This window comes from Microbacterium testaceum, from assembly GCF_006539145.1.
Taxonomy (GTDB): Bacteria; Actinomycetota; Actinomycetes; order Actinomycetales; family Microbacteriaceae; genus Microbacterium; species Microbacterium testaceum.
This window is the reverse complement of record NZ_BJML01000001.1, coordinates 619,948-676,919: the sequence shown is the minus strand read 5'-3', so window position 1 is coordinate 676,919 and position 56,972 is coordinate 619,948. Positions and strand designations below refer to the sequence as shown.

Annotated in this window: 56 protein-coding genes (1 of these 56 running past the window's edge); 5 read left to right on the top strand and 51 right to left on the bottom strand. The window is 69.8% G+C overall.

Translation table 11 applies throughout. The annotated features are described in order from the left end of the window. Positions 1-17: 17 nt before the first annotated feature. The 30 genes from MTE01_RS03255 to infC all read right to left on the bottom strand — a co-directional run bounded on the left by MTE01_RS03255 (position 18) and on the right by infC (position 29,743). A complete protein-coding gene (locus MTE01_RS03255) occupies positions 18-455 on the bottom strand; it encodes a DUF805 domain-containing protein (RefSeq protein ID WP_141375645.1) in 438 nt (145 codons plus the stop codon). Positions 456-781: 326 nt separating this feature from the next. Continuing rightward, positions 782-2,305, bottom strand: a complete 1,524-nt coding sequence (der, locus tag MTE01_RS03250) for a ribosome biogenesis GTPase Der (protein ID WP_056227518.1) — start codon at positions 2,303-2,305, stop codon at positions 782-784. Continuing rightward, on the bottom strand, positions 2,295-3,038 hold the full coding sequence (cmk, locus tag MTE01_RS03245; protein WP_246077949.1) for a (d)CMP kinase: 744 nt from the start codon (positions 3,036-3,038) through the stop codon (positions 2,295-2,297). Before cmk ends, der begins: the two co-directional genes overlap by 11 nt. After that, the gene (locus MTE01_RS03240) at positions 3,031-4,164 is read right to left on the bottom strand and encodes a prephenate dehydrogenase (RefSeq protein ID WP_141375643.1); all 1,134 of its coding nucleotides are present in this window, start codon (positions 4,162-4,164) and stop codon (positions 3,031-3,033) included. The genes cmk and MTE01_RS03240 overlap by 8 nt, the downstream gene beginning before the upstream one ends. Positions 4,165-4,216: 52 nt before the next feature. Then, positions 4,217-5,023: a pseudouridine synthase gene (locus MTE01_RS03235; RefSeq protein ID WP_103210516.1), complete on the bottom strand. Its 807-nt coding sequence runs from the start codon at positions 5,021-5,023 to the stop codon at positions 4,217-4,219. After that, entirely contained in the window at positions 5,020-5,640 is a 621-nt protein-coding gene (scpB, locus tag MTE01_RS03230; RefSeq protein ID WP_371861589.1) for an SMC-Scp complex subunit ScpB, read from the bottom strand. Before scpB ends, MTE01_RS03235 begins: the two co-directional genes overlap by 4 nt. Then, positions 5,630-6,493 (bottom strand): segregation and condensation protein A, encoded by an 864-nt coding sequence (locus tag MTE01_RS03225; protein ID WP_103210513.1) that lies wholly within the window; start codon positions 6,491-6,493, stop codon positions 5,630-5,632. The genes scpB and MTE01_RS03225 overlap by 11 nt, the downstream gene beginning before the upstream one ends. Next, positions 6,477-7,379, bottom strand: coding sequence for a ParA family protein (locus MTE01_RS03220; protein WP_056227506.1), 903 nt, complete (start codon positions 7,377-7,379; stop codon positions 6,477-6,479). The genes MTE01_RS03225 and MTE01_RS03220 overlap by 17 nt, the downstream gene beginning before the upstream one ends. A gap of 153 nt (positions 7,380-7,532) precedes the next feature. Next, positions 7,533-8,333, bottom strand: coding sequence for a DUF4184 family protein (locus tag MTE01_RS03215; protein ID WP_141375641.1), 801 nt, complete (start codon positions 8,331-8,333; stop codon positions 7,533-7,535). A 1-nt stretch (position 8,334) separates the two neighbouring features. Next, complete coding sequence (tyrS, locus tag MTE01_RS03210) at positions 8,335-9,648, bottom strand: tyrosine--tRNA ligase (protein WP_103210507.1); 1,314 nt, start codon at positions 9,646-9,648, stop codon at positions 8,335-8,337. A gap of 54 nt (positions 9,649-9,702) precedes the next feature. After that, the gene (locus tag MTE01_RS03205; protein WP_141375639.1) at positions 9,703-10,578 is read right to left on the bottom strand and encodes a DUF2510 domain-containing protein; all 876 of its coding nucleotides are present in this window, start codon (positions 10,576-10,578) and stop codon (positions 9,703-9,705) included. 67 nt (positions 10,579-10,645) lie between these two features. Continuing rightward, positions 10,646-11,359: a hypothetical protein gene (locus tag MTE01_RS03200; RefSeq protein ID WP_141375637.1), complete on the bottom strand. Its 714-nt coding sequence runs from the start codon at positions 11,357-11,359 to the stop codon at positions 10,646-10,648. Continuing rightward, a complete protein-coding gene (locus tag MTE01_RS03195; RefSeq protein ID WP_116238370.1) occupies positions 11,356-12,003 on the bottom strand; it encodes a SatD family protein in 648 nt (215 codons plus the stop codon). Before MTE01_RS03195 ends, MTE01_RS03200 begins: the two co-directional genes overlap by 4 nt. Positions 12,004-12,054: 51 nt before the next feature. Next, positions 12,055-13,485 (bottom strand): argininosuccinate lyase, encoded by a 1,431-nt coding sequence (gene argH / locus MTE01_RS03190; protein ID WP_103210496.1) that lies wholly within the window; start codon positions 13,483-13,485, stop codon positions 12,055-12,057. Positions 13,486-13,494: 9 nt separating this feature from the next. Further along, positions 13,495-14,649, bottom strand: a complete 1,155-nt coding sequence (locus MTE01_RS03185; RefSeq protein WP_246077948.1) for a heparan-alpha-glucosaminide N-acetyltransferase domain-containing protein — start codon at positions 14,647-14,649, stop codon at positions 13,495-13,497. Beyond that, the gene (argF, locus tag MTE01_RS03180; protein ID WP_116238372.1) at positions 14,646-15,569 is read right to left on the bottom strand and encodes an ornithine carbamoyltransferase; all 924 of its coding nucleotides are present in this window, start codon (positions 15,567-15,569) and stop codon (positions 14,646-14,648) included. The genes MTE01_RS03185 and argF overlap by 4 nt, the downstream gene beginning before the upstream one ends. After that, complete coding sequence (locus tag MTE01_RS03175) at positions 15,566-16,783, bottom strand: acetylornithine transaminase (RefSeq protein WP_103210490.1); 1,218 nt, start codon at positions 16,781-16,783, stop codon at positions 15,566-15,568. The genes argF and MTE01_RS03175 overlap by 4 nt, the downstream gene beginning before the upstream one ends. Continuing rightward, positions 16,780-17,682 (bottom strand): acetylglutamate kinase, encoded by a 903-nt coding sequence (gene argB, locus MTE01_RS03170; protein WP_103210488.1) that lies wholly within the window; start codon positions 17,680-17,682, stop codon positions 16,780-16,782. Before argB ends, MTE01_RS03175 begins: the two co-directional genes overlap by 4 nt. Further along, entirely contained in the window at positions 17,679-18,836 is a 1,158-nt protein-coding gene (gene argJ / locus MTE01_RS03165; protein WP_103210485.1) for a bifunctional glutamate N-acetyltransferase/amino-acid acetyltransferase ArgJ, read from the bottom strand. The genes argB and argJ overlap by 4 nt, the downstream gene beginning before the upstream one ends. After that, complete coding sequence (gene argC, locus MTE01_RS03160; RefSeq protein WP_141375633.1) at positions 18,833-19,882, bottom strand: N-acetyl-gamma-glutamyl-phosphate reductase; 1,050 nt, start codon at positions 19,880-19,882, stop codon at positions 18,833-18,835. The genes argJ and argC overlap by 4 nt, the downstream gene beginning before the upstream one ends. Before the next feature lie 530 nt (positions 19,883-20,412). Beyond that, positions 20,413-22,923: a phenylalanine--tRNA ligase subunit beta gene (pheT, locus tag MTE01_RS03155; protein ID WP_141375631.1), complete on the bottom strand. Its 2,511-nt coding sequence runs from the start codon at positions 22,921-22,923 to the stop codon at positions 20,413-20,415. Continuing rightward, the gene (gene pheS, locus MTE01_RS03150) at positions 22,923-23,963 is read right to left on the bottom strand and encodes a phenylalanine--tRNA ligase subunit alpha (protein WP_103210477.1); all 1,041 of its coding nucleotides are present in this window, start codon (positions 23,961-23,963) and stop codon (positions 22,923-22,925) included. Before pheS ends, pheT begins: the two co-directional genes overlap by 1 nt. 55 nt (positions 23,964-24,018) lie before the next feature. Beyond that, on the bottom strand, positions 24,019-24,942 hold the full coding sequence (locus MTE01_RS03145; protein WP_170210597.1) for an amino acid ABC transporter permease: 924 nt from the start codon (positions 24,940-24,942) through the stop codon (positions 24,019-24,021). Further along, positions 24,939-25,589 carry an amino acid ABC transporter permease gene (locus MTE01_RS03140; protein ID WP_094733477.1) on the bottom strand — a complete coding sequence of 217 codons (651 nt, stop codon included), beginning with the start codon at positions 25,587-25,589 and terminating at the stop codon, positions 24,939-24,941. The genes MTE01_RS03145 and MTE01_RS03140 overlap by 4 nt, the downstream gene beginning before the upstream one ends. 77 nt (positions 25,590-25,666) lie before the next feature. After that, a complete protein-coding gene (locus tag MTE01_RS03135; RefSeq protein ID WP_103210473.1) occupies positions 25,667-26,587 on the bottom strand; it encodes a glutamate ABC transporter substrate-binding protein in 921 nt (306 codons plus the stop codon). 130 nt (positions 26,588-26,717) lie between these two features. Then, on the bottom strand, positions 26,718-27,476 hold the full coding sequence (locus tag MTE01_RS03130; RefSeq protein WP_103210470.1) for an amino acid ABC transporter ATP-binding protein: 759 nt from the start codon (positions 27,474-27,476) through the stop codon (positions 26,718-26,720). 75 nt (positions 27,477-27,551) lie between these two features. Further along, positions 27,552-28,349, bottom strand: a complete 798-nt coding sequence (locus MTE01_RS03125; RefSeq protein ID WP_141375629.1) for a TrmH family RNA methyltransferase — start codon at positions 28,347-28,349, stop codon at positions 27,552-27,554. A 112-nt stretch (positions 28,350-28,461) separates the two neighbouring features. Next, complete coding sequence (gene rplT / locus MTE01_RS03120; RefSeq protein ID WP_056227445.1) at positions 28,462-28,845, bottom strand: 50S ribosomal protein L20; 384 nt, start codon at positions 28,843-28,845, stop codon at positions 28,462-28,464. A 29-nt stretch (positions 28,846-28,874) separates the two neighbouring features. Next, positions 28,875-29,069 (bottom strand): 50S ribosomal protein L35, encoded by a 195-nt coding sequence (rpmI, locus tag MTE01_RS03115; RefSeq protein WP_013583375.1) that lies wholly within the window; start codon positions 29,067-29,069, stop codon positions 28,875-28,877. A 47-nt stretch (positions 29,070-29,116) separates the two neighbouring features. Then, positions 29,117-29,743: a translation initiation factor IF-3 gene (gene infC / locus MTE01_RS03110; protein ID WP_115920336.1), complete on the bottom strand. Its 627-nt coding sequence runs from the start codon at positions 29,741-29,743 to the stop codon at positions 29,117-29,119. A gap of 244 nt (positions 29,744-29,987) precedes the next feature. Between infC and MTE01_RS03105 the strand changes: the two genes are divergently transcribed. After that, complete coding sequence (locus MTE01_RS03105) at positions 29,988-30,413, top strand: DUF1844 domain-containing protein (protein ID WP_371861588.1); 426 nt, start codon at positions 29,988-29,990, stop codon at positions 30,411-30,413. A 356-nt stretch (positions 30,414-30,769) separates the two neighbouring features. Here MTE01_RS03105 and MTE01_RS03100 read toward each other — a convergent pair whose 3' ends face one another. From MTE01_RS03100 to MTE01_RS03075, 6 genes are read right to left on the bottom strand one after another with little or no spacing between them, the layout of a single operon-like run. Next, positions 30,770-31,564, bottom strand: coding sequence for an SseB family protein (locus tag MTE01_RS03100; RefSeq protein ID WP_103210466.1), 795 nt, complete (start codon positions 31,562-31,564; stop codon positions 30,770-30,772). Beyond that, positions 31,548-32,294, bottom strand: coding sequence for a bifunctional 1-(5-phosphoribosyl)-5-((5-phosphoribosylamino)methylideneamino)imidazole-4-carboxamide isomerase/phosphoribosylanthranilate isomerase PriA (gene priA / locus MTE01_RS03095; protein ID WP_103210464.1), 747 nt, complete (start codon positions 32,292-32,294; stop codon positions 31,548-31,550). The genes MTE01_RS03100 and priA overlap by 17 nt, the downstream gene beginning before the upstream one ends. 46 nt (positions 32,295-32,340) lie before the next feature. After that, the gene (gene hisH / locus MTE01_RS03090) at positions 32,341-32,991 is read right to left on the bottom strand and encodes an imidazole glycerol phosphate synthase subunit HisH (RefSeq protein WP_141375627.1); all 651 of its coding nucleotides are present in this window, start codon (positions 32,989-32,991) and stop codon (positions 32,341-32,343) included. Next, positions 32,988-33,602 (bottom strand): imidazoleglycerol-phosphate dehydratase HisB, encoded by a 615-nt coding sequence (gene hisB / locus MTE01_RS03085; RefSeq protein ID WP_103210459.1) that lies wholly within the window; start codon positions 33,600-33,602, stop codon positions 32,988-32,990. The genes hisH and hisB overlap by 4 nt, the downstream gene beginning before the upstream one ends. Then, positions 33,599-34,693, bottom strand: a complete 1,095-nt coding sequence (locus MTE01_RS03080) for a histidinol-phosphate transaminase (RefSeq protein ID WP_103210456.1) — start codon at positions 34,691-34,693, stop codon at positions 33,599-33,601. The genes hisB and MTE01_RS03080 overlap by 4 nt, the downstream gene beginning before the upstream one ends. Before the next feature lie 46 nt (positions 34,694-34,739). Then, complete coding sequence (locus MTE01_RS03075; RefSeq protein ID WP_116238379.1) at positions 34,740-35,090, bottom strand: LysM peptidoglycan-binding domain-containing protein; 351 nt, start codon at positions 35,088-35,090, stop codon at positions 34,740-34,742. Between the two features lie 258 nt (positions 35,091-35,348). Between MTE01_RS03075 and lexA the strand changes: the two genes are divergently transcribed. Both lexA and MTE01_RS03065 read left to right on the top strand, forming a co-directional pair. Then, positions 35,349-36,038 carry a transcriptional repressor LexA gene (gene lexA, locus MTE01_RS03070; RefSeq protein ID WP_103210451.1) on the top strand — a complete coding sequence of 230 codons (690 nt, stop codon included), beginning with the start codon at positions 35,349-35,351 and terminating at the stop codon, positions 36,036-36,038. 151 nt (positions 36,039-36,189) lie between these two features. Continuing rightward, positions 36,190-38,076, top strand: coding sequence for a S9 family peptidase (locus tag MTE01_RS03065; RefSeq protein WP_141375625.1), 1,887 nt, complete (start codon positions 36,190-36,192; stop codon positions 38,074-38,076). 119 nt (positions 38,077-38,195) lie between these two features. Here the strand turns inward: MTE01_RS03065 and hflX are convergent, their stop codons facing one another. After that, entirely contained in the window at positions 38,196-39,713 is a 1,518-nt protein-coding gene (gene hflX / locus MTE01_RS03060) for a GTPase HflX (RefSeq protein WP_103210447.1), read from the bottom strand. Between the two features lie 86 nt (positions 39,714-39,799). Between hflX and MTE01_RS03055 the strand changes: the two genes are divergently transcribed. Next, positions 39,800-40,444, top strand: coding sequence for a class I SAM-dependent methyltransferase (locus MTE01_RS03055; protein ID WP_103210445.1), 645 nt, complete (start codon positions 39,800-39,802; stop codon positions 40,442-40,444). Between the two features lie 140 nt (positions 40,445-40,584). Here the strand turns inward: MTE01_RS03055 and dapF are convergent, their stop codons facing one another. From dapF to miaB, 4 genes are read right to left on the bottom strand one after another with little or no spacing between them, the layout of a single operon-like run. Beyond that, positions 40,585-41,439, bottom strand: a complete 855-nt coding sequence (gene dapF, locus MTE01_RS03050) for a diaminopimelate epimerase (RefSeq protein ID WP_103210443.1) — start codon at positions 41,437-41,439, stop codon at positions 40,585-40,587. A 38-nt stretch (positions 41,440-41,477) separates the two neighbouring features. Then, the gene (locus MTE01_RS03045; RefSeq protein WP_141375622.1) at positions 41,478-41,918 is read right to left on the bottom strand and encodes a GNAT family acetyltransferase; all 441 of its coding nucleotides are present in this window, start codon (positions 41,916-41,918) and stop codon (positions 41,478-41,480) included. Beyond that, positions 41,915-42,844: a tRNA (adenosine(37)-N6)-dimethylallyltransferase MiaA gene (gene miaA, locus MTE01_RS03040; RefSeq protein WP_103210438.1), complete on the bottom strand. Its 930-nt coding sequence runs from the start codon at positions 42,842-42,844 to the stop codon at positions 41,915-41,917. Before miaA ends, MTE01_RS03045 begins: the two co-directional genes overlap by 4 nt. Beyond that, positions 42,841-44,388, bottom strand: a complete 1,548-nt coding sequence (gene miaB / locus MTE01_RS03035; protein ID WP_103210435.1) for a tRNA (N6-isopentenyl adenosine(37)-C2)-methylthiotransferase MiaB — start codon at positions 44,386-44,388, stop codon at positions 42,841-42,843. The genes miaA and miaB overlap by 4 nt, the downstream gene beginning before the upstream one ends. Before the next feature lie 200 nt (positions 44,389-44,588). Between miaB and MTE01_RS03030 the strand changes: the two genes are divergently transcribed. Then, positions 44,589-47,165, top strand: a complete 2,577-nt coding sequence (locus MTE01_RS03030; protein ID WP_141375620.1) for a helix-turn-helix transcriptional regulator — start codon at positions 44,589-44,591, stop codon at positions 47,163-47,165. 38 nt (positions 47,166-47,203) lie between these two features. Here the strand turns inward: MTE01_RS03030 and MTE01_RS03025 are convergent, their stop codons facing one another. From MTE01_RS03025 to dapA, 10 genes are all read right to left on the bottom strand, one after another. Then, positions 47,204-48,082, bottom strand: coding sequence for a regulatory protein RecX (locus MTE01_RS03025; protein WP_246077947.1), 879 nt, complete (start codon positions 48,080-48,082; stop codon positions 47,204-47,206). Then, positions 48,082-49,134 carry a recombinase RecA gene (gene recA / locus MTE01_RS03020; protein ID WP_103210431.1) on the bottom strand — a complete coding sequence of 351 codons (1,053 nt, stop codon included), beginning with the start codon at positions 49,132-49,134 and terminating at the stop codon, positions 48,082-48,084. The genes MTE01_RS03025 and recA overlap by 1 nt, the downstream gene beginning before the upstream one ends. 283 nt (positions 49,135-49,417) lie before the next feature. Further along, positions 49,418-49,642, bottom strand: coding sequence for a DUF3046 domain-containing protein (locus MTE01_RS03015; protein ID WP_103210429.1), 225 nt, complete (start codon positions 49,640-49,642; stop codon positions 49,418-49,420). A 9-nt stretch (positions 49,643-49,651) separates the two neighbouring features. Continuing rightward, positions 49,652-49,960, bottom strand: a complete 309-nt coding sequence (locus tag MTE01_RS03010; protein ID WP_055835145.1) for a helix-turn-helix domain-containing protein — start codon at positions 49,958-49,960, stop codon at positions 49,652-49,654. 172 nt (positions 49,961-50,132) lie between these two features. Next, complete coding sequence (locus MTE01_RS03005; protein ID WP_103210426.1) at positions 50,133-50,660, bottom strand: CinA family protein; 528 nt, start codon at positions 50,658-50,660, stop codon at positions 50,133-50,135. Further along, a complete protein-coding gene (gene pgsA, locus MTE01_RS03000) occupies positions 50,657-51,244 on the bottom strand; it encodes a CDP-diacylglycerol--glycerol-3-phosphate 3-phosphatidyltransferase (protein ID WP_116238384.1) in 588 nt (195 codons plus the stop codon). Before pgsA ends, MTE01_RS03005 begins: the two co-directional genes overlap by 4 nt. Then, the gene (locus MTE01_RS02995) at positions 51,244-53,973 is read right to left on the bottom strand and encodes an FtsK/SpoIIIE family DNA translocase (protein ID WP_116238385.1); all 2,730 of its coding nucleotides are present in this window, start codon (positions 53,971-53,973) and stop codon (positions 51,244-51,246) included. The genes pgsA and MTE01_RS02995 overlap by 1 nt, the downstream gene beginning before the upstream one ends. A gap of 50 nt (positions 53,974-54,023) precedes the next feature. Continuing rightward, positions 54,024-54,515, bottom strand: a complete 492-nt coding sequence (locus tag MTE01_RS02990; RefSeq protein WP_116238386.1) for a GNAT family N-acetyltransferase — start codon at positions 54,513-54,515, stop codon at positions 54,024-54,026. Between the two features lie 83 nt (positions 54,516-54,598). Beyond that, entirely contained in the window at positions 54,599-56,275 is a 1,677-nt protein-coding gene (locus MTE01_RS02985; RefSeq protein WP_141375618.1) for a ribonuclease J, read from the bottom strand. 76 nt (positions 56,276-56,351) lie between these two features. Beyond that, positions 56,352-56,972: the 3' portion of a 4-hydroxy-tetrahydrodipicolinate synthase gene (gene dapA / locus MTE01_RS02980; protein ID WP_103210415.1), read on the bottom strand. 357 nt of this gene lie beyond the right edge of the window; the window shows 621 of its 978 coding nt (coding positions 358-978); the start codon falls outside the window, past its right edge — the gene reads right to left on this strand; the stop codon is at positions 56,352-56,354.

Here is a 56,972-nt window from a genome sequence, read left to right as displayed (position 1 = left end):
GTGCTCGCTCGGGCGTCTCAGGCATCGAAGCGCGCGCCCTCGGGCCGCGGCCCCTGGAGCGTGAAGACGAAGAGAACCAGGACGCCGATGAGCGGCACCACCCCGATCAGCACCCAGAACCCGCTCCGATCGGTGTCGTGCAGGCGTCGCACGAGCACGGCGAACGTCGGGACGATGGTGACGAGAGCCCACACGAGCCAGATCGCCCCGAGGATCACCCCGAGCGGTCCGGTGATGGTCGTCGAGCCGTCGGCTTCGATGCGGATGCCATCGGTCAGCGTGGGCAGCGCGTTCAGCACCGTGCCCACGACGGCGGCGGTCACCACCCACCACCAGTATTCGCTGCGGCTCGCGCGCCCACGGAAGGTGGCGTACTTCGCGAAGATGCGGCGCACCGCAGCGCCCAGCGGCGCGCCGTAGTAGGGCTGGTCGAGCGGCGGGACGGCGGCGGTCATGGGGTCTCCCGGCGTCGACAGAGGGCGGATGCCACGGCGTCGCCGTCGCGAGAGCACTCTATCGACCGCCCGGTCCGGCCCGACCCCGCTTGCGCTCGTGCCCATCCCTGCCTGACGGCACCCACCGCGCGCGAGACGGCATCTCGCTGACAAACCCGCGTCAGCCTGCGACCGACTCGTCAGCGATGTGCCGTCTCGCGCGAGATCCGGGCCCGCAGACGCAGCGCGCACACGCCGCCGCCCCACCGCCGTGCGCGCGAGGCGCATGTCCAGCGCGCGAAAGCGCCCCGACCCCCACACGGGGACCGGGGCGCTCGCTGCGCGACTCAGCGCTGGCGCTTCTCGCGGATGCGCATGTTGAGCACGATCGGCGTGCCCTCGAAGCCGTAGATCTCGCGCAGGCGCCGCTGGATGAACCGGCGGTAGCCCGGGTCGAGGAACCCGGTCGTGAACAGCACGAAGGTCGGCGGACGCGTGGCCGCCTGCGTGCCGAACAGGATGCGCGGCTGCTTTCCTCCGCGCAGCGGGTGCGGGTGCTCGGCGACGAGCTCCGACAGGAACGCGTTGAACTTGCCGGTCGGGATGCGGGTGTCCCACGACTCGAGCGCCTGCTCGAGAGCGGGCACGAGCTTGTCGAGGTGACGACCGGTGCGAGCCGAGATGTTCACGCGCGGAGCCCACGCGACGTGCGCCAGGTCCTGCTCGATCTCGCGCTCCAGGTAGCGGCGACGATCCTGGTTCTCCATGTCGTCGTCGTTGAGGCGGTCCCACTTGTTGAACGCCAGGACCAGCGCGCGGCCCGACTCGAGTACGAGGTCGATGATGTTCAGGTCCTGCACGCTGATGGGCTGCGAGACGTCGATGACGACGACCGCGACCTCGGACTTCTCCAGCGCCGTCGAGGTGCGCAGTGACGCGTAGAAGTCGGCGCCCTGCGAGAGGTGCACCCGGCGACGGATGCCGGCGGTGTCGACCAGCGTCCAGAGCTTGCCGCCGAGCTCGACCACCTCGTCCACCGGGTCGCGGGTCGTCCCGGCGAGCTCGTTCACGACCACGCGCTCTTCGCCGGCGGCCTTGTTGAGCAGCGACGACTTGCCGACGTTGGGGCGACCGAGGATCGCGACACGTCGCGGTCCGCCGATCTCGTACTTGGCGACCGCCGACACGTCGGGCAGCACCTTCATGATCTCGTCGAGCAGGTCGGCCACACCGCGGCCGTGGATGGCCGAGACGGGGTGCGGCTCACCGAGGCCGAGGTTCCACAGAGCGGCGGCTTCGGGCTCATGGCGGGCGTCGTCGACCTTGTTCGCGATGAGGAACACCGGCTTGCCGCTCTTGCGCAGCAGCTTCACGACGTGCTCGTCGGTCGAGGTCGCCCCCACCGTGGCATCCACCACGAACAGCACGATGTCGGCGAGATCGATCGCGACCTCGGCTTGCGCTGCGACCGAGCGGTCGATGCCCTTCGCGTCGGGCTCCCAGCCGCCGGTGTCGACCAGCGAGAAGCGGCGGTCGAGCCACTCCGCCTTGTAGGTGACGCGGTCGCGCGTGACGCCGGGGGTGTCTTCGACGACGGCCTCGCGGCGGCCGAGGATGCGGTTCACCAACGCGGACTTGCCCACGTTCGGCCGACCGACGATCGCGACCACCGGCAGCGCCGGCAGGAACTCGATCGCTCCCTCACCCGAGGCGAGACCCGCGAGAAGAGCCGCGTCCTCCTCGTCGAGGTCGAAGTCCTCGAGGCCCGCGCGCAGCGCTTCGGCCCGCTGTTCGGCGAGCACCTCGTCGAGCTGCTCCATCTTCTCGGCGAGCTGGTCGGGCCCGCCTTCGTACTCGTCTTCAACGCCCATCGCGGGCTCCCATCGTGTTGTCGACGACGCTCAGCACGGCGTCGACGGTCTGTTCGAAATCGAGGTGGGTCGAATCGACGACCTGCACGCCGGGGGCGGCGGTGAGGAAGTCGACGACCGTGGAATCGGCGGCGTCGCGCTGGTGGAGGGCTGCGGCGACCTTGGCGGCATCCTGATCCGTCAACTCCGCACTGCGGCGCGCGGCGCGCACCTCGGGGGCCGCGGTCAAGAGGATGCGCACGGGCGCGTCGGGGAACACGACCGTGGTGATGTCGCGGCCTTCGACCACGACGCCCGGAAGAACCGCGGATGCCACGAGCCGGCGGAACAGCTCGTTCACCGCGTGGCGCACGGGAGCGACGCGGGCCACTCCGCTCACGGCATCGGTCACCCGGGGTTCGCGGATCGCGGCGGTGACGTCGGTGCCACCGACGCGCACCCAGCGGTCGGCCGGGTCGAGCGAGATGGCGTACTCGAAGTCGCCGAAGACCTCGAGCACCGCCGTCGCGTCGGAGGTGTCGGCCTCGTGAGCGAGGGCGTGCCACGCGAGGGCGCGGTAGGCGGCGCCGGTGTCGAGGAAGCCGTACCCGAGGCGGGCGGCGGCGGCCTTCGACACGCTCGACTTGCCGCTTCCGGCGGGGCCGTCGATCGCGACGACGACGGGGGCGGATGCCGAGCCCTCGGCGGGCGCGGCCAGGCCGGGCCGAAAGAGGGCGGGGGTGGGCTCAGTCATGGGTGGTGCTCGCAATCCGCCAACCGCGCTGCTGGAGGCCGTCGACGGCGCGGCGGACCGCGTCGGGGACGACGCTGATCTCGGCCAAGCCGAACGGGGCTCCGGGCGAGTGCTCGAGGCGTAGGTCTTCGACGTTGACGTCGAGATCGCCGAGCTCGCCGAACAGGCGCCCCAGCTGGCCGGAGGTGTCGTCGACCATGACGACGAACGTATCGAAACGGCGGTTCTGGCCGTGCTTGCCGGGCAGACGCTCCACACCCTCGTTGCCGCGGCGGATGGTGTCGGCCACCGCGCGCCGCGCGCCGGGCACCTCGGGGTCGCGCAGCGCCTCGGCGACGTCGGCGAGGTCGGCGGCGAGCTGATCGAGCACCGCGACGACGGGTGCCGCGTTCGCCCCGAGGATCTGCACCCACAGTTCGGGGGCGGATGCCGCGATGCGCGTCGTATCGCGCACGCCCTGGCCCGCGAGCCGTAGCGACCCGTCGGGGGCCTCGACGAAGCGCCCGGCGAGAAGACTCGCCACGAGCTGCGGTACGTGCGACATGAGTGCGACCGACTCGTCGTGCTCTTCGGGCGTCATCTCGATGAGGGTCGCGCCGAGATCGAGGGCGAGCCCCTCGACGAGCGAGAGATCGTGCGCAGAGGTCTCGCCGTCGCGGCACACCACCCACGGGCGTCCGACGAAGATGTCGGCGCGGGCCGAGATGGCTCCCCCACGCTCACGACCGGCCATGGGGTGCGAGCCGATGTAGTGCGTGAGGTCGACACCGCGTTCCCGCAGGGTGCGCAGCGGCTCGAGCTTCACGCTCGCGACGTCGGTGACGACGGCATCCGGGAATCTCTCCAGCTCGCGCTGCACGACGTCGGCCGTGACGTCGGGCGGCACGGCCACCACGATCAGCGAGGGACGGTCGTCGAGACGCTCGGCGCGGCCGGCGCCGTAGTCGATCGCGAGGCGCAGCTGTGAGGGAGACGCGTCGACGAGCACGACGTCGACGCCGAGCGCGGTGAGCGCGTGACCGACGCTGGCCCCGAGCAGGCCCGAGCCGACGATGCGGACGGTGCCGCTCGTACGGGTCGCCAAGGGCCCGGCCGCGCGCGCGGACGTTCCGTTGACTTGGCTCATCGGGTCTCCTACCCTGGGCGGCGCCGCTGGCACCGCGAAGCGCCCGAGAGGCTCACTCCGCCGGATCGGCCGGAGTACTGTCGTCCTGGCGGGACAGCGTGAGCAGGGCACCGCGTTCTACTGTAGTCAACTCGCGGGCCTTGCCCACCGGGAGAGTTCCCAGGTGAAGCGGCCCGAACTGACGCCGGACCAGCTCGACGACCGGGTGACCGACCTCCGCCATCATGCGGCGGACGATCCGGTTCTTGCCGGAGTGCAGGGTCAGCTCGACCAGACTCTCGCCGCGGGAGGCGTCGAGCAACCGCGCCTTGTCGGCTGCGATCCGCCCGTCTTCGAGGTCGACACCTCGGATGAGGCGCTGGATCGTCTGGGGAAGCACCTGCCCCTCGACCTTCGCGATGTACACCTTGGTCACCCCGAACGACGGGTGCGCGAGCACGTGCGCGAGGTCGCCGTCGTTGGTGAGGACGAGAAGGCCGCTCGTGTCGGCATCCAGTCGTCCGACGTTGTACAGCCGCTCGTCCCAGTCCTTCGCGTACTGGCGCAGGTCGGGGCGGCCGCGATCGTCGCTCATCGAGCTGACGACACCGGTGGGCTTGTTGAGGATGACGTAGCGCTTGGACTCATCGAGCTGGATGGCCGTGCCGTCCACGTCGACGAGGTCGGTCTCGGGGTGGATGCGACGGCCGAGCTCGGTGACGACGAGCCCGTTCACGCGCACGCGTCCCTCGACGATCATCTGCTCGGCGACGCGGCGCGAGGCCACTCCCCTGTTCGCCAGCACCTTCTGCAGGCGGATCCCGTCATCGCTCGCGGAGCCCGAGCCCTCGGCCGCCGAGCCTGTCGAATCGTCGCTCATTTCAATACCTCTCCGTCGAATCCGTCCGAGCCGTCGTCGAGCAACGGCGAGATGTGCGGCAGCTCGTCGAGCGAGTTGATGCCGAGGTTGACCAGCAACTGGTCGGTCGTCCCGTAATGGATGGCGCCCGTGTCGGAGTCGGTGAAGACCTCCGTGATGAGTCCGCGCGACAGCAGCGTGCGGACCACCGAGTCGACGTTCACGGCCCGGATGGATGCCACCTGTCCGCGCGTGACGGGCTGCTTGTACGCGATGACCGCCAGGGTCTCGAGCGCCGCCTGGGAGAGTCGTGAGGGCGCCTGGGTGTTCACGAACTCGCCGACCACGTCGTCGTACTCTTCGCGCACGTAGAGGCGCCAGCCGCCGCCGACCTCGCGCAGCTCGAAGCCGCGCACCGGTCCACCTGTCTCGCCGTCGTAGTCGGCGACGAGGGCCTCGACAGCCTGGCGGACGGCCGGAACGGGCGCCCCGACGGCGGCGGCGAGGCTCACGAGGCTCTGCGGCTCGTCGAGGACCAGCAGGATCGCCTCGAGGCGACGAGCGACGGATGCCGGGTCGCTCGGGCGCACGGGAGGAGCCGCCTCCGTCATGCGGTGCAGCGTGGCGTCATCGGTCATAATCGGCTCCCAGGGCGGCGAGGTTCTCTTCCGACCACCTCTCGGCGGTCCAGCGGAGCGTCAGCTCTCCCAGCGGTTCGAGCTGCTCGAACGACAGCGCCGCGTGGCGGTAGAGCTCGAGGATCGACAGGAACCGCGCGACGACGACCCCGGTCTCGGTCACGCCGGCGACGAGGTCGCGGAAGTTCAGTGTTCCGGCGGACCGCAGCAGGGTCACCACGATCGCGGCCTGCTCGCGGATGCTCACGAGCGGCGCGTGCAGGTGGTCGAGACCCACGGTGGGGATCTGCTTGGGCGCGAAGGCGACGACCGCCAGCGCGGCGAAGTCGTCGGCGCTCAACGTCCACTTCAGCTCGGGAACCGCGCTGCGGTACTTCTCATCGAGCCGCACGTTGCGCGTGTGCCGTCTGTCCTCGCGCTGGAGGCAGCGTGCGAACCAGGCCGACACCTCCTTGAACGCTCGGTACTGCAGCAGGCGGGCGAACAGCAGGTCTCGTGCTTCGAGGAGCGCGACCGACTCGGCATCGACCAGCTCTCCCTGCGGGAGGAGGCCGGCGATCTTCATATCGAGAAGGGTCGCGGCGACGACGAGGAACTCGGACGCCTCGTCGAGGTCGCTCTCCGGGCCCATCGCGCGCAGGTACGCGATGAACTCGTCGGTGACGCGGCTCAGCGCGACCTCGGTGATGTCGAGCTCGGCGCGCGAGATGAGGGTGAGGAGGAGGTCGAAAGGACCGTCGAAATCGGGAAGGGTGACGCGGAAGCCGGGGGCGTCGGGTCCTTCGCCGAGCTCGGGGACCGATGGCACCGCGAGAGCGGCACCGGCGGGGGTGTCGTCAGGCGACGGCGCCACGGGCGACCAGCTCCCGCGCGAGCCGCAGGTAGGCCTGGGCGGCGGCGTGCTCGGGCGCGAACTCCGTGATCGGCATGCCCGAGACCGAGGCATCCGGGAACTTGACCGTGCGACCGATGACCGTCTCGAGCACGTCGTCTCCGAACGCCTCGACCACGCGCTCGAGCACCTCGCGCGAGTGCAGCGTGCGGGGGTCGTACATCGTGGCGAGGACGCCGTCGAGCTCGATCGCCGGGTTGAGGCGGTCGCGCACCTTGTCGATCGTCTCCACCAGCAGGGCCACGCCGCGCAGCGCGAAGAACTCGCACTCGAGCGGGATCAGTACTCCGTGCGCGGCGGTCAACGCGTTGACGGTCAGCAGACCGAGCGAAGGCTGGCAGTCGATGAGGATCACGTCGTAGTCGGCCGCGACCTTGCGGAGCACCCGGGCGAGGATCGTCTCGCGCGCGACCTCGTTGACCAGGTGCACCTCGGCCGCCGACAGGTCGATGTTCGCGGGGAGGATGTCGAGACCCTCGACGCGGGTCGAGACGATGACCTCGCGCGGGTCGCGCTTGGTGTCGAGCAACAGGTCGTAGATGGTCGGCACGTCGTGCGTCTGGATGCCGAGTCCCGCCGACAGCGCACCCTGCGGGTCGAAGTCGATCGCGAGCACGCGACGGCCGTACCCGGCGAGAGAGGCCGCGAGGTTGATGGTGGTGGTCGTCTTGCCGACGCCGCCCTTCTGGTTGCAGAGGGCGATGATGCGCGCGGGGCCGTGGCTGTCGAGCGGCTTCGGGGTGGGGAACCCCTGGTAGGGGCGACCGGTGGGTCCGAGGATGACCTCGTCTGCGCCCGTCTTCTGGCCCTTTGTGCTCGCCGACACCGAGTCTCCCGCCTTCGTCATAACGTCCCCGAGTCTAGCCGCCGCCCGTCGCCCGGCCCGTGTGACCCGCGGGTGGTCGCCACACCTGCACGAGCATCCGACCGCGCCGGGACCGCCCCCGACCGCCGAGACGGCATCTCGCTGACAACACCGTGACAGCCTGCAACCGACTCGTCAGCGAGACGCCGTCTCGCGAGTCACTGCCCGCGCCTGCCGCGACTGTACGAACAGCGCCAGGGCGAGCGTCAGCGCCGCCCAGGCCGCGGCGACCTTCGTCAGGACGCCGTAGATCAGGTGCGTGGGGGTGTAGTCCGCGTCGAACGGCCCCTGCACCGCGATGGCCGCGAGCGAGGCGCCGATCAGCGCGACAGGGAGCGAGACCCACCACGCCCAGCGGGCGGCATCCGGGATCACGCGCCGCACGGGCTCGGGCCGCCGCCTCGACAACCACACGAGGGCGAAGATCCCCAGCACGACCACACCGAGAGCGCTCGAGGCGTGTTGCAGCCACTTGGCCCCCGTGAACGACCCCCACTGCCCCGCAAGGGCGGGCAGCAGCTGCTCCCCCACTCGACCCTCGTGGGTGAACAGGTCCCACGCGATGTGCGACGCGACGCCCAGCGCGAGCGAGACGACGAGCCACAGGATGCCGGGGAGTCCCCCGCCGACGCTCTCGCGCAAGGCCGCGCGGGCACCGGTATCCCACTCGACGGGCAACCTCTGCGCCACCGGTCGCGGCAGCAGCTCGCGGGTCGCCGGACGCAGCACGCACCGCCAGATCAACAGCAGCACGAAGGCGACCGCGACGGTCACCGGCAGCCACGCGAAGTCGTGCGTCAGACCGTAGCCGGGCCACATCCCCCGCACGAACAGCGGCAGGTCGGGGGTCATGGCCCCGACCGCGATCGCCGCCGGCACCAGCCGCGTGCGCACGAAGGGCAGTGCGACGACGGCGTGGCTCGGCGTGAACGGCATGTCAGCTCAGGAAAAGCCCCGCGAGCGTCTTCTTTCCGCGGCGCAGCACCGAGACGCCGCCGGGCAGCGTTCCCGCGACGACCGCTTCGTCGCTCGTGACCTTCTCGCCGTCGAGCGAGACGCCGCCCTGCGAGATCGCGCGACGCGCCTCGCTGAGGCTGGCGCACAGACCCGTGGCGGTGAGCGCCTCGACGACGGTGGTGCCGGCGGCGACGGTCGCGTGCGGCAGCTCTTCGAGCGCACTGCGCAGCACCGCGGCATCGAGGACGGTCACATCACCCTGACCGAACAGCGCCTCCGTGGCCGCGATCACGGCCTCGGTCGCCTCGACGCCGTGCACGGTCGTCAGCACCTCGCGCGCGAGACGCTTCTGCGCGGCGCGGCGGAACGGCTCGGACGCGACGAGTCCCTCGTACTCCTCGATCTGGGTGCGCGTGAGGAACGTGAACACCTTGAGACGCTCGATCACGTCGCGATCGTCGGTGTTCAGCCAGAACTGGTACATGACCCAGGGGCTGCACATGTCGGCATCCAGCCAGATGGCGTTGCCCTCGCTCTTGCCGAACTTCGTGCCGTCGCTGTTGGTGATCAGCGGCGTGCCGATGGCGTGCACCGAGACCCCCTCGGCGCGGCGCACGAGATCGGTGCCGCTCGTGAGGTTGCCCCACTGGTCGCTGCCGCCGGTCTGCAGCACGCAGCCGTACTGACGGTGCAGCTCGAGGTAGTCGAGTCCCTGCAGGATCTGGTAGCTGAACTCGGTGTAGCTGATGCCCGCCTCGGAGTTGAGGCGCGCGCTGACCGCGTCTTTCTTCAGCATCGTGCCGACGCGGAAGTACTTGCCGATGTCGCGCAGGAAGTCGATGGCGCTGAGCGGCGCGGTCCAATCGAGGTTGTTGACGATGCGCGCGGCGTTCTCGCCCTCGAAGCTGAGGAAGCGCTCGACCTGGCCGCGCAGCAGGCCCACCCACTCCTCGACCGTCTCGCGTGCGTTGAGCGTGCGCTCGGCCGTGGGACGCGGGTCGCCCACCAGACCGGTCGACCCGCCGACCAGTCCGAGCGGGTGGTGGCCGGCCAGCTGCAGGCGACGCATCGTGAGCAGCTGGACGAGGTTTCCCAGGTGCAGGCTGGGCGCGGTCGGGTCGAAGCCGCAGTAGAAGGTGATGGGGCCTGCGCCGAGCAGTTCGCGCAGCTCGCCCTCGTCGGTCGAGACGTGCACCAGACCGCGCCAGACGAGCTCGTCCCAGACGTTGTCGAAGGCCGGGTCGTTGGCGGGGGCGAGGGCGCTCACGGGCGCCGCATCGGTGGAGGCAGACACCGGTTCAGGGTATCAGCGGGGGTGTCCGACTCCGGATGCCATCCCCTCGAACGCTCACCACGGTCGCTGCGCCGGCTGGCCGGCGCCGTGGGCCGCCCGGCCGGGCGGTTCCGTCGGGAGCAGGAGGAGGCGGGTCTGCGACCGCGAGACCCCCCAGATGACGCCGATGACGGCGCCGAACACGGACGCGCACACGATCATCAACCATCCGATCGCGAGCTGCACGGGGCCGACGGCGATCACGACGAGCGCGATGCCGGTGAGGATCGCCAGGCCTGTCAGCGCGGCGAACACGATCATCACGACACGGAGTGTCCGAAGCGACTGCTCGGCGTGGAAGGTGGGGCGCACGCCGAAACGCGAGGAGAGGTACGCCGCCCACCGCTCACCCGTCCACCACCGATGGGCGGCGTGGGTGATCGGGTACCACCCGGCGCCGGGTCCGTCGACCTCGCCGGGCAACGGGCGCAGGTGGTCGGGTGCGGCCGGGGCTCCGGCCGGCATCGGAAGACGCCGGACACGCGTGCTCTGCGCGGCCATCGCGAACCACAGTGCCGACAGCGCGAGCAGGAACAGGGGCAGAACGGTCGGGTTTCGCGCGAGAACGCCCGACAGCACGAAGCACAGGGCGGCGAACAGGAACATCCCGCCCGCGACCCACCCGAAGACGGGCTGCTCGAGGGTGGCCCAGTCGATTCCCGCTCTGCCCTCGCGCACGCGCGAGCCCGTCCAGATGCGGCCGTCCCACCAGCGAAGTTCCCCTGCCTTGGTGGGATACCAACCCGGCTGCGGACCTGCCGGCGGGAGCGCCGCGGGCTGCGGTGTCGCGAACGGCCCGGCCGGCGCTTCGTGCGCCGTCCATTGCGTTCCATCCCACCAGCGGACGCGCCCCGGCGTCTCCGCCTCGTACCAACCCGGTGCAGCGTTCATGACGTCATCTCCCCCTGGAGTGTCCCTCGACCGTACCGGTCCCTCCCTGCGTCGGTCACGAAACGCGTCAGCGCGCGTGCACGCCCCACCACACGAGGAACGCGACCGCCAGCGAGGTGACCCAGCTCACGAGACTGCCGATGAGGAAATACTCTGCGCGGTCGCCGTCGTCGCGGTCCCGCGAGATCTCGGGGAAACGCACGATCCCTTTCGCCGCGAGCACAGCGGCGAGCAGCGTGTATGCGCCCGCCAGCGTCAGCACGAAGACCAGAATGCGCTCGAGCGGCCCGATCAGACGACCGCCCTTGAGGGTCGGTCTCGCGTCGCCCTCGGGGTCGGCCACGCGCCCGCCCATCTCGGAGCGCAGGGCGATGCGCACCACCGCGTTGCCGGACTCCAGCAGAAACACCAGGCAGCCGATGACCAGGACGGCGACGTCGATCGACACCGTCGCCCCCGGCCGGTACGCGGCCCACGTCTCGCCGAGCAACCCCGGCCTCTCGCGCCCCGGCGCGATGACCACGCACGCCGCCGCGGCCAGTGCGAGCAGGGCGACCGGCCACAGGCCCGCGCGAGCAGGACCGTCTTCGGGCACGACCCACGTCCAGATGGCGGCGACGGCGACGGCGAGGAGCCCCGCGATCACGGCATCCAACCCCGCCGAGATCAGGACGAGCACGACCGATGCCACCGCGATGGCCAGCCAGCGCCGCCTCCGTATCATCTGGCGAATGAGATCGACCGCCCCGACCGCGAGCAGAAGGAGACCGGCCGCGATCATGAGCGCACCGTCGCGGTGAGGGCTTCGAAGCCCTCGACGAGGACGGCAGCGCCAGCGGCGGCGAGAGCCTGCGAGACCGCAGACTGACTGATCCCCTCGGCGTCGGCGAGCTCTCGCTGGGAACGGCCGACGCAGCGCCCGTAGGTCAGTCGACGCGACCTCTCGCTCATCGCCGACACGAGCTGGTCGCGACTCAGGACGTAGGCGCGGGCGAGCGCGACGGTCTCGGTCATGGTTGGATCGTGCCCCTCGGCCAGAACGATCCAGGTGCGCGCGAGCGGCGCGGCGCGCTGCTGCAGTCGTTCGATGTGGCCGATGGCTTCGCGAGCGGCCCACCAGGCCGGGCCCTCGGGAACGGTTCGATCGGCGAGCTCGATCGGCCGCACCTCTCCGACGCCCACTCCGAAACGGCAGTCGACCTCGTCGGGCAGGGCGAGGCGCAGCAGCAGCAAAGAGGCGAGGGCAGCGGAGAGATCGTCGTACTCGCCCTGCAGTTCGTCGCCCACCACGGACGCGAGGGGCGCCGCGGCGACGGGCAGATCGCGCTCGACGGCGCGCACGGCGTCGACGAGGGACCGTTGCGCCCCGGCGCGATCGTCCAGCCGCCGGGAGGCGACGATGTCGGCGATCACGGCGACGGTCATGCGATAAGCCTAACGCTTATGATCTCTTTTTGATAAGCGAATAACTGATATTCAGCCGATGAGGGATCGGGATGCCGCCTGCGCTCGAGCGACCAGCTCTTCGCGCTGCTCGCGGACGCGCTCCGGAGCAGTGCCTCCGACACCCGTACGGCTCGACACCGACCCCTCGATCGTCAGCACCTCGCGTACCCGCGGGGTGAGCTCTGCCGAAACGGAGGCGAGCAGGGCGTCATCGGCGTCTTCGAGCCCGATCTCGCGCTCCTCGCACGCGCGCACGAGGGCGCCGGAGATCTCGTGGGCGTCGCGGAAGGCCACGCCCTGGCGCACCAGCCACTCGGCGACGTCGGTCGCGAGCGAGAACCCCTGCGGAGCGAGCTCGGCCATGCGATCGGTGTGGAAGCGGAGGGTCGCGATCATGCCCGAGAACGCGGGCAGCACGAGCTCGAGCGTGCGCACCGAGTCGAAGACCGGCTCTTTGTCTTCCTGCAGGTCGCGGTTGTACGCCAGGGGCAGCCCCTTGAGCGTCGCCATCAGACCCGCCAGGTTGCCGATCAAGCGACCGGCCTTTCCCCGCGCGAGCTCGGCGATGTCGGGGTTCTTCTTCTGCGGCATGATGCTCGAGCCGGTCGAGTACGAGTCGTCGAGCGTGACGAAGCCGAACTCGCGGGTGTTCCAGAGGATCACGTCTTCGGCCAGACGCGAGAGATCGACGCCGATCATCGCGGTGATGAAGGCGAACTCGGCGACCACGTCGCGCGAGGCGGTGCCGTCGAGGGAGTTCTCGGCCGGGCGGGCGAGACCGAGGCGGTCGGCGACCAGTTGCGGGTCGAGGCCGAGGGTCGCCCCGGCGAGCGCGCCGCCGCCGTAGGGCGAGACCGAGGCGCGGGCAGACCAGTCGCGCAGGCGCTCGAGGCCGCGCACGAACGCCCAGCCGTAGGCCTGCAGATGGTGGGCCAGGAGCACCGGCTGCGCGTGCTGCAGGTGGGTGCGGCCGGGCATGATCGCGCTCTCGTGCGCCTGGGCCTGCGCGACGAGAGCGTCGATCAGCCGGAGAAGCTCGCGCGTGAGGGTGCGCGAGTGGTCGAGCAGATACAGCCGCACGAGTGTGGCGATCTGGTCGTTGCGGCTGCGCCCGGCGCGAAGCTTTCCGCCGAGGGCCGGGCCCACCGTCTCGATCAGCACGCGCTCCAGGGCGCCGTGCACGTCTTCGTCACCGGGGGCGGCGACGAGCGAGCCGTCCTGCACACGCGCCGCGAGCTCGTCGAGGCCGTCGTGCATGGACTGCGCCTCGTCGGCGGAGAGGTACCCCGCCGCTTCGAGGGCGGCGGCGTGGGCGTGCGAACCCTGGATGTCGTAGAGGGCGAGGTCCCAGTCGAAGTGGGTCGAGCGGCTCAACGCCGCCAGTTCGGGAGACGGTCCGCCCGAGAAACGGGCTCCCCACAGGGCGCCCTCGTTCGTCGACTGACCGGTCTCGCTGCTCATGCCCCCAGCCTACCGAGGGCGGCCGACACCGCCGGAGCCCGTGACGAGCGCGGGCCCCGACGACCGGGCTCCCGGCGTGGCATCCCGCCCCACGATCAGGCGTACGACGTTATCGACGAACATCTCGAGGGGCCCTCGCCCGATCGTGAGCGCCCACACCGTGCAGCCCGCGATGAGCCCGAGCGTCAGCGGGACGAACAGCCCCGCCTCACGGATACCGACGAGGTCGGACGTGTCCCCCAGCAGGACCTGCGCCACGATGGCCCAGACCACCAGCTGCAGAACGTACGCGGTGAGCGGCATCGAGCCGACCGCGCGCAACGGCACAGCAACCCAGCGCAGTGGCGTGCGGCACAGCAGCAGGCACACCCCGATCGTCATCACGGCGAAGCCGCCCGAGCCGATGACCTCCCACAGACCCGAGGAGTGGTCCTCGGCGGTCAGCACCGCCGTGAGGAAAGGGGTGTCCTCGGCGACCGGTGCCGTGGCGATCGCGAAGCCGTAACCGGCGAGCGCGAGCGACAGACCCGCCATGGCGAGCAGGCCCTGGTCGGCGATGTTGCGCAGGTCGAGTCGGCCGACGCCCATCCCCGCCAGCAGGAACGCGATCCATACGGTGAACGGGTACGCCCACCCCACCGCGGCTTCGAGTTCGGCACCTGCCGGGCCCGCCCACACGGGCGCCGCGTCGAGGAACGGCTGGATCCACGGCATGACGACCGCGAGGACTGCGGCCACGAGGAACAGGGGGCGCGCCCGCATGCCGAGAAAGGGCAGCGCCAGCACGAACAGCAGGGCGTAGGCGGGGAGGATGACGTAGACGGGCACCCCCGTCATGACCAGCAGCAGGCCGATCACCCAGAGCAGGGCTCCACGCAGCGCCAGCCGGGCCGCCGCACGCGGGCGCCGTTGCGGAGCGAGCGGTCGGGGCCCACCGGTGACGAGGGCGATGGACACGCCCGCGAGCACCGCGAACAGGATCGACGAACGACCGTTCACGAGGGTGACCCACGTGCTCGGATCCGCAGTGAGGGTGCGCTCGGTGTCGAGCAGGTGCGCGGCGAGCATGCCCAGCACGGCCAGCCCGCGCGCGAGGTCCACGCCGACCAGCCGGCCCGGTCCGTCGAAACGGGACCAGGCGCGGCCGAGCGGCGAAGAGGTCACTGCTGGCGCAGAAGCCACACCAGGAGCGCCTTCTGGGCGTGCAGACGGTTCTCGGCCTCGTCCCAGACGACGCTCTGCGGGCCGTCGATGACCTCGGCGTCGACCTCGTAGCCGCGGTCGGCGGGCAGACAGTGGATGAAGATCGCGTCGTCGGCGGCACGCGTCATGAGCTCGCTCGTGACCTTGAAGCCGCCCAGGTCGCGGATGCGCGCGATCTTCTCCTCCTCTTTGCCCATCGACACCCAGGTGTCGGTGACGACGACATCGGCTCCGGATGCCGCGACCTCGGGGTCGTCGATCAGGGTGATCGACCCGCCGGTCCCGGCGGCGATGCGCTCGGCATCCACGATCACGTCGGCCCGCGGCGCGTAGTCCGCCGGGGCGGCAACGCGCACGTGCATGCCGGCGGTGACCCCCGCGAGCACATACGAGTGGGCCATGTTGCTCTGGCCGTCGCCGAAGAACGAGAGGGTCAGGCCCTTCAGCTCGCCCTTGTGCTCGCGGATCGTGAGCAGGTCGGCGAGCAGCTGGCACGGGTGGAAGTCGTCGCTCAGCGCGTTGACCACCGGAACGCGCGTTCCCCTCGCCATCTCTTCGAGTCCCGCCTGCGCATAGGTGCGCCACACGATCGCGGCGACCTGCCGCTCGAGCACGCGGGCGGTGTCGGAGGGGGTCTCCTTGCCGCCGAGCTGGCTGTTGGCGGTCGAGATGATCAGGGGCGAGCCGCCGAGGTCGGCGATCCCGACCGCGAACGACACGCGCGTGCGGGTCGAGGATTTGTCGAAGATCACGGCGACGGTCTGAGGACCTTCGAGCGGCTTCTGCGCCCAGCGGTCCTTCTTCAGCTCGATCGCGAGGTCGAGGATCTCGGCCTGCTCGGCCGGGGTCAGGTCGTCGTCACGCAGCAGGTGGCGGGTCACGCGGGGGCTCCTTCGAGGATCAGGGCATCGGAGACGGTGGCCAGCGCGGCACCGAAGAGGTCGAGGAACGCCGAGACCTCGGCATCCTGGATCGTCAGGGGCGGTGCGATGCGGATCGTGGTGTCGTTCGCGGCGTTGACGATCAGACCGTGCTGCTGGGCGGCGGCGACCACGGCCTTGGCGACGGGACTCGTGAGGCCGATGCCGAGCAGCAGACCGCGACCGCGCACACCCGCGACGAGCGGGGAGCCGAGAGCGGCGATCCCCTCGCGCAGCTGGGTCTCGCGGTGGGCGGCGTTCTCGACCAGGCCCGCGGACTCGATCTCTTGGAGCACGGCGCCGCCGACGGCGGTGCCCAGGGCGTTGCCGCCGAAGGTCGAGCCGTGCGTGCCGGGGAAGAAGAGGTCGCTCGCCGCGCCGAAGGTGACGAGCGCGCCGATCGGGAATCCGCCGCCGATGCCCTTGGCGACCGTGATCGCGTCGGGCACGATGCCCGCGTGCTGGAAACCGAACCAGGCGCCGGTGCGGCCGGCGCCGGTCTGGATCTCGTCGACGATCAACAGCGCACCGTGGCGCTGCGTGATCTCACGGGCCGCCTGCAGGTAGCCCTCGGGCAGCTCGACGACCCCGGCCTCGCCCTGGATGGGCTCGACGAGGAGAGCGGCGACACGCTCGTCCATTGCGGCCTCGAGGGCCGCGACGGTCGCGTCGATGTGCTCCACACCCGGCACCATGGGGAGGAAGTCGGCCTGCAGCGCGGGCTTCCCCGTCAAGGCGAGAGCACCCATCGTGCGGCCGTGGAAGCCGCCCTTCAAGGTCAGGATGCGCGTGCGGTCGGTGCCGCGACCGTGCAGACGAGCGAGCTTGAGCGCCGCCTCGTTCGCCTCGGCACCGGAGTTGCCGAAGTACACCCGACCCGACTCCCCCGTACCGGCGAGACGCTTCAGACGGGCGGCCAACGCCAGCTGCGGGGGCGTGGCGAAATAGTTCGAGACGTGGGCGAGCGTCGCCGCCTGCTCGGTGAGGGCCTTCACGAAGACCGGGTGCGCGTGGCCCAGGGCGTTCACGGCGATGCCGGCGAGGAAGTCGAGGTACTTCGCCCCCTCGCTGTCCCAGACGTAGGCCCCCTCTCCGCGCACGAAAAGCGCCATGCGGTCGCCGAAGCTGCGGACCAGATCGCGTCCGGCGTCGTCCTGCCAGGTTGCGGTGGTCATGCGACCACCTCCGTTCCGATTCCCTTGCTGGTGAACAATTCGACGAGCACCGAGTGCGGCACCCGTCCGTCGATGATGGCCGCGGTGGGCACTCCCCCGTCGACGGCGTCGAGGCACGCCTGCATCTTCGGGATCATCCCCGACTCGAGCGTCGGCAGCATCGCGCGCAGCTCCGTCGAGGTCAGGTGCGACACGAGCGAGTCGCGGTTGGGCCAGTCGGCGTAGAGCCCGGGGACGTCGGTCAGGACGACGAGCTTCTTGGCGTTGAGGGCCGTCGCCAGCGCGGCCGCCGCGGCATCCGCGTTCACGTTCAACGAGGTGCCCGGGTTGTCGAGGTCGGGCGCGATGCTCGACACGATGGGCACGCGGCCCGCGGCCAGGTGGTCGAGCACCGGCTGCGGGTCGACCGTGACGACGTCGCCGACACGACCGAGATCGTGCTCGACACCGTCGACGACGACGCCGCGACGGCGGCCCCCGAAGAGGCCCGCGTCCTCGCCGCTCAGGCCGGTGGCCAGTGGCCCGTGCGCGTTCACCTTGGCCACGAGCTGCGGGTTGATCTGCCCGGTCAGCACCATTCGGACCACGCTGATCGCCTCGGTCGAGGTGACCCGGTAGCCGCCGCGGAATTCGCTCGGAATGTCGAGACGGTCGAGCATCGACGAGATCTGGGGTCCGCCACCGTGCACGACGACGGGCTTGACGCCCACGTAGCGCAGGTAGGCGATGTCCGCGGCGAAAGCATCCTGCAGCTCGTCGCTCACCATGGCGTTGCCGCCGTACTTCACCACCACCACCTGGTCACGGTACTTGCGCACCCAGGGCAGCGACTCGACGAGCGTGACCGCCCGTTCACTGGCCTCGGCGGGATCGGTGTCTTGCAGATCGACATGGGTCATGAGGAGTAGGCGCTGTTCTCGTGGACGTAATCGTGCGTCAGGTCATTGGTGCGGATCGTGGCCGCGGCGTCTCCGACCCGCAGGTCGATGACGAGGTCGGTGGCACGCGGCGTGAGGTCGACGTCGTCGCGGGGGCGATCGGGACCGCCGGCCGTGCACACACGGACGCCGTTCATCCAGACGTCCACGTCGTAGGGGTCGAAGGCGGCGTCGGTGGTGCCGATCGCGGCGAGAACGCGGCCCCAGTTGGGGTCGTTGCCGAAGATCGCGGCCTTGAAGAGGTTGTTGCGCGCGACCGAACGACCGACCTCGACGGCGTCGTCCTCGTTCGCGGCGTTCACGACGCGGATCGTGATGTCGTGACTGGATCCCTCGGCATCCCCCTGCAGTTGAGCGGCGAGATCGTCGCACACCGCGGCGAGGGCTGCGGCGAACTCCTCGGCATCCACGCGGATGCCGCTCGCGCCGCTCACGAGGAGCGTGACCTGGTCGTTGGTCGACATGCAGCCGTCGGAATCGAGCCGGTCGAAACTGACGCGCGTCGCGGAGCGGAGCGCCGCGTCGGCCCCCGCGGCATCGAGTACCGCGTCGGTCGTCAGGACGACCAGCATCGTGGCCAGGCCCGGAGCGAGCATCCCGGCGCCCTTGGCCATGCCGCCGATCGACCAGCCCTCGCCGGTGTGGACGGCGCGCTTCGGCTTCGAGTCGGTGGTCATGATCGCCAGCGACGCGTCTTCTCCCCCCTCGGGCGAGAGGGCAGCCACGCCCTCGTCCACGCCCTGCAGGACCTTGGCCCGGAACACCTCGTCGCCCGTGCCGATGAGGCCGGTGGAGCACACCACCACGTCGCCCGCTCCGACGCCGAGGAGCGCGGCGGCGCGCTCGGCGGTCTGGTGCGTGGTCTGGAAGCCGAACGAGCCGGTGAAGCAGTTGGCTCCGCCCGAGTTGAGCACCACGGCCTCGATCGTGCCGTCCGTGACGACCTGCTCCGACCAGAGGATCGGGTTGGCCTTGGCCCGGTTCGAGGTGAACACCGCCGCTCCCACCTTGAGCGGACCGCGGTTCACCACGAGGGCGACGTCGCGCGCGCCCGTCGACTTCAGGCCGACGGCCACACCGGCGGCTTCGAATCCTGCGGGGGCGGTCACGCTCACGGGGCGACTCCGTTCAAAGGAAGGGCGGTGGTCTCGACGAGACCCGACGCCAGATTCATGGACTGGACGGCAGCGCCGGCGGTGCCCTTGACGAGATTGTCGACCGCGGCGACGATCGTCACCCGGTTCGCCGCGCGATCGATGGCGATTCCCATCGACGCGACGTTCGCGCCGAGCACGTCAGCCGTACGCGGGAACACCCCCTCTGGGAGGAGCTCCACGAAGGGCTCGTCGGCGTAAGCCGTCTCCCAGGCGCTGCGGATCTCGGCATCCGTCGCCCCCTCCCGGATCGGAGCGGACGAGGTGGCGAGGATGCCCCGCGACATCGGTACGAGCACGGGGGTGAAGGACAACCGGATGCCGTCGCTCGGCGCACCGGCGGCGATCAGCGCCTGCCGGATCTCGGGGATGTGGCGGTGCGTGCCACCCACGGCATAGGGGTTCGCGGAACCGAGGATCTCGCTCGCGAGGAGGTTGGTCTTCGCCGACTTCCCGGCGCCGCTCGGGCCGACGGCGAGCACGGACACGATATCGGAAGCCACGATGACCCCGGCGGCCACGCCGGGTGCGAGGGAGAGAGCGACCGTCGACGCATTGCAGCCGGGGGCAGCGATGCGCGTGGCCCCGCGGAGGTTCTCACGCTGTTTGCCGCCCGCGACGGGGAGCTCGGGAACGCCGTACGCCCACGGGTCGGGGTGCGGTCCGCCGTAGAACGCCGCCCAGTCCTCCGCTGACGTGAGCCGGTGGTCGGCACCCGCGTCGATCACGAGGGGGGTGCTGCCAAGGGCGTCGGTGTACTGGGCGGACTGACCGTGCGGCAGAGCCAGGAACACCACGTCGTGCCCGGCGAGCACCTCGGGTGTGGTCGGCTGCAGCACGAGGTGCGCGAGGGACCGCAGGTGCGGCTGGTGGGCGACGAGGGGCTGTCCCGCGCTGGAGTGCGCGGTGACGGTACGAATCTGGACGTCGGGATGAGAGGCCAGGAGGCGGAGGATCTCGCCACCCGCATAGCCGGAAGCGCCGGAGACGGCGACCGAGAGGGTCATGTATCCACCTTACGAGTCGGGGCTGGTGCGGAAATCCGCATGAACCGGGGCGGCGACGCCCGTATGCCCGACCTGTGGCGGGTTACGAGGTCGCCGAGAATCGGCGCGCGACCCGACGTCGACGCTCGCCACCGGTGCTCACGAAGAGCTCCTCGGTGCGCACGGTGATCGACGACATGTGGCGAGGGTAACGGCAGCGGAGGCGGAGGGGCAAATCAACGCCGGTGTCGCCGCAGACTTCGGGGAGACGCCGCGCCGGCGACACCCTCCCACCACGTCCCCCGAATGGGGGACACGAAGGGCTTATGCTGTGAAACCTGCCCTCATCGCCGCGCACGTCCGACTGCCCCCCTTACCGGCGATGAGGGCAGACTCCTGTGCGCACGCGGGCGCCTCCCTCCCGGGCGCGTGCCGAGGCGGCCCGGTCCAGCCTCGCGGCCGTCACACACCGCCCCGCACGACGAGACCCTCGCGGAACGCCGGAGCGCCGCACGGCGCGAGCCGGCGGCGCTCCGGGTCGTGCAGAACGGTCAGTCGCGGATGGCGGCACCGAAGCGCTCGGCGGCCACGGCGACACCCGCGAGCTTCGCCGCGGTCGCCTCGGCCGCGGTCAGCGTGCGGTCCTCGGCGCGGAAACGCAGCGCGAAGGTCAGGCTCTTCGTTCCCTCGGCGAGGCCCGGGCCGCGGTAGTCGTCGACGAGCCGGGCGCCTTCGAGCAGCGGAGCCCCGCCCTCGAGCAGCGCGGCGCGCACCGCGCCGGCGGCGACATCGATCGGCAGCGTCAGAGACACGTCCTGCGTGGCGGCCGGGAAGCCCGAGAGGGATGCCGCGACCACGCGCGCGTGTGCGAGCTCGAGCATGGCGTCGAGGTCGAGCTCGGCCACGAGAACGCGACCGGGCAGATCGGCGGCCGCGGCGACGACGGGCAGCAGCTCTCCGACGTAACCGATGTCGGTGCCCGCGGCGAGCACGCGAGCCGTGCGACCCGGGTGCAGCGCCGCGCGCTGCGCTTGCACCAGCTCCACATCGAGACCGGCGGCGGCGGTGAGCACTCGGACGGCATCCACGGCGGCGGCGAGGTCCGCGGCCACCGCGGGCTGACCCGGCTGCTTGGCAACGGTGTGTCCCGTCAGGAGCACGGCGACGTGGCGACGCTGCGGCGGGATCGACGCGTCGAGGGCCGTGAGCGTCGCGGCATCCGGTCGCACCGCCAGCGGCGGGACCGACGAGGTGCCGTATCGCACGCCGGGCTTCGGGAGGAAGACCGTGCCGGTCTCGAACAGCGCGAGGTCGACGATGCCGCGCGACACGTTGCGGTGCGCGACCTGCAGCAGGGCCGGAACGAGCGAGCGACGCAGGAACGGCGCCAGTCCGTCGAGCGGGTTCGCCAGCTTCACGCTCGGCAGCGGGTCACCGGACGGTGAACCGTGCAGGGCGTTCTGCTCCTCCGTCGTGAACGGGAACGACGGCGTCTCGACGAAGCCGGCCGCGGCCAGGGCGTTGGCCACGCGGCGGCGCCCCTGCTGCGCGGCGGTGAGCCCGCGACCGGACGGGGGCGTCGGCAGCACGGACGGGATGCGGTCGTAGCCCTCGATGCGCGCCACCTCTTCGGCGAGCGTCCACTTGTCGCTGAGGTCGTGGCGCCACGACGGGGCGGTCACCGACCACCCTCCGTCGCGCTCCTCGACCGTGCATCCGATGAGTCGCAGCGCCGACACGATCTCGTCATCGGTGTACTCCACGCCGATCAGTCCGGGGACGAAGCCCGCGGGGAGCGTGATCGCCTCGCGACGGTAGCTCGAGCCGAGCGACCCGCCGAGCTCGGTGTCGAGCGTGCCGCCGGCCAGCTCCACCATGAGCGAGGCGACACGCTCCGCCGCGACGTACGGCACGAGCGGGTCGACGCCGCGCTCGAAGCGCCGCGATGCTTCGGAGGGGAGCTTGTGCCGACGCGCCGTTCGGGCGATCGACACCTGGTCGAACGTCGCCGCCTCGATGAGGACGTTCCGAGTCGCGTCGCTCATCTCGGTCGGACCGCCGCCCATGACACCGGCGAGGCCGATGGGGCCCGACTCGTCGGTGATCAGGAGGTCTTCGGAGTCGAGCGTGCGCACCTGACCGTCGAGGGTCTCGAGCTTCTCGCCCTGCTCCGCGCGGCGCACCGTGATGCCGCCCTGCAGCCGGTCGAGGTCGTAGCCGTGGATCGGCTGGCCGAGCTCGAGCATGACGTAGTTCGTGATGTCGATCAGCACGCCGAGCGAGCGGATACCGGCGAGCGACAGGCGCGTGATCATCCACGGCGGGGTCGGACGCGAGGGATCGACGTCGCGGACGATCCGCGCGACGAACTCCGTGGCGCCCTTGCGTCCGCGGATGGGAGCCTGGTCGGCGACCGTGATCGGGAAGCCCGAGGGCGTGCGTCCCGCGGCGCCGTCGTGGCCGAGGCCCGGATCGCGGAAGTCCGCGCCGGTCGCGTGCGAGTACTCGCGGGCGACCCCGCGCAACGACAGGGCGTAGCCGCGATCGGGAGTGACGTTGATCTCGACCGCGAGGTCATCCAGACCGAGCAGCGCGATGGCATCCGTGCCGACGGGCGCATCGATTCCCAGATCGATCAGACGCAGGATGCCGCTGTGCTCGCTGCCGAGACCCAGCTCTTTCGCCGAAGCGATCATGCCGTCGGAGACGTGGCCGTAGGTCTTGCGAGCCGCGATCGGGAAGGGTCCGGGCAGCACAGAGCCGGGCAGGGTCACCACGACCTTGTCGCCCTCGAAGAAATTGCCCGCACCGCAGACGATGCCGCGCACTCCCCCGTTCTCGGTTCCGACGTCGACCTGGCACCAGCGGATGGTCTTGCCGTTGGACTGGGGCTCGGGAGTGAACTCCTTCACCTCGCCGACCACGATCGGGCCGGACAGCTCGAAGCGGTGCACGTCCTCCTCTTCGAAGCCGACCGACACCAAAGCCGCGAGGACGTCCTCGGGCGTGGCCTCGGCGGGCACGTCGACGTACTCGCGCAACCAGGAGAGCGGGACGCGCATCAGACCACCATTCCGAACTGCTCGCTGAATCGGACATCGCCCTCGGCCATGTCGCGCATGTCTTGTACGTCGCTGCGGAACATGAGCGTGCGCTCGATGCCCATGCCGAACGCGAAGCCCGAGTACTCCTCGGGATCGATACCGGCGGCCCGCAGGACGTTGGGGTTCACCATTCCGCAGCCGCCCCACTCGATCCAGCGCGCCCCGCCCTTGAAGGTGGGATGCCACAGGTCGAGCTCTGCGCTCGGCTCGGTGAACGGGAAGAAGTTCGCGCGGAAGCGCGTCTTGGCCTCGGGCCCGAACAGCACGCGCGCGGCGTGGTCGAGCGTGCCCTTGAGGTGGGCCATCGTGATGTTCTTGTCGATCACGAGACCCTCGAACTGCGTGAACACCGGCAGGTGCGTCGCGTCGAACTCGTCGGTGCGGTACACCCGGCCGGGGCAGAGCACGTAGATCGGCAGGTCGCGCTCGAGCATCGACCGAACCTGAACCGGGCTGGTGTGGGTGCGCAGCACCAGGTGGCGCGCGACCGGGTCGACGAAGAAGGTGTCCTGCATCTGACGCGCGGGGTGGTCGACGTCGAAGTTGAGCGCGTCGAAGTTGAACCACTCGTGCTCGAGCTCGGGGCCCTCCGCGATCTCCCAGCCCATGCCGACGAAGATGTCCGACACCTGCTCCTGCAGGAGCGAGATCGGATGCCGTGCCCCGACGCGTGCGCGCTGCGGCAGCGCCGTGACGTCGATGCGCTCGGCCTCGAGCTGGGCGGCGGTCTCGGCTTCGGCCAGCTCGCTCTCGCGGGCGGCGAGCGCCTGGTTCACCTGACCGCGGGCCTGCCCGACGAGCTTGCCGAAAGAGGCCTTGTGCTCGGGGGCGACGTTGCGCATCTGGGCGTTCAGCTGCGCGAGGGAGGACTGCTCCCCCGTGTGCGCGGAGCGGGCGGACTTGAGCTCGGCCGTGGTCGCGGCGGCGGCGATGGCGGCAAGGGCCTCATCGACCGCGGAGGCGACGGCCTCAGGGGTGATCTCGGGTGCGTCGGACACGAGATGAGAGTCTACCGACGGGCGGGGACACTCCCCCGCCCGTCGGACCGATGACTCAGATTCCGCCGCCGCTACCCGCGTCGTACTTGCCGAGGCCGCGCTGGGCGACGATCAGCTCGGTGTCGGTGCCGGTCTGTCCCGCGGGCTCCGCGGGAGCGACGTTGCCGCCCTTGGGCGAGCGGCGGAGGCCGAGCTCGACGCGGTGCGCGGTGTACGACAGGGCGAGGCACATCGCGACGTAGATGACGCTGGCGACCATCGCGGCCGGGATCAGCGGCGACCCGTATTCGCCGTTGGAGCCGAGAAGACGAGCGAAGTACAACAGCTCGGGGTACGTGATGATGAAGCCGAGAGCGGTGTCCTTCAGGGTCACCACGAGCTGGGCGATGATCACGGGCAGCATGGCGCGGATGGCCTGCGGGAGCAGGATCAGGCGCATCACACCGGCCTTGCGGAGCCCCACGGCGTAGCCGGCCTCGCTCTGTCCGCGCGGGAGCGCCTCGACGCCGGCGCGGATGACCTCGGACAGCACCGAGCCGTTGTAGAGGATCAGGGCGATGACGACCGCCCAGTACGACGACATCTTGATGCCGATGACGGGCAGACCGTAGTACAGCAGCAGCATGAAGACGAGGACGGGGACGGCGCGGAGCAGTTCGACGACCCAGCCGACGGGGAGGCGCACCCATCGGTGGTCGGACATGCGGCCGATGGCCAGGATGAAGCCGAGGACGAGCGCGCCGACGGCCGCGACGGCGAACGCCGCGAGCGTCGCGAGGGTCGCCTGGCCGAAACGCTCCCAGATCGCGCTGTAGCTGAAGACGTTCCACTTCGCCGCCGAGAACTGGCCGGTGTCGATGAAGCGCCAGACGACGAAGCCGATGACGGCGGCGACGAGGACGAGGGTGACGACGCCGAGGATGCGGTTGCGCAGCTGTGCGCGGGGACCCGGTACGTCATAGAGGACGGAGGAGCTCATCGGACGACCTTCCACTTCTTCTCGGCCGCGTTCTGCAGCGCCGCGAGCAGCAGGACCAGGATGACGAAGACCGCCATCACCAGAAGGATGGTGACGAGCTGGTTCTCGCCGTTCTCGCTCATCGTCGCGCGGATGTTCCCGAGGTTGACCACCGAGAATCCGGCGGCGACGGTGGTGTTCTTGAGCAGGGCGATGAAGACGCTCATCATCGGGGGAATGACCGAACGGGTCGCCTGGGGCAGGACCACGAGCGTCATGACCTGGCCGAAGCCGAGACCGAGAGCGCGGGCCGCCTCCGCCTGGCCGACGGGCACGGTGTTGATGCCCGAGCGCAGTGTCTCGGCCACGTAGGTCGCCGTGTAGATGCCGAGGCCGCACACCGCGAGGGTCAGGAAGCTCCCGCGCGGGACGTCGATCAGCAGCGGCACGCAGAACGCGAAGAAGAACAGAACCAGCGTGAGCGGGGTGTTGCGGATCCAGTTCACGTAGACCGCGCCGACCGCGCGGGCGATGGGCACGGGCGAAACGCGCATGGCCGCCACGATGAAGCCGAGCACGAGCGCAATCAGGCCGCCGCCCACGAAGAGCACGACCGTCCCCCAGAGCGCCTGCGCCCACAGGTCGGGATAGTCGAAGATCTGGTTCACCGTACGCTGTCCGTTCTTTCTCGTCGTGCTCGTCGGGGGGTGCGGGCGGCGCGGAGTGCGCCGCCCGCACCGGGAGATCAGCTGACGGGGTCGACCGCCGGCTGCTCGCCCTTGACGCCCGAGGCGCCGAGGTTCTTCTCGAAGATGGCCTCCCAGGTGGAACCGCCGTCGGTGAACATGGTGTTCACGAACTCCTGGAAGGCGGTGTCGCCCTTGGTGATGCCGACGCCGTAGCGCTCCTCGCTGAAGGGCTCGCCCGCGATCTTGAGGTTGTCGGGATCCTGGGCGGCGTAGCCGAGGAGGATGGCCTCATCGGTCGTGACCGCGTCGACCTCGCCGTTCTTGAGCTTCTCGACGCACTGCGAGTAGGTGTCGAACTCGACGACCTTGGCCGGAGTCTGCTCGCGGATGCGCTGGATCGGCGTCGAACCGGTCACCGAGCACACGGTGGTCTCGGCGGTGAGCGAGTCCTTGCCCGTGATGGTGTCGTTGTCGGCGGCGACGAGCAGGCCCTGACCGGTCAGGAAGTACGGACCGGCGAACGAGATCTGGTCCTTGCGCTTGTCGGTGATCGAGTAGGTGCCGACGTAGTAGTCGATGTCGCCGTTGATGAGCGCCTGCTCGCGGTTGGCCGACGCGATCGCCTTGTACTCCACCTTCGAGGTGTCGGCCGGGTCGTAGCCGAGCGAGGCGGCGATCCAGCGTGCGACGTCGACGTCGAAGCCCTTGCGCTCGCCCGTCACGGGGTCGAGGTAACCGAGACCGGGCTGGTCTTCCTTCACACCGACGACGATCTTGCCGGCGGAGGTGATCTTGTCGAAGGTCTTGCTGCCGTCGATCTTGACGTCGCTGGCGACCGCGCCGTACACGGGGGTGTCGGAGCCGCTGCCGCCGTCGGAGCCGGGGGCAGCGCCCGGGGTGCCGCTGTTGCAGGCCGTCAGGGCCAGCAGGCCGGCGGCGACGATGCTCGCGCCGGCGAGAAAACGAGATTTACGCATGTGATGTCTCCTTGGTTACGTGTGCTGTGCGGATACAAGAGTCTGGAGAGCACGCGGCGAATCGCCCGGGGCGGAACTGCGCGCTTCGGCGAGGAACCTCTTCGTCCGTCGCCGTCATGATGGGGGCTCGTCAGTGGGTGATGAGCTTCGAGAGGAAGTCTTTCGCCCGGTCGGACTCGGGGCTCGTGAAGAACTGCTCGGGCGTCGCCTGCTCGACGATCTGCCCGTCGGCCATGAACACCACGCGGTTCGCGGCCTTGCGGGCGAAGCCCATCTCGTGCGTGACGACGATCATCGTCATGCCGTCTTTGGCGAGGCCGACCATCACGTCGAGCACCTCGTTGATCATCTCGGGGTCGAGAGCCGAGGTCGGCTCGTCGAAGAGCATGACCTTGGGCTTCATCGCCAGCGCGCGGGCGATCGCCACGCGCTGCTGCTGACCGCCCGAGAGCTGGGCCGGGAGCTTGTCGGCCTGGTGTCCGACGCCCACGCGGTCGAGAAGCGCACGCGCCTCTTTCTCGGCATCCGCCTTCTTCATCTTGCGGACCTTGATGGGCCCGAGCGTGACGTTCTCGAGGATCGTCAGATGTGCGAAGAGGTTGAACGACTGGAACACCATGCCGACGTCGGCACGCAGCTCGGCCAGACCCTTCCCCTCTTTGGGAAGCTCCTTGCCATCGATCATGATCGAACCGCTCGTGATGGTCTCGAGGCGGTTGATAGTGCGGCACAGCGTCGACTTGCCGGACCCCGAGGGTCCGATCACCACGACGACCTCGCCGCGGTCGACGGTGAGGTCGATGTCTTTCAGAGCCTGGAACTGCCCGTAATGCTTCTGGACGTCGGCGACGACGACCAGGGGCTCGGTCTTCGGGGGAACGGATGCCATGCCTTCACCCTATGAGGATGCTGGGCGCCCGACCACATTCCGGCGCACGCCTTAACCGTTCTGTAACAGCAGGCGTCAGCGCGCCCGTTGGGCGAAAGCCGTCTCGTACAGGCACACGCTCGCCGCCGTGGCCAGGTTCAGAGACTCGGCGCGACCGTAGATCGGCAAGCGCAGAGCGAGGTCCGCCTGGGCGAGGGCGGACTCGTCGAGTCCCCGGGCCTCATTGCCGAAGAGCCAGGCCGTCGGCTCCGATAGAAGCCCTCGGGATGCCAAGAAGTCGGTGCCCTCGACATCGGCGGCGACGATGCGCAGCCCCGCCTGGTGAGCGCTGGCGACGACGTCCGAGAGTTCGAGCTCGACGGCAACCGGCACATGGAACAGCGATCCGGTGGTCGAGCGGACGACCTTCGGGTTGTAGGGGTCGACGGTGCGGCCGGTCAGAATCACGGCGTCCGCGCCCGCGGCATCCGCGGCCCTGATGATGGTGCCGAGGTTCCCGGGGTCGCGCACCTCCTCGCAGATCGCGATGAGGCGCGGCTCCCCGGCCAGGATGTCCTCCAGCGCGGTGGGTGACTGACGCGCCACCGCCACGATCCCCTGGGGCGTGACCGTATCGGCCATCGCGTCCAGAACCGCCTCGGTGGTGACCTGCAGATCGACGCCCGCTCGCTCCGCGGCCTCGCGCACATCCGTGTGCTTCTCGAGCGCGGCAGAAGTCGCATAGACCTCGAGCACGGTCCGGGGGGCCCAGGCGAGCGCCTCCCGAGCGGCCTGCGGGCCTTCGAGCAGGAACAGACCCGTCTCTTGGCGGGCGGCGCGCTTGCTGAGCTTGGCCACGGCGCGCACCCGCGGCGAACGAGGGTTCTCGAGCACGTCACCAGTGTATGACCCCGGCGGAATGCTGCTCGGGACGCCGCGCGAACGACCCGCAGGAACAACGAAACGGGCGCCCTCCGAAGAGGACGCCCGCTCGAGAGGACGTGTCTTACGCGGTCTTCGCGGCGTTGACGTCGGTCGGCAGCGCAGCCTTCGCGGTCGCGACGAGCGACGCGAACACGGCGGGCTCGTTCACGGCGAGCTCGGCGAGCATGCGACGGTCGACCTGCACACCCGCGAGACCGAGGCCCTGGATGAAGCGGTTGTACGTCATGCCGTTCGCGCGCGAGGCGGCGTTGATGCGCTGGATCCAGAGACGACGGAAGTCGCCCTTGCGCTTGCGGCGGTCGCGGTACGCGTAGACCAGGGAGTGGGTGACCTGCTCCTTGGCCTTGCGGTACAGACGCGAACGCTGACCGCGGTAACCGGAGGCGCGCTCCAGGATGACGCGACGCTTCTTGTGGGCGTTTACCGCCCGCTTGACTCTAGCCATTTCTCATTCTTCCTAACGTGCGTCGGCGCTCAGAGGCCGAGGAGCTTCTTGGCGACCTTGGAGTCACCCTTGGCCAGGACCTGCTCCTGGTTGAGGCGACGAGTGCGCTTGGAGGCCTTGCCCTCGAGGTTGTGGCGCATGCCGGCCTGCTGCTTCATGAGCTTGCCGCTACCGGTGAGCTTGAAGCGCTTCTTGGCGCCCGAGTGGGTCTTCTGCTTCGGCATCTGTCTTCCTTCGTTGGGGTTCCCGCCGGAGCGGGAGTCGGGGAGCTTTACTCGGCGGACGCCGGAGCAGCTTCGTCTGTGGGTGCCGAGTCGCCTCGAGCGGCGCTGCGCGCGGCCTCACGGTTCGCCGTGCGCTGCGCGTTCTGCTCCGTCTTGACCTCGGACTTGTTCTTGTGAGGAGCGACCACCATCACCATGTTGCGGCCGTCGATCGTGGGGTTCGACTCGACGGTGCCGAACTCGGCGACGTCTTCGGCGAACTTGCGAAGCAGACGGACGCCCTGCTCGGGACGCGACTGCTCGCGACCACGGAACAGGATCATGGCCTTCACCTTGTCGCCCGCCTGAAGGAAGCCTTCGGCGCGCTTGAGCTTGGTGATGTAGTCGTGCGCCTCGATCTTCAGACGAAACCGGACCTCTTTGAGGACGGTGTTCGCCTGGTTACGACGCGTCTCTTTGGCCTTCTGAGCGGCCTCGTACTTGAACTTGCCGTAGTCCATGATCTTGACCACGGGCGGCTTCGAGCTCGGCGCGACCTCGACCAAGTCGAGGTCCGCTTCCTGGGCCAGGCGCAGCGCAGCTTCGATTCGGACGATGCCGACCTGCTCGCCGTTGGGTCCGACGAGACGGACCTCCGGGACTCGGATGCGCTCGTTGGTGCGGGGATCGCTGATGCGGAACTCCTCTTTCGTACGGGTGGTGGCCGCCGCGATCCGTCGGAATCGCGGGCGAAGAGGAGAACACGCCACCCGGCACGGTGCTTTCGGCACCGGCTTCTGCACCCTGACGGCCCCGTGCGAAACGAAGCGGAGTGCGGGAACCCGGTAGCCTGGAGCGGCAAGCGCGGGTGGGATGTGATCCTCTTTCGTACGGAGTGAAACACTCCGAAGCCCGCCATAGTCTAGCAGAGAGATTCACGTGGACACGATCCCCTCCGACCAGCCCGCCGACGACCAGGCCGCGCACCGCCACGGAGCCGAAGACGAGCGCCTCGCCCGCTGGGAGGAGCAGGAGCGCGCGGCCTCGTCCGCCACCCGCGACATCGCCGACGTTCCGGCCGTCGAGGTCATCACCACGGCCGCCGTGCACCTCATGAGCGCCGCCGCTGTGAAGACCGGCCTCGCAGACGACCCCGGACAGCAGCTCGACCTCGACGAGGCCCGCAAACTCATCAACGCGCTGGCCGGCCTCATCACCGCCGGGGCCCCCGAGATCAGCGACATGCACGCACGTTCGCTGCGCGACGGTCTCCGGTCGCTGCAGCTCGCGTTCCGCGAGGCATCCACGATCCAGGACCCGATCGGCAAGGGGCCGGGCGAGAAGTGGACGGGGCCCGTCACGTAAGTCGGTCGTACTGGGGTACCGGACTGCGGGGGTGCCCTTTCCCAGGTCGAGAGCGGGGCCCCTACCCCGATCGACCAGGGAAAGGGCACCCCCTTCGTCCTGTGCCGCAGGCCGCCTCTTCCGTGACCGCTGAGGGTGTGGGAGCGGCCCCCTACCCCGATTGCCTGGGGAAGGGGGCATCACTGCGCCCTGTGCCGCAGGCCGCCTCTTCCGTGACACCCGTACGGGTATGAGCGGGGCCCCTACCCCGATCGACTCGAGAAGGGGCACCCCCTTCGTCCTGTGCCGCAGGCCGACTCCACCGAGACTGCGGGGGTCTCGGAGCGCGTGCCGTCGGACCGAAGTCGACAGACGGCTCAGACGTCGGTGCTGCGGTGGAGCTTGACCGTCAGCGAGTCGACCAGCACGGCGATGCGGTCGTCCGCCGACCAGCGGCGGGCGAGGCGCGCCAGCGTGGCATCCAACTCCTCCTGCTCGAGGCCCGACATGAGCTGCAGGTGGACCACGAGTTCCGGGCCGCGAAGGCGACCGGTGGGATCCCCCGACTCGACGGCGAGGTCCAGCACGGCGAGCTCGCCCGAGATGCTCTCCTGCAGGCCCGTGAAGATCGAGGGAGAGGTGTGCGCGGGCTCCCACGGCTCACCCTGGGCGATCGCCCAGACGGCCGGACGACGGATCACGAACTCCGTCTCCGACGCGGGGTCGACGACGATGAGCTCGGTGTCCTCCGACGCCGCCGCCAGGGCCGTGCGGCGCCCGTCGGCGGGGACCGGGCGGGCCATGGCATCCCACGCCTGGAGAGCTGCCACCGAGGTGAAGACCGGAAGCACCTTGCGGCCGTCCGGTGCGGCGACCGTCACGATCGAGAGCTCCTGCGTCTTGTCGACCTCGAGGCCGTGCGCACCGACGCCGTGGTCGCCCTTCTCGGCGACCAGGGGAATCAGCAGGCGCGCGTCGCGATAGGCATCGACGATGGCACGGGCATCGCCCTCGCCGGCACGGAACGCCAAGAGAGAGGCGAGCAGCGCCGGATCGGCGGAGCCGTCGTCGCCCGAGTGCTGATTGGGCTGGAAGCTCCGGCCCTCCCACGGAACGCCGGCGGAATCCCCGTGGATGCCGTGGCCGTGCGGATCGTCAGTGTCCGGCGACATCCAGGGCCTCGGCCAGGGTGAACTGACCCGCGTAGAGCGCCTTGCCGACGATCGCGCCCTCCACTCCGAGTGGCACCAGCTCGCGCAGCGCAGCGATGTCGTCGAGACTCGAGACGCCACCCGAGGCCACGATCGGCTTGGGCGTGCGCTGGGCCATCTCGCGCAGCAGCTCGATGTTGGGACCGCGGAGCGTGCCGTCCTTGGTGACGTCGGTCACGACGTAGCGGCTGCAGCCGGCGTTCTCGAGGCGCTCGAGGACCGTCCACAGGTCACCGCCGTCGCGGGTCCAGCCGCGCGCCGCCAGAGTCGTGCCGCGCACGTCGAGACCGACCGCGATCGCCTCGCCGTAGCGGTTGATGACGTCGGCGGCCCACTCGGGGTTCTCGAGGGCCGCGGTACCCAGGTTGATGCGGGTCGCTCCGCTCTCGAGCGCCGCCTCGAGCGAACGGTCGTCCCGGATGCCGCCGGAGAGCTCGACCTGCACGCCCTTGACCTGCTTGATCACCTTGCGCATGACGCTCGCGTTGCTACCGCGGCCGAACGCGGCGTCGAGGTCCACGAGGTGGATCCACTGCGCGCCCTGGCGGGCGAAGTCGGCGGCAGCATCGACGGGGTCGCCATAGCTGGTCTCGGTACCGGCCTCACCCTGGGTCAGACGGACGGCCTTACCGTCGGCGACGTCGACCGCGGGAAGCAGCACAAGTTCGGGCGTGGACGCGAAATCGTTCATGGCTCCTCGCACCCTTCGGCGCATCTCGCCGAGCCGGGGCACGAGGTCACACAGTAGTCGCGCGCAGCCCGTCGATCCAATTGGCGAGCAACCGGATACCGGCTTCACCCGACTTCTCCGGGTGGAACTGCGTAGCCGACAAAGGGCCGTTCTCGACGGCCGCCAGGAAGGGCGCGCCGTACGTGCACCAGGTCAGGACCGGCTGAGGGAACGGCGGGGTGACCTCGAGCGACCAGTCCTGCGCCGCGTACGAGTGGACGAAGTAGAACCGCTCGCCGTCGAGTCCGTCGAACAAGCGCGATCCCTCACCGGATGCCACGGTGTTCCAGCCCATGTGCGGGAGCACCGGCGCCTCGAGCTCGGCCACGGTACCGGGCCACTCACCCAGCCCGGGGGTGTCGGCGCCCCGCTCGATGCCACGCTCGAACATGACCTGCATGCCCACGCAGATACCCAGCACGGGGCGACCGCCCGCCAGACGGCGATCGATGATCTCGCCGCCGCGACTGTCGTTCAGCGCACCCATGACCGCGCCGTACGCGCCGACGCCGGGAACGAGCAGACCGTCGGCGTCGAGCAGCAGGGAACGATCGGCGGTGAGCCGGGCGTCGGCTCCCGCCTCGATGAGCGCTTTGACCGCGGAGTGGACGTTGCCCGAGCCGTAATCGAAGACGGCGACGACGGGTTTGCGGGTCACAGCGCGCCCTTGGTACTCGGGACACCGTCGACGAGGGGATCGAGAGCCTTGGCCTGACGGAAGGCGCGCGCGAGCGCCTTGTACTCGGCCTCGGCGATGTGGTGCGGGTCGCGTCCACCCAGGACGCGCACGTGCACGGTCAGACCGGCGTGGATCGAGATCGCCTCGAAGGAGTGGCGAACGAGTGAACCGGTGAAGTGACCGCCGATGAGGTGGTGCTCGAAGCCGGCGGGCTCACCGGTGTGCACGAGGTACGGGCGCCCGCTGATGTCGACCACGGCCTGCGCGAGGGCCTCGTCGAGCGGCACGAGGGCGTCGCCGTAGCGAGCGATACCGGACTTGTCGCCGAGCGCCTGGCGGATAGCCTGCCCGAGCACGATCGAGGTGTCTTCGACCGTGTGGTGCGCATCGATGTGGGTGTCGCCCGTCGAGCGGACGCGCAGGTCGGTCAGCGAGTGCTTCGCGAACGCGGTGAGCATGTGGTCGAAGAACGGCACGCTCGTCGAGATGTCGCTGACGCCGCGTCCGTCGAGGTCGAGCTCGAGCTCGACTCGGGACTCACTCGTCTCGCGCGCGATCGAGGCGGTACGGGGCGAGGCGGGGCCGGTCATGACCGCGATCCTACCGAGGCCAGCGCGTCCAGGAATGCGGTGGTCTCGTCGGCCGTTCCCGCGGTGACGCGCAGGTGGTGGGCGATGCCGACGTCGCGGATGAGGACGCCCCGGTCGTACAGCGCCTTCCAGGTGGCCGCCGGGTCGTCGACGCCGCCGAACAGGACGAAGTTGGTCCACGACTCGTGGGCGGTGTAGCCGAGGGCCGACACCGTGGCCGAGATCCGGTCGCGCTGCGCGACGATCTCGTCGACCATCGACAGCATCGTCTCGGCGTGGCCGAGCGCGGCGGTCGCCGCCGCCTGCGTGAGGGCGCTCAAGTGGTACGGCAGCCGCACCAGGCGGAGGGCGTCGACCAGCGCGGGGTCGGCCGCCAAGTAGCCCACCCGGGCGCCCGCGAAGGCGAAGGCCTTGCTCATGGTGCGCGAGACCACCAGACGCGGGCGATCGGGAAGCAACGACACCGCCGAGGGCTCGTCACGGGGGGCGAACTCCTCATAGGCCTCGTCGACGATCACGATGCCGTCGGTCGCGTCGTACACCGCCTCGACGACGTCGAGGCGCAGGGGGGTGCCCGTCGGGTTGTTCGGCGCGCAGAGGAAGACGATGTCGGGGCGCTGCTCGCGCACCTGGGCGGCGGCCGACTCGGGCGACAGGGTGAAGTCGTGCTCGCGTTCCCCGACGATCCAGCGCGCGCCCGTGGCACGCGTGAGGATCGGGTACATCGAATAGGTGGGGGCGAAGCCCATCGCCGTGCGACCGGGGCCGCCAAAAGCCTGCAGAATGTGCTGAAGCACCTCGTTCGAACCGTTGGCCGCCCAGATCTGGTCGGGGTTCAGACCGTGCCCGAGGTATCCCGCGAAGGCCTCGCGCAGACCGGTGAACTCACGGTCGGGGTAGCGGTTGACGTCCCGCAACGCCCGAGCCACGGCATCGAGGATGTCGTCAGCCACCTCGGACGGAACGGGATGCGTGTTCTCGTTGACGTTGAGCGCCACGGGCAGTGCGGCCTGCGGGGCTCCGTACGGGGTCATGCCCCGCAGATCGTCGCGAAGAGGAAGGTCGTCGAGGCGTACGGTCACCTCACCCATCGTAGGCGTCGAGGGAGGGCGGAGTGCGCGAGCCGGGTCGGGGCGCTCAGGCCGCGGGGGCGTACTCGGCGGGGATCGCGATGCGCTGACCCGCCGACACCGAGCCGCCGGGAAGAGCGTTGAGGCGAGTGATCTCGGCGACCACGTCACGCGGGTCGGCCGAGGGGGCCACGTCTTCAGCGATGGACCACAGGGTCTCGCCGCTCATGACGGTGATCTCGGTGAACGCCCCGGCGGGGGCGCCGGCGTCGCCGGACGCAAGGGCGGACCCGCCGCCGACGATCGCCACGGCAAGCACGGCGACGATCGGAAGCGAGACGAGGAACGCCACGACACGACGGCCGCGCGCGGTGATGCGCAGGCGGGTGGACGGGGCGGTGAGGGCGATGCTGCTCATGATGTGCTCCTTGGTGGGGAGAGATTCGCACCCCGCCCTCGGCCGGGAGGGCGGTGGTGCGAATCTGTATTCCGAATCTATCTTCGAACCTGTTCGAGTGTCAAGACGTCGTGTATCGCATACGAATCGAACGCGACACGCGTGGGGCTCCGTGTCATTCGGGTCGTCGACCGGATACGGTTTCGACACGGAGACCTCATCACCAACCTCCGACATTCGAATTTCCGCCGTGGTTCCCGCGGCGCGAGGGGAGCACAGATGACCGACGCGACGACCGCTGCCGGCCGCGAGCGGCCGCAGACGCGGCGGCGGAAGAACCTCAGCGACAAGCAGCTGGCGATCCTCGAAGTGATCCAGCGCTCGATCGCTCGGCACGGGTATCCGCCGAGCATGCGCGAGATCGGCGACGCGGTCGGCCTCAAGTCGCTCTCGAGCGTCACCCACCAGCTCAATCAGCTCGAGCTCAGCGGATATCTCCGTCGCGACCCCGGCAAGACACGTGCGATGGAGGTGCTCATCGATCTTCCCGGCGCCGCCGCCGAGAACCCCGCCGACACCGCCCCCGCCCTGGGCGACGCCGCCCTCGTGCCCCTGGTCGGTCGCATCGCCGCCGGCGTGCCGATCACGGCCGACCAGCAGGTCGAGGAGATCTTCCCTCTCCCGCGCCAGCTCGTCGGAAAGGGCGACCTGTTCATGCTCAAGGTCTCGGGCGACTCCATGATCGACGCGGCCATCTGCGACGGGGACTGGGTCGTCATCCGCTCTCAGGCCACCGCCGAGAACGGCGAGATCGTGGCCGCCATGCTCGACGACGAGGCGACCGTCAAGACGTTCCGCCGGCGCGACGGCCACACCTGGCTCCTCCCCCGTAACAGCGCGTTCGAGCCGATCCTCGGCGATGAGGCGGTCATCCTCGGTCGCGTGGTCGCCGTGCTGCGCACCGTCTGATCGCACCATCCAGGGCCGGATGCCCGCACGCGCGGCGGCATCCGGCCCTCTGCACGCTCCGGGCCGCTCGGCACCTCACCCGCCTTCGGGTTCCCACGGATGCGGGGCGATCGCCGGGTCGAATGTCGGAGCCCCTGCCTAGGCTGGTGTCATGGCTGACACGCTCCCCTACGGTTCCTGGCCCTCCCCGATCACGGCCGGGTCGGTCGCGCAGGCGTCACCGCGGGTCGACGGAGCGCGGCTCGTGGGCGACGAGATCTGGTGGGGCGAGTCCGTCCCCCACGAAGCGGGTCGCGTCGCGGTGAAACGCCGCCGGGCCGACGGCTCGATCGATACGGTGCTCCCCGCACCCGCCAATGCGCGCTCCGCGGTCCACGAGTACGGCGGCGGCGCGTGGACGGCGTCCGACGACGGTGAGCTGTACTACGTCGAGAAGACCGACCAGCGCGTGTACGCGCTCCGTCCGGGCGAGACCGCGCGGGCGCTGACTCCCGCCGACGACGCCGTACGCCACGGCGGCCTCCGCTGGGAGCACGGCGTCCTCTTGGCCGTCCGCGAGACCCACGGCTCTTCCCGAGTTCCGCGCCGGGCGATCGTGCGCATCCCGCTCGACGGAACAGTCGAGGTGCTCGCCGAGGGCAGCGACTTCCTCGCGCAGCCGGCCCTCTCCCCCGACGGTCGGCGTCTGGCCTGGGTCGCCTGGAACCACCCCGACATGCCGTGGGATGCCACGGTCCTGCGCGTTGCCGACCTCGAGACGGGATCCGTCCGCGATGTGGCGGGCGGCGAGGCTCGCGCGCCGCTGCAGCCCGTCTGGATAGCGGACGACGAGCTGCTCTACGCCGACGATCCCGACGGGCGCTGGAACCTCTTCCGCCGCCCTCTCGACGGCGACGCCCAGGCCCTCGCCCCCGCTGACGCCGACACCGGCGGCGGCCTGTGGGTCCTCGGCACCCGGTGGTTCGGGGCCGCCGCCGACGGGCGCGTCGTCGCGGTCCGCACCAACGGAGCCGACGACATCGTCGAGATCGCCCCCAGTGGCGTGCGCCCGGTCGGGGTCCCCGTCGTCGCGGGAGCCGCGATCGACGATGTCCGCGACGCGCGCGTGCTCGTCTCGGGGTCCGATGCGGGCGGACGCTCGGGACTCTGGCTGGTCGACCTCGAGTCCGGCTCGGTCGAGCTCGTCACCGGCGGTGCCGGCTCCTGGGGGGACGAATGGATGCCGGTAGCCCGCGCCCTGTCGACCGACGGCCCCCATGGCCCGGTGCACGCTTTCGCCTACGCCCCGTCCAACCCCGACGTCACTCCCGCCGCAGACGAGCGGCCGCCCTACGTCGTCCTCGTCCACGGTGGACCCACCTCGCACGTGGGTCCCGCCCCCTCGGCGAAGACAGCGTTCTTCACCAGTCGCGGGATCGGCGTTCTCGACGTCAACTACGGCGGCTCCACCGGTTACGGGCGCAGGTACCGCGACCGACTCAAGGGACAGTGGGGCGTCGTCGATGTCGATGACGTCGCCGCCGCGGCATCCGCCCTCGCCGAGGCGGGTCTCGCCGACCCCGGTCGTCTCGCCGTCGCCGGCGGATCGGCGGGCGGGTGGACGGTGCTGGCCGCGGTGACCCGCACCGACGTGTTCTCGGCCGGTATCTCGCGCTACGGCGTGGGAGATGCTCGCGCTCTCGCCGAGGACACCCACGATTTCGAGGCTCGCTACCTCGACGGACTCATCGGCCCCCTGCCCGAGGCCGAGGCGGTGTATGTCGAGCGATCACCTCTGGGGCGCCCGGATCTGTTCCGCGTACCCCTGCTGATCCTGCAGGGCTCGGAAGACAGAGTCGTCCCGCCCTCGCAGGCCGAGGCCATCCGCGATGCTCTCACCGCGCACGGCGTGCCGCACGCGTACGTGCTGTACGAGGGCGAGGGTCACGGCTTCCGGCGGTCCGAGACGGTGATCGACTCGCTCGAGCGCGAGCTCGGCTTCCTCGGCGCGGTGTTCGGCTTCGAGACCCCCGGCGTCCGGGCACTCGAGCTCAGCTGACCTCTCGAGGCGCCGGAGGCGCAGACAACCCTCCGGGCGGAGGCGCCCCGCGCGGCCGACGGAGGCAAAAGGGACGGGCCCCCACGCCGAAGCGCGGAGGCCCGTGATCCGACCGGGGATCAGGCTCCGAACGCGGCGAGCTCCGCCGCGAGGCGCGCGCCCACGTGAGCGTGCAGGAACGTCCCGCTCTCGCGGTGCTCCTGGGCGACGATCAATCCGCTCTCGTGCACGGCAGAGACGAGGTCGCCACGGTCGTAGGGAACGATCGCCTGCACCTCGACCGCCGGCCGCGGCAGGGCGTCCTCGATGGCGGCGCGCAGCTCCTCGATGCCCTCTCCCGTCCGGGACGAGACGAACTTCGCGTTCGGCGCGAGCCCTCGCAGCACGAGACGGTCGTCTTCGCCGACCAGGTCCGCCTTGTTGAAGACCACGATCTCCTGACCGAAGTTCGCGTCGACGTCGCCCATCACATCGCGTACCGTCATCAGCTGCGCGGCCGGGTCGGGATGCGAGGCATCGACGACGTGGAGGATGACGTCGGCGTCGCCGACCTCCTCGAGCGTGGAGCGGAACGCTTCGACGAGCTGATGCGGGAGGTTCCGAACGAAGCCGACCGTGTCGGTCAACGTGTAGACGCGGCCGTCACTCGTCTCGGAGCGACGGACCGTGGCATCCAGGGTCGCGAACAAGGCGTTCTCGACGAGCACTCCGGCGCTCGTCAGGCGGTTGAGCAGGCTCGACTTACCGGCGTTGGTGTACCCGGCGATCGCGACGGAGGGGATCGTGTGCCGCTTGCGTTCGGCGCGCTTGGCCTCGCGGGCCGGCGCGAAATCACGCAACTGCTTGCGCAGAAGCGCCATCTTCGTGCGGATGCGACGGCGATCGAGTTCGATCTTCGTCTCACCGGGACCGCGCGAACCCATGCCGGCGCCGCCCGCGCCCACCTGTCCACCGGCCTGACGCGACATGGAGTCGCCCCATCCGCGCAGGCGCGGGAGCAGGTATTCGAGCTGCGCGAGCTCGACCTGAGCCTTTCCCTCGCGACTCTTCGCATGCTGGCTGAAGATGTCGAGGATCACCGTCGTGCGATCGATCACCTTGACCTTCACGACGTCTTCGAGGGCGCGCCGCTGGCTGGGGGCCAGTTCGGTGTCGGCGATCACGGTGTCGGCACCGACGGCGGCGACGATGTCGCGCAGTTCCGCCGCCTTGCCGCGTCCGACGTAGGTCGCCGGATCCGGATGGGGCCGCCGCTGCAGCACGCCGTCGAGGACGACGGCACCGGCCGTCTCGGCCAGCGCCGACAGTTCGCGCAGCGAGTTCTCGGCATCCGCCTGCTCGCCCTGGGGGTGCACGCCGACGAGCACGACGTTCTCGAGGCGCAACTGTCGGTACTCGACCTCGGTGACGTCTTCGAGCTCGGTCGAGAGACCGGCGACGCGACGCAACGCCGCACGTTCCTCGCGGTCCCACTGGTCGCCGTCGGAGTCGCCGCCGTAGGCCGTGGTGACGTCCTGGAGAGCTTGCGCGGCACCGAAGACCCGGACCCCTCGGTGCGCTTCGGCGCGCGAGAGCACACGGTCCACCGGATCCACCGGAGACGCGTCGGTGCTCGGGGGTGTGGTCTGTTCGGTCATGGGTTCCTTCCGTTCGCGGTGTTCCCGCGTGTTCTGGCACTTTATCCGGCCCGGCGGCGTGGGGGCCGGTCGGATATCCTGGCGTGATGGGGAGCGAGCACTACTTCAGCGCGTCGCCGTCGAGTCCCGAGCAGCTCCGCCGCCTTCGCGTGACGCTGGCCGGTCGAGAACTCGAGGTGGTCACGGCCGGCGGCGTCTTCAGTCCCGACCACGTGGATGCCGGCACCTCGGTGCTGCTCGCGAACACCCCGCCCCCTCCCGCCGGTGGGCACTTCCTCGACCTGGGGTGCGGGTGGGGTCCGATCTCGCTGTCGCTGGCGCTCGCCTCACCGCACGCGACCATCTGGGCGGTCGACGTCAACGAGCGTGCTCTCGATCTCGTGAGGCGGAACGCGGATTCCCACGGCCTCCACAACATCAACGCGGTGCGGCCCGAGGATGTTCCCGACGACGTGTCGTTCCGCACCATCCGGTCCAATCCGCCGATCCGCGTCGGCAAGTCCGAGTTGCACAGCATGCTCCAGCACTGGATCCCGCGCCTCTCGGAGCGCAGCGACGGTTGGTTCGTCGTCCAGCGCAATCTCGGCTCCGACTCCCTGCAGCGCTGGCTCGCGGCGACCTTCCCGGAGGGGTACGGCGTGCAGCGCGCAGCCACCGGCCGCGGCTTCCGTGTGCTGCGCGTGCGCAAGCACGGTTCGCCGCCGAGCGAGCTCATCGACGTCGTCTCCTGACGCCGAGACTCCTCCTCGCCGCGCCGCGACCGGATGCCGCGATCGCACCGTCCGCGTTCTGTCATCCGATCGCTCGTGCGCCGATCGGGGCACCTCACGCCACCGTGTGATCTCGCGCGTCCACGAGAAGGCCGCGCGCCTCAGGCGAGCGCGACCTCGCCCGTGAACACCAGCGATGCCGGGCCCGACAGAAAGACGCGACCCTCGGCCACGCGCACGCCCAACGTTCCCCCGGGCGTATCGACGACCCAGGAGTCGGGGGCGGCCACCCCTGCCCAGTGCCGCACAGCCAGGGCTGCCGCGGCCACGCCGGTGCCGCAGCTCAGCGTCTCCCCCACTCCGCGCTCGAACACGCGCAGGCGGATCGCGCCGACCCCGTCGCGCACGAGCGGGTCGGACGGAACGACGAACTCGACGTTCGCACCGTGACGGGGAGACGGGTCGAGGACCGGCTGGTACGTGAGATCGAGCCCCTCGAGCTCCGCCTCCGAGGACAGTGCCACCACCACGTGCGGGTTGCCGACGTCGACTCCCACCCCCGGGCGCGCGACCGGCAGCCCCTTGGCGCGCACGAGCGTCTCATCGCCCTCGATCGCGTAGACGCCCAGGTCGACCTCGTAACCGCGTTCGCTGCGCGTGAGGGTCTTCACCCCCGCGCGCGTGCCGATGCGCAGCCCTCCGTCGAGCGTGGCGAGACCGGTGTCGCTCAGGTACCGGGCGAACACGCGCGTGCCGTTCCCGCACATCTCCGCCTTCGATCCGTCGGCATTGCGGTAGTCCATGAACCATTCGGCACCGGATGCCGCGGCCTCGGCGCCCTCATCGAGAGCGGCGGAACGGACAACACGCAGCAACCCGTCGGCTCCGATGCCGAAGTGACGGTCGCAGAGCACGGCGATCTGCGCGTCGGAGAGCTCGAGTTCCCCGTCGGGGTCGGCCACCACCACGAAGTCGTTGCCGGTGCCGTGCCCCTTGGTGAACGCGAGAGTCGCCATGCGCCCAGTCTAGAGAGCGGTCGCCGCGCGCTGGCCGCTCATGCCGAGGACGAGGGCCCGTCCACGACGAGCCGCTTGCCGGTCGCCCAGGTGTCGAAGGGCTCGTAGCCGAGCGCGTCGTAGAACCCACGTGCACCGGTGTTGTCGGGACGCACCATGAGCTGCACCTTGGGGCAGCCCATCGCTTCGAGCAGACGCTCCGCCTCCGCCACGAGGAGCCGACCGATTCCACGGCCACGATGCGAGGCCGCGGCGGCGAGGTAGTAGAGCCAGCCGCGGTGGCCGTCGTATCCCGCCATCACACTGCCGACGATCCGGGCGTCGTCGACCGCCACGAGGAAGAGCTCCGGCTGCACGGTCAGCTTGCGGCGGATGTCGGCGCGCGGATCGTTCCACGGACGGGTGAGACCCGCTTCTTCCCACAGCGCTACGACGGCGTCCTCATCGGTCGCCTCGAATGCCCGGATGTCGATCGTCACGATTCCTCCCCCACTCGGGATGCCAGGAGCCCGGCATCCGCGGTCCGCGCATCGACCCAGAGGGCTCCGGCATACCGCCGGAACCACGACACCTGCCGACGCGCGTAGCGCCGCGTGAGCGCCTGAGTCTCGGCGATGGCCTGGTCCCGGGTGAGTTCGCCCCGGAGGTGCCCGAGGGCCTGCGCGTATCCGATCGCCCGCCCCGCGGTCGCGCCGCGCTCGAGGCCCTCCGCGCGCAGCGCGTCGACCTCGTCGAGCAGCCCGTCCGCCCACATCCGCTCGACGCGCGCGTCGAGTAGCGGCACGAGCTCCTCGCGGTCGACGGCGGTGGCCACGATCCGGGTCGCCGGATGCCAGAACTCCGGCGCCTCGGGGAGAGCACCACCGTGCGTCTGGTCGCCCTGTGCCAGCACCTCGAGGGCGCGGACGACCCGGCGGCCATTGCGCGGGTCGATGCGCTCGGCGGCCGCGGGGTCGGCCTCGCGGAGACGTGCGAAGAGCACACCCGAACCGTGTCGCTCGAGCTCGTCCTCGAGTTCGACGCGCAGCTTCTCGTCGCGCGGGGGGAAGCGGAAGTCCCAGAGAACGCTCGAGACGTAGAGCCCCGATCCGCCCACGAGGATCGCGTCGGACCCCCGACCGTGGATCTCTCGGATCGCCGTGCGGGCGGCATCCTGATACCAGGCCACCGCGGCCTCGTCGGTGACCGCGAGCGCGTCGAAGAGATGGTGCGGGATGCCGCGACGCTCGGTCTCAGGAAGTTTGGCGGTGCCGATGTCCATGCCGCGATACAGCTGCATGGCGTCGGCGTTGACGATCTCCGCCCGCCGTCCGCGGGCGGCCACAGCCTCGGCGAGATCGAGCGAAAGACCGGTCTTGCCCGTCCCGGTCGCGCCGACGACGGCCCAGAGGACGGGCGCGGTCACACGCCGACGCGAAGGGTGGGAAGGCCCAGCGACACGGCGCGCGCCACGCCGCTCTCGCCCGCCGGCACCGGGACGCCGCAGGACTCGGCCTGCGAACGATCCCACGCGTCGCCCGCGCGCGTCCGGCGGATGCGCAGCGGTGCTCCGTCGGGGGCATCGGCGAGCAGATGGAAGGGCGCCGCGTGGGTCACCGTGACGGACACCACGTCGCCAGGGCGCGGGAGAGGCGACCCCTCCGGCAGCTCGAAGTGCACCAAGCGGTTGTCTTCGGCGCGACCGGTCAGACGGTGGGTCGAGGCGTCCTTCTTACCCTCACCGGCCGAGACGAGCACCTCGAGCGTGCGACCCAGCTGCTTCTGATTCTCCTCGGCCGCGATGCGGTCCTGCAGCGCGAGCAGGCGCTCGTAACGCTCCTGCACGACGGCCTTGGGCACCTGATCGGCCATGGTCGCTGCGGGGGTGCCCTCGCGGATCGAGTACTGGAACGTGAAGGCGCTCGAGAAGCGCGCGGCCTCGACGACCCGCAGCGTCTCTTGGAAATCCTGCTCGGTCTCACCGGGGAAGCCCACGATGATGTCGGTCGTGATGGCCGCGTTCGGAATTCGCTCGCGCACACGGTCCAGGATGCCGAGGAACTTCTCGCTACGATACGAGCGGCGCATCGCCTTGAGGATGCGATCCGAGCCCGACTGCAGCGGCATGTGCAGCTGCGGCATGACGGCGGGGGTCTCCGCCATGGCCGCGATCACGTCGTCGGTGAAGGCAGCCGGGTGAGGGCTCGTGAAACGGATGCGCTCGAGGCCCTCGATCTCGCCCGCAGCGCGCAGCAGCTTGCCGAAGGCGAGACGGTCTCCGAACTCGACGCCGTACGAGTTGACGTTCTGCCCGAGCAGGGTGACCTCGATGGCGCCGTCATCGACCAGCAGGCGGATCTCGTTCAGGATGTCGCCGGGGCGGCGGTCCTTCTCCTTCCCGCGCAGGCTCGGCACGATGCAGAAGGTGCAGGTGTTGTTGCAGCCGACCGAGATCGACACCCATCCGCTGTGGACGGAATCGCGCTTGGTCGGCAACGTCGAGGGGAAGATCTCCAGCGACTCCAGGATCTCGAGCTCGGCTTCGCCGTTGTGACGTGCACGCTCGAGCATGCCGGGCAGTGAGCCCATGTTGTGCGTGCCGAACACCACGTCGACCCATGGAGCCTTCTGCTGGACGGCCTCTTTGTCCATCTGGGCGAGGCAACCGCCGACGGCGATCTGCATCCCGGCGTGCGCATCCTTGCGCGACTTCAGGTGCCCCAGGGTTCCATAGAGCTTGCCGGCGGCGTTGTCGCGCACCGCGCAGGTGTTGATCACGACGACGTCCGCCTCGGCGCCGGCGTCCGCGCGGACGTATCCTGCACTCTCGAGCGAGCCCGAAAGCCGCTCCGAATCGTGCACATTCATCTGGCAGCCGAACGTACGGACCTCGTAGGTGCGCGGGCCATCGACACCGTGAGCGGCGGCGGACGGTTCGATGAGCGTCGGGGTCGAAACGGGGGTGGTCATGATGCGAGCAAGTCTAAACGTCGGCACCGCCTCGACCGTCTGTTCGCGTGCGATCCCCTCCCCCACGGAGCTCGCACCTTCTGGCGCATACCGGGTCAAAGGGTGCGTATTCCGGACAAGAAAGTGCGTCTCGTGTAGGTAATTTGGGGGACACGTCACCGCCTACAAGATCCACGGGCGGTCTCCGGGGGGAGAAGAGTATGGGGGAAGACCGTTCGACGAAGTGGTCGAGAGGGCTGGTCGGAACGGACCGGGATGCTGCGGCGCTGGCGAAGCGAGCTCGAGGCGGCACATCGCTGGTGCTGGCGGGTCCGCGCGGGAGCGGACGAAGCTATCTTCTGCGCACCATCGCCGCAGAACTGAAGCGGCACGACGCTCTTGCTGTCGAGCTGCGGACGTCCTGCGCGCTGTCGAACGTCGAGTTCGGAGCCATCGACGCCTCCGGGCACGTCGGGCTCCGCGCCCTCAGCGAGCACACCGCCACGAGCGTCGTCGAGGGTGTGGCGGTCGTCGACGATGTCGACTCGCTCGATGTCGCGTCGACGCGGGCCCTCGCCCGAGGCATCGCCGCGGGTCGGGTGACGGCGGTCGTGGGGATGCGTACGGCGCGCGCTCGATCGCTCTCCCGCCCTGACGATTCGGACATCGTGCGCCGTACTGTTCTCGACCTCTGGCTCGACGGTCTCGCACGCCGGATCGACCTCGCCGAGCTCAGCACAGACGACGCCCTCGATATGATCGCCCTCTTCCCGGGCGCCGATCTGCTGGACAACACGACCCGCGCCGCGATCGCGTGGCGAGCCGACGGGTCCCGGACCCTTCTACGACAGCTGATCATCGAGGCGATCGCCGCGGCGCGCATCGGGCGCGACCCGCTGACCGCGTTGCAGACCGTGGCTCGGCACAGCCGGCTCGCCGTCGCGCTCTCGGAACACGTCGCCGACTTCCCCCGGGAGGACCTCGCCTGCCTCGCGGGAGTGCGGCGGCTCCCCCACCTCGAACTCGCCGTCGCCACACGACTTTTCGATGCCGAGAGCGTGCAAGCACTCGTCGCGACGGGGCTCCTGCACGCCGACGCCTCCGTCGATCGCCGCCTCACCGCCAACGACCTCGTCGCCCAGGAGGCGCAGAGACAGCTCGGCCCATCCATGATCGACGCACTGGTGGAGGCGGCCGGCACGCGCATGCTGACCGAGGCGGAGGAATGGTGGAGCTCGATCATCGCCGTCTCTGTGTCGGAGCGCTGGCACCGGCTCGGCGTCGGCGCCTCCGGTGAGGAGGCGTACTCCCCCGAGCTGCGCGCCCGCGTCGCGCTGGACGCTGCTCGCGAAGCCAACGACCGGGGCGACACCGCGCACGCCGCTGCACACGCCGCGCGGGGCCTGCGGGCGGTGGAGGACCCCGAACTCCGGCTCGAAGCGCGCCTTGCCACCCCCGATGACCCGGGCATGTCGCCCGAGCCCGCGCAGACCGCCGGCACGCAGACGCGCCGTCGCATCGCACGATCCCGCGCTGCGCGTGTCGCTCGTGGAACGGCCGAGGACCGCGCCACCGTGTCGACGATCGCGGACGGCCGGATCGATGCGCTGCTCGAAGACGCTGCGGGCGCGGTCGCCGACATGGACGGGGCGCGGGCCGCGACGGTGGCGGAGCACGCGCTGACCGAGCCCTCCGCGACCCCCGCGGCCCGGCTCCGTGCCCTCATCGCGGCCGGATCCGCGCAGACTTTCCGCGGAGACTGGCGCCGCGCCCAGGAGCACTACCGAGCGATCGAGCGGATCCTCGACGCTCGTCAACGTCCGGAGGGTATCGGCGTGCGCGACCGTCTCAGGGCGCTGTTGAGCATGCTTGCCGGCCACCAGATCGCGGGCGCCGACGGCACGGCAATACACAAGCGTCTCGAGGACGAAGTGCGCATCACGGCCAGAGAAGGGGAGTCCGAGGACCTCTCCATCGCCGGGGCCGCCTCCGCGATCGCCCTCGCCTGCATCGGCCGTCCGGAGGCCTCGCAGCGGGAACTCGCCACCGCGCTCTCGCGGGAGCCGTCGGCGATGACGCCGCTGGACGCGACCATGATCGGGCTCGCCGTTGCGGACGAGCTGGCGACGGCGGGCCGCACGGAAGAGGCTCGATCGATGCTGAACCGTCTGCGAACAGGACCCGCGCCGCTCCTGGTGCGCAGCCGTCTGTACGTGGAGACGACGATTCTCACGGCGGAGGGACGCACCGACGAGGCGCGGCAGGCCGTCCGCGCCGCGGCGGACCTCTCGTGTGGCCGCTCTGCCGCCGCACTACGCGTCCGAGACTTGTTCCGGCTGATCACGCTGGGAGAGGCGAAAGAGGCGGAAATCGACGAGCTCGTCCAGCTCGCGGCGACCACCGACCTCCCTCTCGCCGTCGCGGCCGTCCGTCGGGTGGCGGCCCGCACCAGCGAAGAAGAGCTGCTCCCGGTCGATGAGCTCCGGCTGCACGGCCTGTGGTCTGCCCCGGACGCGCCCGAGTCCCAGCCCCCTGTCGCCATCCCGCGGGGAACCATGCATGGCCTCCCCGAGGAGGCTGTCGAGGAGCTGACCACGCGAGAGCGCGAGATCGCACTCTTGGCCGACGAGGGTCTCACCAACCGCGAGATCGCTACGCGCCTGTTCTTGTCGATCCGTACCGTGGAGTCGCACGTCTACCAGGCGCGGATGAAGGTCGGAGCGCCCTCGCGGCGAGAGCTCGGTCGGGTCGTGGCCGCCGTGTCCGGCGGCGGCTCGGGGGCCGGCGTCGCCCACTGAGGTTCCGAGAACCGGCGTCGACGACGAGTGCCCCGACGTCACTGGTCGGGGCTGAACCTCACGCCCGACGACGGCCGCGAGAACGACCGGCTACGCCCGATCCCGGCTTCTTCGAGGGCTGTCCTCGCGGCCGGGAGAGCTACCGACGACGGGTACCCGCGCCGCGACAGCTGGCCCGCGAGCCTCCGCAGGGCGGCGTCGTACTCCTTGCCCTCCACCCCACGAACCTTCGACCGCGCGAAGTCGAGCGCACGTTCGGCGTCGTCGTCGGGAAGAGCGGCGAGGGTCTCTTCGGCTACCTCCCTCGGGATGCCGCGCTTGCGCAGCGTCTCAGCGACGGCGCGCCGCCCCTCGCCTTTGCGCTCGACGGCTGACATCGCGAGTTGCTCGGCGAACGCCGCGTCGTCGAGGTACCCGAGGTCGACGAAGTGGTCGACGAGTTCGTCCGCAAGGGAATCATCGGCACCATCGACGCCGCGCACGACGGCACGCGCCTCGGACAGCGAAAGAGATCGAGAACGGAGCTTGCGCAGAAGTATCGCCTCCGCCTGTTCACGAATCTCGACCCGGCCCGGCGACGATCCTGCGTCGTCGCGGTCGTCATCGACGACCGAGAGGTGGGGACGGCCGACGCCGGGCGTCGCCGTCACCTCGGCTCGGGGCATTCCGCCCGGTGTGTCCTCGACGACCTGCCGACGCGAGGGGTGCTCTCCACCCGGCTGTGCACCCGTGCCGAAGAGAGGGATGATGGGAGCGAGGCGGGTGTCGTCGACGGCCTGAATCCCATCGCGCACCGAGAACTCCTCGAGACTGCCCCCGTCTTTCGACTTGTCCCGCTCGTCGGCGTCAGCGAAGCTCCGGTCGTCACCCGCTCCCGCGGAGGGCCGACGACCGGGGCTCCACGTGTCGTCGGTCATCAGGCCGGGCGCCGCGCGGCAAGCTCGTCGTCTGCCGGCGCACTGGCAACGGGAGCGCCACCGATGCCCATCTTGGTTTTGATCTTCGTCTCGATCTCTTCCGCGATATCGGGGTTCTTGATGAGGAAATTGCGCGCGTTCTCTTTGCCCTGACCGAGCTGCTCGCCATCGTAGGTGTACCAGGCGCCCGACTTCTTGACGATGGCGTGCTCGACCCCGAAGTCGATGAGGCTTCCCTCACGCGAGATACCCACGCCGTAGAGAATGTCGAACTCCGCCTGCTTGAACGGCGGCGCCATCTTGTTCTTGACGACCTTGACGCGCGTGCGGTTACCTACGGCCTCGGTACCGTCCTTCAGCGTCTCGATGCGACGGATGTCGAGTCGCACCGACGCGTAGAACTTGAGCGCCTTTCCACCGGCCGTGGTCTCGGGCGAGCCGAAGAAGACGCCGATCTTCTCGCGCAGCTGGTTGATGAAGATCGCCGTCGTCTTCGTGGTGTTCAGACCACCGGTGAGCTTTCGCAGCGCCTGCGACATGAGGCGAGCCTGCAGGCCGACGTGCGAGTCGCCCATCTCACCCTTGATCTCGGCCTCGGGAACCAGGGCGGCGACCGAGTCGATGACGACGAGATCGATCGCGCCGGAGCGGATCAGCATGTCGGCGATCTCGAGCGCCTGCTCACCGGTGTCGGGCTGAGACACGAGAAGGGCGTCGATGTCGACGCCGAGCTTCTTCGCGTATTCGGGGTCGAGAGCGTGCTCAGCATCGATGAAAGCGGCGATGCCGCCCGCGCGCTGGGCGTTGGCGATCGCGTGAAGCGTCAACGTGGTCTTTCCCGACGACTCCGGGCCGTAGATCTCGATGATGCGGCCGCGAGGCAGACCGCCGATGCCGAGGGCAACGTCGAGAGCGACGGAGCCCGTGGGAATGGTCTCGATGGGCGCACGATCGTCGCTGCCCAGTCGCATGACCGAGCCCTTTCCGAACTGACGGTCGATCTGAGCCAGCGCGGACTCGAGGGCCTTTTCGCGCTCTGCGGGTGAGGGCATGACGTCTTCTTTCTTCTCGCGTTCCGGTCGCCTATAGGCTGTCGAGCCTCCCACCGACGGTGGGCCTGCCCGACAAGGCGTTCAGGGTGTCGTTCGACGTTTCCCACGTTAGAGAGGGCCTCCGACATCGGCTGCGGAGAAGCCCCTAACTGGGGAGACGTCAGGAACGAAACCTGATGTGCAGGAGCCTACGCCCGTATCGAACGTAGATTCGATGACACGCCGACGAGCAGACACCGAGAGCCGAAATCCTCAGCGGCGCGCCGCAGCGGACGCGAACGGGTCAGGAGCGCCGCGGTTCCAGCCGGCCGACTCCGTAACGACGATCAGCGGGGACGTCGGTCTCTTCGCACAGCGCGAGCCAGACGTCGCGCGGATCGACGCCGGCGGAGAGAGCGTCGACGCTCGTACGCCCACCCACGGCCGACAGCACAAGGTCTGTCAACAGCGAGCCGCCTCGTGCGCCGAACTCATCACTGACGGCGCGGTCGAACTCACTACGACGCACGAGCGTCGATCAGCGGAGCGAGAGCTCGGGCTCGACGGAGGCGACGAGCTCGTCGGGCACCACGTCGGGGAAGGTCTGGAGGCCTTCGAGCACCGAGAGTCGATCGCCGACTTCACGCATGATGGTCGAGATGGGGACGTCGAGGGCTTCCGCGACCGACGCGAGGATCTCGCTCGACGCCTCCTTCTGCCCGCGCTCGACCTCGCTGAGGTAGCCGAGGGCCACACTCGCACGGCTGGCGACCTGGCGGAGGGTACGACCCTTCTGCTGGCGGAGGTCACGCAGGACTTCGCCGATCTCTTGACGAACCAGGATCATGTTGGGGCCCTCCTCACTGCTGATTCCGTCGCCGTCCGCTGTGAACGACTGTGAAACACCTTCTGTGGTCACCCTAATGCCGCGCGCTGTGCACCGGATGGGAATCGTGAGACAAAACCGGGATGTGCCATGATTTGTTCCCGCTTTTTTCGAAGCCGGAAAGCGGGTGTCGTCACAGGGCGGCCAATGCGCGACGGATCGCGAGATGGGCCGTCTCGCGGCGGATGCGCTCGCGGTCGCCGGCGATGACGAGCGAGTCCACCCGGGTGCCCAGCGGCGTGGACACCGCGATGTGCACGGTGCCGACCGGCTGACCGTCCTGCTCCTCCGGGCCGGCGACGCCGGTGGTCGCGATCCCGACATCGGTCGGCACGCCGTCCCGGCCCAGAACGTCTCTCACCCCGCGGGCCATCTGGCGCGCTACGCGCGGGTGCACGGCCCCGTGCGCCTCCAGGAGCGTCTGGTCGACGCCGAGCAGACCATGCTTCAGGTCGGTCGCATAGGCGACCACTCCCCCTCGCACGGCACGCGAGGCGCCCGGGATGTCGACGAGCGCCGAGACCACAAGTCCTCCGGTGAGCGACTCCGCAACGCCGACCGTCCATCCCAGCTCGACGAGCCGTTCCAGCAGCACCGACGCGCTCTCGCGAGGCGTGCGGACGAGGGTCTCGTCGAGGTCGTCGGGCACGCCGTCGATCACCGCGCGCCTCGCTTCGCCCGCGCCGCCCGGACCTCGGTCGCGACGTAATCGAGACCCGAAGCGATCGTCAGGATGACCGCGATCGTCATCGTGATGACGCTCCCCCACCAGACGGTGGCCTGCCAGGCGCTCGCATCAGACAGAGACGCGAACGGGAGCAGAGCGATCGAGAGAGCGATGGCTTGGAAGACGGTTTTGAGCTTGCCCATCCAGGCGGCCGCCAGGACATGGTCGTTGACCACGAGGAAGCGATAGACGGTGATACCGATCTCACGCACAAGCACGACGATGGTGATCCACCAGGGAAGCTCGCCCAGGATCGAGAGACCGATGAAGGCGAGTCCGGTGAGAGCTTTATCGGCGATGGGGTCGAGAAGCTTGCCCAGGTCGCTGACGATGTCGTACTTGCGGGCGATGTATCCGTCGACGCCGTCGGTGGCGATCGCCACGATGAACAGCACCGCCGCGGCCCAACGGAGGCCGCCGCCAGAGCCCGCATCGGCCAGCAGCAGCCAAAGGAATATCGGCGCGCAGACGATGCGCGCGACGGTGATCGCGTTGGGCAACTGAGGGTGCACGGCCATCAGTCGCGCCCCGTCAGCTGCCACGCGTCTTCGGAGCCTTCTTCGTCGTCGGCGTTCACCACGGGAAGACCGGCGAACTGCGCCTCGACGGGATCGGAGCCGTAACGGTCGTCGGCCCCTGGCGCCGGAGCGGCTGGAGCGTCGTCGCCCCGTAGTCGCGCGAGCACCGCGGGGAGTTGTTCGTTGGTCACCATGACGTCGCGCGCTTTCGAACCCTCGGACGGCCCGACGATCTCTCGGGACTCCAGGAGGTCCATGAGGCGGCCGGCCTTGGCGAAGCCGACGCGGAGCTTGCGCTGCAGCATCGAGGTCGAGCCGAACTGGGTCGACACGACGAGTTCGGCGGCGGCGAGCAGCAATTCGAGGTCGTCACCGATGTCGGCATCGATCTCTTTCTTCTCGGCCGCGGCCTGCACGTCGGAACGGTACTCGGGACGCGCTTGCTGCGTGACGTGCGCGACGACCTTCTCGATCTCCTGCTCGCTCACCCACGCGCCCTGAACGCGGAGGGCCTTGGAGGCCCCCATGGGCAGGAAGAGACCGTCGCCCTGTCCGATCAGACGGTCGGCACCGGGCTGGTCGAGGATGACGCGGGAATCGGTGACGCTGGTCACCGCGAAGGCGAGGCGCGAGGGCACGTTCGCCTTGATGAGACCGGTCACGACGTCCACCGATGGACGCTGGGTGGCGAGGACGAGGTGGATGCCGCTGGCCCGGGCCAGCTGCGTGATACGCACGATCGAGTCCTCGACGTCACGCGGTGCGACCATCATGAGGTCGGCGAGCTCGTCGACGACGACCAGCAGGTAAGGGTAGGGCTTGAGGACGCGCTCGCTACCGGCTGGCAGCGTGATCTCGCCGGCGACCACGGCACGGTTGAAGTCGTCGATGTGCCGGAAGCCGAACGACGCCAGGTCGTCGTATCGCATGTCCATCTCTTTCACGACCCACTGCAGCGCCTCGGCCGCCTTCTTGGGGTTCGTGATGATGGGGGTGATCAGGTGCGGAACACCCGCGTACGACGTGAGCTCGACGCGCTTCGGATCGATCAGCACCATTCGAACGTCGGACGGTTTGGCGCGCATGAGGAGGCTCGTGATCATCGAGTTGACGAAACTCGACTTTCCCGAGCCGGTGGAACCGGCCACCAGAAGGTGCGGCATCTTCGCGAGGTTCGCGACCACGAACCCGCCTCCGACGTCTTTGCCCACACCGATCGTCATCGGATGCGTCGACGAGGTCGCGGCATCCGAGCGGAGGATGTCGCCCAGGGTCACGATCTCGCGGTCGGCATTGGGAATCTCGACACCGATCGCGCTCTTGCCCGGGATGGGCGCGAGGATGCGTACCTCGTTGGAGGCCACGGCATAGGCGATGTTGTTGGTCAGTGCAGTGATGCGCTCGACCTTGACGCCCGGGCCGACCTCGATCTCGTACTGTGTCACGGTCGGGCCGCGCGAGAAACCGGTCACGCGTGCGTCGACCTTGAACTGCTCCATGACGCTCTCGATGGCCTTGACCACGGCGTCGTTCGCGGCCGAGCGCGCCTTGGGCGGCGTTCCGGCGGCGAGAGCGGTGACCGCGGGCAGGCGGTAGTTCGCCGCGGGGGGCGCACCGGCGTGATCGCCGCCCAGGCCCGAGATCCCGGGCAGGTCGTCGTCGGCGGACTCTCCGAGAGGCGAGTCGTCGTGCAGACCGCGGCCGGTAGCGGCACCCGCGAGTGCCGTGGCATCGAAGACCTCGGTCAGAGCGTCGGGTGTCGGAGGCAACGGCGGCGGCGTCGGACGGGTGGTCGACTCGGGCTCGACCACGGCGGATTCGAAACCCCCCTGCGTCGTTCCGGGCGACAACAGCTCTGTCAGGTCATTCGACCCGAGAGACCCATCGGTCTCTTCTTCACGACCGGTCTTGTTGCGACGCCACCACGGCAGCGATTTCTCGCTCGACTCCTCGTCGGAGTCATCGACGGGCAGCACCTGCGTCGCCGTCGCGTCGTCGCGCTCCGCCCGCTCGGCCCCGAACATCCAGGCGTAGAGGTCGCCCAGACGGCGGCCGATGCGGTTCGGCGGCGTCTTGGTGAGGATGAGGATGCTCAGAACCGCGAGCAGCGAGAGGGCGATGTAGGCCCCGACGTTCGTGAGCACGAGAGCGAGCGGTTCACCCACGATCCAGCCGGCGAGCCCGCCCGCGGGGCTCAGCGCGGGCAGACCCCCGACGTTGGGAGCGGGGCGATCGCCGGCGACGTGGCAGAACCCTGCCACCGTCACGATGAACAGGGCGAAACCGATGCCCACGCGCCCGTTGTCGTGCACCGACGCCGGATGCCGGAACAGCCAGCCCGCGAGCAGAAGCAGCAGCACCGGCAGAACGAAAGCGACCCGACCCACCAGTCCGCCGAAGCTGTATGCACTGATCAGCGCAGCGGCATCCGTCCCGATGAAGAACCACTCGACCACCGCGCCGAGAGCTGCGAGCACCACGAGAAAGAACGGGAAGCCGTCCCGACGCTGATCGCGCTCGAGGTTCTCGGGCCCGAAAGCGCGGAACATGCCGCCGACGCCGTGGGCGACGGCCATCCACGCACGGACCGCAGCGGCGGGCTTCTCAGGCTCGTCGACGTAGCGTTTGGGTGCCGGAGCGGCGCGCTTCGACGCGGGGGCGGCGGCCTTCGCGCGCGACGACCCCTTGGCGGGAGCGCGGCCGCCGGACGGTGACGAGGTACGAGGCATTCCTCCACGGTAGGCCGGACCTCCGACATTCCGGGGTACCGACGCGGACTTCAGGCCAGGCGCTTGACCATGACGTCGCGCCCCATCCCCTTCCGCACCACAGCGAAGCCCTCGGACCGGTACAGCGACACCGCGAAATTGTCGCGCTCGACGCTCAAGCTGATCCGCGCGTACCCCTGTGCGCGGGCGTGGTCGACGAGGCGCTGCAGCAGCGCGCGCCCGGTGCCGTGCGCGCGCCAGACGGGGCGCACACCGATGATGAGCTCGGGTACCCCCGTACCGACCCACCCGAAGCCGGGCTCGTCACGCGGAAGCATGCGGTACCACGCCGCCCCGACGGGCTCGCCGCTCGGCGACTCGGCGACGAATCCCGCATCCCCGGGACGCATCCACCCCGAGATGTACCGACGGTGCTCCGCGCTGCTCACGATCTCGTGACGCGGCCTCGAGACACCGGCACGCCAGGTGGCGGCCTCCACCGTCATGTCGGCGAGGAAGGCGCCGTCTGAGGGGAGCGCCGCACGGATCGGGAGACCGGGCATGCCCGCATGATATCGAGCGTCGTCCGCGCGCGGGGCGGGAACGACGAAGCGCCGCGGGCGAACCCGCGGCGCTTCGAGGCGGATCAGGCCTCGATGACCATCGGCACGATCATGGGCCGACGACGAAGCGACTGATTGACCCAGCGTCCGATCGTGCGGCGGACCACCTGCGAGAGAGCATGGTTGTCGCTGACGCCCGACTTCGCCGCCTCGGCCAGCGCCGCGGCGATCTTCGGTTTGACGCTGTCGAAGACCTTGTCGTCTTCCGCGACACCTCGCGCGTGGATGTCGGGGCCGGAGACGATCTTGCCGGTCGCCGAGTCGACGACGACGATGACCGAGATGAAGCCCTCTTCGCCGAGGATGCGGCGGTCCTTGAGGTCGGCATCCGTGATCTCGCCGACCGACGAGCCGTCGACGTAGACGAAGCCGATGTCCATCTGACCGACGACCTTCGCGACGCCGTCGCGCAGGTCGACGACCGTGCCGTTCTCACCGAGGATCGTGTTCTCCTCGGCGATACCGGTCTCACGCGCGAGCTTGGCATTGGCCATGAGGTGGCGGTACTCGCCGTGCACGGGCAGCACGTTCTTGGGCTTGAGGATGTTGTAGCAGTAGAGCAGCTCGCCGGCAGCAGCGTGGCCCGAGACGTGCACCTTGGCGTTGCCCTTGTGCACCACGGTCGCCCCGAGCTTCGTCAGACCGTCGATCACACGGTAGATCGCGTTCTCGTTCCCGGGGATCTGGCTGGATGCCAGGATGATCGTGTCGCCCTCGCCCGGCTCGATCGCGTGGTCGAGGTTGGCCATGCGACTGAGCACGGCCATCGGCTCACCCTGCGAACCGGTCGACATGTAGACGATCTGGTCGTCGGGAAGATCGCGCGCCTTCTTGTAGTCGATCAGCACGCCATCGGGGACGTTCAAGTAGCCCAGATCGGCCGCGATGCCCATGTTGCGCACCATACTGCGACCGAGGAGCGCGACGCGGCGGCCGTTCGCGTGGGCGGCGTCGAGCACCTGCTGCACGCGGTGCACGTGGCTCGAGAAGCTCGCGACCACCACGCGACGCGGAGCGCGGGCGATGACCTGGTCGAGCACGGGACCGATGCCCCGCTCCGTGGGGGTGAACCCGGGGACGTCGGCGTTGGTGGAGTCGACGAGGAAGAGGTCGACGCCCTCCTCACCCAAGCGGGCGAAGGCACGGAGGTCGGTGATCCGACCGTCGAGGGGCAGCTGGTCCATCTTGAAGTCGCCCGTGGCCAGCACGAGACCCGCGGGCGTGCGGATCGCGACCGCGAGGGCATCGGGGATGGAGTGGTTCACGGCGATGAACTCGAGATCGAACGGGCCGACCTTCTCGAGCTGGCCTTCTTTCACCGTCAGGGTGTACGGCCGGATGCGGTGCTCTTTGAGCTTCGCCTCGATGAGCGCCAGCGTGAGGCCGGAACCGATGAGGGGGATGTCGCTCTTGAGCTTCAGCAGGTAGGGAACCGCGCCGATGTGGTCTTCGTGTCCGTGCGTCAGCACGACGCCGACGATGTCGTCGAGGCGGTGCTTGATGGGCTCGAAGTCGGGCAGGATCAGGTCGACGCCGGGCTGGTGCTCCTCGGGGAACAGCACACCGCAGTCGACGACGAGCAGCTTCCCGTCGTACTCGAACACGGTCATGTTGCGGCCGACTTCGCCGAGACCGCCGAGCGGGATGACGCGGAGGGTTCCGGCGGCCAGCGCCGGCGGGTCGAGCGGGGTAGTGGGCATATGAGCCTCCTCGGATGCCGCCTCGCGGCATCCCTTCGTGTGGCGTCCCTGGCCGCGGTTCGGCGGACGCCGATGCTTATCTCGTGGTGCCGTGCACCTTCGGCAGGGCACCGCCGGCGGCCGCGTTGCGGTCGGGGCGGAAGTTGGAGAAGTCGGCGCCGGCCACGTCCTTCACCAGGGCCAGCTCGTCTTCGATGACGGCGGCTTCCCACTCCTCCGGCCCGACGAGGGGCAGGCGGACGCGCGGGCTGCCGATGCGGCCGAGGCCGTGCAGGATGTACTTCGCCGCGACCGTGCCGGGCACGTGCGTCATGACGGCGCGGACCAGCGGCTCGAGACTCTTGTGCGCGGCCGTGGCCGAGGCCAGATCGCCCGCGTTCACGGCGTCCACGATCGTGCGGTAGGGCGTCGCGGTGATGTTCGCCGTCACACCGATGAGACCGGAAGCCCCGATCGACAGGTGCGGCAGCACGTTGGCGTCGTCTCCCGAGAAGTACATGAGGTCGGTCTGGTTCAGCACGCGGCTGACCTCGCTGAAGTCGCCCTTGGCGTCCTTGATGGCGAGGATGTTCGGGTGCTTGGCGAGACGCAGGATCGTCTCGTACTTGATGGGCACACCGGTTCGACCGGGAATGTCGTAGAGGATCACCGGCAGGTCGGTCGCGTCCGCGACGAGACGGAAGTGCGTCAGGATGCC

Coding starts and splice junctions, on each gene's coding strand:
- MTE01_RS02990 (WP_116238386.1), bottom strand. CDS start 54,515: ATGCCCGGTCTCCCGATCCGTGCGGCGCTCCCCTCAGACGGCGCCTTC.
- priA (WP_103210464.1), bottom strand. CDS start 32,294: ATGAACGATTTCGCGTCCACGCCCGAACTTGTGCTGCTTCCCGCGGTC.
- recA (WP_103210431.1), bottom strand. CDS start 49,134: ATGCCCTCACCCGCAGAGCGCGAAAAGGCCCTCGAGTCCGCGCTGGCT.
- argC (WP_141375633.1), bottom strand. CDS start 19,882: ATGACCCTCTCGGTCGCCGTCTCCGGCGCTTCCGGCTATGCGGGTGGC.
- scpB (WP_371861589.1), bottom strand. CDS start 5,640: ATGACCGATGACGCCACGCTGCACCGCATGACGGAGGCGGCTCCTCCC.
- cmk (WP_246077949.1), bottom strand. CDS start 3,038: ATGACTGAGCCCACCCCCGCCCTCTTTCGGCCCGGCCTGGCCGCGCCC.
- MTE01_RS03055 (WP_103210445.1), top strand. CDS start 39,800: ATGGGGAGCGAGCACTACTTCAGCGCGTCGCCGTCGAGTCCCGAGCAG.
- MTE01_RS03065 (WP_141375625.1), top strand. CDS start 36,190: ATGGCTGACACGCTCCCCTACGGTTCCTGGCCCTCCCCGATCACGGCC.
- pgsA (WP_116238384.1), bottom strand. CDS start 51,244: ATGGCCGTGCACCCTCAGTTGCCCAACGCGATCACCGTCGCGCGCATC.
- MTE01_RS03010 (WP_055835145.1), bottom strand. CDS start 49,960: ATGATCCTGGTTCGTCAAGAGATCGGCGAAGTCCTGCGTGACCTCCGC.
- MTE01_RS03025 (WP_246077947.1), bottom strand. CDS start 48,082: ATGACCGACGACACGTGGAGCCCCGGTCGTCGGCCCTCCGCGGGAGCG.
- rplT (WP_056227445.1), bottom strand. CDS start 28,845: ATGGCTAGAGTCAAGCGGGCGGTAAACGCCCACAAGAAGCGTCGCGTC.
- dapF (WP_103210443.1), bottom strand. CDS start 41,439: ATGGCGACTCTCGCGTTCACCAAGGGGCACGGCACCGGCAACGACTTC.
- MTE01_RS03235 (WP_103210516.1), bottom strand. CDS start 5,023: ATGAGCGACGATTCGACAGGCTCGGCGGCCGAGGGCTCGGGCTCCGCG.
- rpmI (WP_013583375.1), bottom strand. CDS start 29,069: ATGCCGAAGCAGAAGACCCACTCGGGCGCCAAGAAGCGCTTCAAGCTC.
- MTE01_RS03205 (WP_141375639.1), bottom strand. CDS start 10,578: ATGAACGCTGCACCGGGTTGGTACGAGGCGGAGACGCCGGGGCGCGTC.
- MTE01_RS03100 (WP_103210466.1), bottom strand. CDS start 31,564: ATGTCGCCGGACACTGACGATCCGCACGGCCACGGCATCCACGGGGAT.
- pheT (WP_141375631.1), bottom strand. CDS start 22,923: ATGCGCGTCCCGCTCTCCTGGTTGCGCGAGTACGTCGACGTGCCCGCC.
- MTE01_RS03175 (WP_103210490.1), bottom strand. CDS start 16,783: ATGACCACCGCAACCTGGCAGGACGACGCCGGACGCGATCTGGTCCGC.
- MTE01_RS03215 (WP_141375641.1), bottom strand. CDS start 8,333: ATGCCGTTCACGCCGAGCCACGCCGTCGTCGCACTGCCCTTCGTGCGC.
- hisB (WP_103210459.1), bottom strand. CDS start 33,602: ATGACCGGCCCCGCCTCGCCCCGTACCGCCTCGATCGCGCGCGAGACG.
- MTE01_RS03135 (WP_103210473.1), bottom strand. CDS start 26,587: ATGCGTAAATCTCGTTTTCTCGCCGGCGCGAGCATCGTCGCCGCCGGC.
- MTE01_RS03075 (WP_116238379.1), bottom strand. CDS start 35,090: ATGAGCAGCATCGCCCTCACCGCCCCGTCCACCCGCCTGCGCATCACC.
- MTE01_RS03255 (WP_141375645.1), bottom strand. CDS start 455: ATGACCGCCGCCGTCCCGCCGCTCGACCAGCCCTACTACGGCGCGCCG.
- lexA (WP_103210451.1), top strand. CDS start 35,349: ATGACCGACGCGACGACCGCTGCCGGCCGCGAGCGGCCGCAGACGCGG.
- hflX (WP_103210447.1), bottom strand. CDS start 39,713: ATGACCGAACAGACCACACCCCCGAGCACCGACGCGTCTCCGGTGGAT.
- MTE01_RS03080 (WP_103210456.1), bottom strand. CDS start 34,693: ATGGGTGAGGTGACCGTACGCCTCGACGACCTTCCTCTTCGCGACGAT.
- MTE01_RS02985 (WP_141375618.1), bottom strand. CDS start 56,275: ATGCCCACTACCCCGCTCGACCCGCCGGCGCTGGCCGCCGGAACCCTC.
- miaB (WP_103210435.1), bottom strand. CDS start 44,388: ATGACCACCCCCGTTTCGACCCCGACGCTCATCGAACCGTCCGCCGCC.
- der (WP_056227518.1), bottom strand. CDS start 2,305: ATGGGCGTTGAAGACGAGTACGAAGGCGGGCCCGACCAGCTCGCCGAG.
- MTE01_RS03240 (WP_141375643.1), bottom strand. CDS start 4,164: ATGAGCCAAGTCAACGGAACGTCCGCGCGCGCGGCCGGGCCCTTGGCG.
- MTE01_RS03145 (WP_170210597.1), bottom strand. CDS start 24,942: ATGAGCTCCTCCGTCCTCTATGACGTACCGGGTCCCCGCGCACAGCTG.
- argH (WP_103210496.1), bottom strand. CDS start 13,485: ATGAGCAGCGAGACCGGTCAGTCGACGAACGAGGGCGCCCTGTGGGGA.
- MTE01_RS03030 (WP_141375620.1), top strand. CDS start 44,589: ATGGGGGAAGACCGTTCGACGAAGTGGTCGAGAGGGCTGGTCGGAACG.
- MTE01_RS03200 (WP_141375637.1), bottom strand. CDS start 11,359: ATGATCGCGGCCGGTCTCCTTCTGCTCGCGGTCGGGGCGGTCGATCTC.
- MTE01_RS03220 (WP_056227506.1), bottom strand. CDS start 7,379: ATGACGAAGGCGGGAGACTCGGTGTCGGCGAGCACAAAGGGCCAGAAG.
- argB (WP_103210488.1), bottom strand. CDS start 17,682: ATGACCCATGTCGATCTGCAAGACACCGATCCCGCCGAGGCCAGTGAA.
- MTE01_RS03130 (WP_103210470.1), bottom strand. CDS start 27,476: ATGGCATCCGTTCCCCCGAAGACCGAGCCCCTGGTCGTCGTCGCCGAC.
- MTE01_RS03195 (WP_116238370.1), bottom strand. CDS start 12,003: ATGACCGTCGCCGTGATCGCCGACATCGTCGCCTCCCGGCGGCTGGAC.
- MTE01_RS02995 (WP_116238385.1), bottom strand. CDS start 53,973: ATGCCTCGTACCTCGTCACCGTCCGGCGGCCGCGCTCCCGCCAAGGGG.